General features: G+C 70.2%; 48 protein-coding genes (1 of these 48 cut by a window edge). 23 read left to right on the forward strand and 25 right to left on the reverse strand.

Annotated elements, in window-relative coordinates:
* Nucleotides 1–1168 carry the 3' portion of a CDP-alcohol phosphatidyltransferase gene (locus tag ACIBU0_RS16725; RefSeq protein ID WP_398818123.1) on the forward strand. The gene continues 626 nt to the left of window position 1, outside the view, so the window shows 1168 of its 1794 coding nt (coding positions 627–1794); its start codon lies beyond the left edge, outside the window; it ends in the stop codon at nucleotides 1166–1168.
* 255 nt (nucleotides 1169–1423) lie between these two features.
* Here the strand turns inward: ACIBU0_RS16725 and dusB are convergent, their stop codons facing one another.
* On the reverse strand, nucleotides 1424–2566 hold the full coding sequence (dusB, locus tag ACIBU0_RS16730) for a tRNA dihydrouridine synthase DusB (protein ID WP_398818126.1): 1143 nt from the start codon (nucleotides 2564–2566) through the stop codon (nucleotides 1424–1426).
* A gap of 95 nt (nucleotides 2567–2661) precedes the next feature.
* Between dusB and ACIBU0_RS16735 the strand changes: the two genes are divergently transcribed.
* Nucleotides 2662–4107, forward strand: coding sequence for an MFS transporter (locus ACIBU0_RS16735; protein WP_398818129.1), 1446 nt, complete (start codon nucleotides 2662–2664; stop codon nucleotides 4105–4107).
* On the opposite strand, the gene ACIBU0_RS16740 is transcribed toward ACIBU0_RS16735, so the two are convergent.
* Nucleotides 4097–5035 (reverse strand): helix-turn-helix transcriptional regulator, encoded by a 939-nt coding sequence (locus tag ACIBU0_RS16740; protein ID WP_398818132.1) that lies wholly within the window; start codon nucleotides 5033–5035, stop codon nucleotides 4097–4099. The two genes, ACIBU0_RS16735 and ACIBU0_RS16740, sit on opposite strands and share 11 nt — an antisense overlap.
* A gap of 101 nt (nucleotides 5036–5136) precedes the next feature.
* Between ACIBU0_RS16740 and ACIBU0_RS16745 the strand changes: the two genes are divergently transcribed.
* The 3 genes from ACIBU0_RS16745 (at nucleotide 5137) to ACIBU0_RS16755 (ending at nucleotide 7551) form a co-directional block, all read left to right on the forward strand.
* Nucleotides 5137–6567 (forward strand): MFS transporter, encoded by a 1431-nt coding sequence (locus ACIBU0_RS16745; protein ID WP_398818134.1) that lies wholly within the window; start codon nucleotides 5137–5139, stop codon nucleotides 6565–6567.
* A 145-nt stretch (nucleotides 6568–6712) separates the two neighbouring features.
* Nucleotides 6713–6931, forward strand: coding sequence for a hypothetical protein (locus ACIBU0_RS16750; protein WP_398818137.1), 219 nt, complete (start codon nucleotides 6713–6715; stop codon nucleotides 6929–6931).
* On the forward strand, nucleotides 6928–7551 hold the full coding sequence (locus tag ACIBU0_RS16755; protein WP_398818140.1) for a GNAT family N-acetyltransferase: 624 nt from the start codon (nucleotides 6928–6930) through the stop codon (nucleotides 7549–7551). The genes ACIBU0_RS16750 and ACIBU0_RS16755 overlap by 4 nt, the downstream gene beginning before the upstream one ends.
* A gap of 4 nt (nucleotides 7552–7555) precedes the next feature.
* Here the strand turns inward: ACIBU0_RS16755 and ACIBU0_RS16760 are convergent, their stop codons facing one another.
* On the reverse strand, nucleotides 7556–8152 hold the full coding sequence (locus tag ACIBU0_RS16760) for a TetR family transcriptional regulator (RefSeq protein ID WP_398818143.1): 597 nt from the start codon (nucleotides 8150–8152) through the stop codon (nucleotides 7556–7558).
* Nucleotides 8153–8177: 25 nt separating this feature from the next.
* A complete protein-coding gene (locus ACIBU0_RS16765) occupies nucleotides 8178–9188 on the reverse strand; it encodes an aldo/keto reductase (RefSeq protein ID WP_398818146.1) in 1011 nt (336 codons plus the stop codon).
* Between the two features lie 174 nt (nucleotides 9189–9362).
* Here ACIBU0_RS16765 and ACIBU0_RS16770 point away from each other — a divergent pair, with 174 nt between their 5' ends.
* Nucleotides 9363–10418 (forward strand): chitinase, encoded by a 1056-nt coding sequence (locus tag ACIBU0_RS16770; protein WP_398818149.1) that lies wholly within the window; start codon nucleotides 9363–9365, stop codon nucleotides 10416–10418.
* A 3-nt stretch (nucleotides 10419–10421) separates the two neighbouring features.
* On the opposite strand, the gene ACIBU0_RS16775 is transcribed toward ACIBU0_RS16770, so the two are convergent.
* Nucleotides 10422–11033, reverse strand: coding sequence for a LysE family translocator (locus ACIBU0_RS16775; RefSeq protein ID WP_398818151.1), 612 nt, complete (start codon nucleotides 11031–11033; stop codon nucleotides 10422–10424).
* A gap of 194 nt (nucleotides 11034–11227) precedes the next feature.
* On the opposite strand from ACIBU0_RS16775, the gene ACIBU0_RS16780 reads away from it, so the two are divergent.
* Nucleotides 11228–12337 (forward strand): endonuclease/exonuclease/phosphatase family protein, encoded by a 1110-nt coding sequence (locus ACIBU0_RS16780; RefSeq protein WP_398818154.1) that lies wholly within the window; start codon nucleotides 11228–11230, stop codon nucleotides 12335–12337.
* Nucleotides 12338–12400: 63 nt separating this feature from the next.
* Here the strand turns inward: ACIBU0_RS16780 and ACIBU0_RS16785 are convergent, their stop codons facing one another.
* Nucleotides 12401–13783 (reverse strand): glycine--tRNA ligase, encoded by a 1383-nt coding sequence (locus tag ACIBU0_RS16785; protein WP_398818157.1) that lies wholly within the window; start codon nucleotides 13781–13783, stop codon nucleotides 12401–12403.
* Nucleotides 13784–13957: 174 nt separating this feature from the next.
* Between ACIBU0_RS16785 and ACIBU0_RS16790 the strand changes: the two genes are divergently transcribed.
* The 4 genes from ACIBU0_RS16790 to ACIBU0_RS16805 all read left to right on the forward strand — a co-directional run bounded on the left by ACIBU0_RS16790 (nucleotide 13958) and on the right by ACIBU0_RS16805 (nucleotide 17079).
* Complete coding sequence (locus ACIBU0_RS16790) at nucleotides 13958–14917, forward strand: metal ABC transporter substrate-binding protein (protein ID WP_398818160.1); 960 nt, start codon at nucleotides 13958–13960, stop codon at nucleotides 14915–14917.
* Between the two features lie 20 nt (nucleotides 14918–14937).
* Nucleotides 14938–15705, forward strand: coding sequence for a metal ABC transporter ATP-binding protein (locus ACIBU0_RS16795; RefSeq protein ID WP_398818163.1), 768 nt, complete (start codon nucleotides 14938–14940; stop codon nucleotides 15703–15705).
* Nucleotides 15705–16607 (forward strand): metal ABC transporter permease, encoded by a 903-nt coding sequence (locus tag ACIBU0_RS16800; protein ID WP_398818166.1) that lies wholly within the window; start codon nucleotides 15705–15707, stop codon nucleotides 16605–16607. The genes ACIBU0_RS16795 and ACIBU0_RS16800 overlap by 1 nt, the downstream gene beginning before the upstream one ends.
* A 61-nt stretch (nucleotides 16608–16668) precedes the next feature.
* Nucleotides 16669–17079, forward strand: coding sequence for a Fur family transcriptional regulator (locus tag ACIBU0_RS16805; RefSeq protein ID WP_398818169.1), 411 nt, complete (start codon nucleotides 16669–16671; stop codon nucleotides 17077–17079).
* 390 nt (nucleotides 17080–17469) lie between these two features.
* Here ACIBU0_RS16805 and ACIBU0_RS16810 read toward each other — a convergent pair whose 3' ends face one another.
* The 6 genes from ACIBU0_RS16810 to ACIBU0_RS16835 are packed head-to-tail and all read right to left on the reverse strand — an operon-like array spanning nucleotide 17470 to nucleotide 20443.
* Nucleotides 17470–17763, reverse strand: a complete 294-nt coding sequence (locus tag ACIBU0_RS16810) for a hypothetical protein (protein ID WP_398818171.1) — start codon at nucleotides 17761–17763, stop codon at nucleotides 17470–17472.
* A 59-nt stretch (nucleotides 17764–17822) separates the two neighbouring features.
* On the reverse strand, nucleotides 17823–18656 hold the full coding sequence (locus ACIBU0_RS16815; protein WP_398818174.1) for an isoprenyl transferase: 834 nt from the start codon (nucleotides 18654–18656) through the stop codon (nucleotides 17823–17825).
* 16 nt (nucleotides 18657–18672) lie between these two features.
* Nucleotides 18673–19419 (reverse strand): DNA repair protein RecO, encoded by a 747-nt coding sequence (gene recO, locus ACIBU0_RS16820; protein ID WP_398818177.1) that lies wholly within the window; start codon nucleotides 19417–19419, stop codon nucleotides 18673–18675.
* Nucleotides 19416–19547 carry a hypothetical protein gene (locus ACIBU0_RS16825; RefSeq protein ID WP_398818179.1) on the reverse strand — a complete coding sequence of 44 codons (132 nt, stop codon included), beginning with the start codon at nucleotides 19545–19547 and terminating at the stop codon, nucleotides 19416–19418. The genes recO and ACIBU0_RS16825 overlap by 4 nt, the downstream gene beginning before the upstream one ends.
* Nucleotides 19548–19573: 26 nt before the next feature.
* The gene (locus ACIBU0_RS16830) at nucleotides 19574–20197 is read right to left on the reverse strand and encodes a DUF1266 domain-containing protein (RefSeq protein WP_398818181.1); all 624 of its coding nucleotides are present in this window, start codon (nucleotides 20195–20197) and stop codon (nucleotides 19574–19576) included.
* A gap of 30 nt (nucleotides 20198–20227) precedes the next feature.
* Nucleotides 20228–20443 (reverse strand): hypothetical protein, encoded by a 216-nt coding sequence (locus tag ACIBU0_RS16835; protein ID WP_398818184.1) that lies wholly within the window; start codon nucleotides 20441–20443, stop codon nucleotides 20228–20230.
* A 328-nt stretch (nucleotides 20444–20771) separates the two neighbouring features.
* On the opposite strand from ACIBU0_RS16835, the gene ACIBU0_RS16840 reads away from it, so the two are divergent.
* Nucleotides 20772–21605: a helix-turn-helix domain-containing protein gene (locus ACIBU0_RS16840; protein WP_398818187.1), complete on the forward strand. Its 834-nt coding sequence runs from the start codon at nucleotides 20772–20774 to the stop codon at nucleotides 21603–21605.
* Complete coding sequence (locus ACIBU0_RS16845) at nucleotides 21587–21781, forward strand: DUF397 domain-containing protein (protein ID WP_398818190.1); 195 nt, start codon at nucleotides 21587–21589, stop codon at nucleotides 21779–21781. Before ACIBU0_RS16840 ends, ACIBU0_RS16845 begins: the two co-directional genes overlap by 19 nt.
* Here the strand turns inward: ACIBU0_RS16845 and ACIBU0_RS16850 are convergent.
* The 8 genes from ACIBU0_RS16850 to ACIBU0_RS16885 form a co-directional block, all read right to left on the reverse strand.
* Nucleotides 21762–23936 carry a tetratricopeptide repeat protein gene (locus tag ACIBU0_RS16850; RefSeq protein ID WP_398818193.1) on the reverse strand — a complete coding sequence of 725 codons (2175 nt, stop codon included), beginning with the start codon at nucleotides 23934–23936 and terminating at the stop codon, nucleotides 21762–21764. The genes ACIBU0_RS16845 and ACIBU0_RS16850 overlap by 20 nt on opposite strands.
* Nucleotides 23933–24352, reverse strand: coding sequence for a hypothetical protein (locus tag ACIBU0_RS16855; protein ID WP_398818195.1), 420 nt, complete (start codon nucleotides 24350–24352; stop codon nucleotides 23933–23935). The genes ACIBU0_RS16850 and ACIBU0_RS16855 overlap by 4 nt, the downstream gene beginning before the upstream one ends.
* Before the next feature lie 51 nt (nucleotides 24353–24403).
* Nucleotides 24404–25285 (reverse strand): DUF6879 family protein, encoded by an 882-nt coding sequence (locus tag ACIBU0_RS16860; protein WP_398818198.1) that lies wholly within the window; start codon nucleotides 25283–25285, stop codon nucleotides 24404–24406.
* A 103-nt stretch (nucleotides 25286–25388) separates the two neighbouring features.
* The gene (locus ACIBU0_RS16865) at nucleotides 25389–26363 is read right to left on the reverse strand and encodes an SCO2521 family protein (RefSeq protein WP_398818201.1); all 975 of its coding nucleotides are present in this window, start codon (nucleotides 26361–26363) and stop codon (nucleotides 25389–25391) included.
* A gap of 1 nt (nucleotide 26364) precedes the next feature.
* Complete coding sequence (locus ACIBU0_RS16870; RefSeq protein WP_398818204.1) at nucleotides 26365–27348, reverse strand: SCO2522 family protein; 984 nt, start codon at nucleotides 27346–27348, stop codon at nucleotides 26365–26367.
* The gene (locus ACIBU0_RS16875) at nucleotides 27345–28262 is read right to left on the reverse strand and encodes an SCO2523 family variant P-loop protein (protein WP_398818207.1); all 918 of its coding nucleotides are present in this window, start codon (nucleotides 28260–28262) and stop codon (nucleotides 27345–27347) included. The genes ACIBU0_RS16870 and ACIBU0_RS16875 overlap by 4 nt, the downstream gene beginning before the upstream one ends.
* A 3-nt stretch (nucleotides 28263–28265) precedes the next feature.
* Nucleotides 28266–30116 (reverse strand): SCO2524 family protein, encoded by a 1851-nt coding sequence (locus tag ACIBU0_RS16880; RefSeq protein WP_398818210.1) that lies wholly within the window; start codon nucleotides 30114–30116, stop codon nucleotides 28266–28268.
* A 65-nt stretch (nucleotides 30117–30181) separates the two neighbouring features.
* Nucleotides 30182–30952, reverse strand: a complete 771-nt coding sequence (locus ACIBU0_RS16885) for an SCO2525 family SAM-dependent methyltransferase (protein ID WP_398818213.1) — start codon at nucleotides 30950–30952, stop codon at nucleotides 30182–30184.
* 181 nt (nucleotides 30953–31133) lie between these two features.
* Between ACIBU0_RS16885 and ACIBU0_RS16890 the strand changes: the two genes are divergently transcribed.
* On the forward strand, nucleotides 31134–31718 hold the full coding sequence (locus ACIBU0_RS16890) for a GNAT family N-acetyltransferase (RefSeq protein WP_398818216.1): 585 nt from the start codon (nucleotides 31134–31136) through the stop codon (nucleotides 31716–31718).
* Nucleotides 31719–31784: 66 nt separating this feature from the next.
* Complete coding sequence (locus ACIBU0_RS16895) at nucleotides 31785–33263, forward strand: alpha/beta hydrolase (RefSeq protein WP_398818219.1); 1479 nt, start codon at nucleotides 31785–31787, stop codon at nucleotides 33261–33263.
* Here ACIBU0_RS16895 and ACIBU0_RS16900 read toward each other — a convergent pair.
* On the reverse strand, nucleotides 33251–34387 hold the full coding sequence (locus ACIBU0_RS16900; protein ID WP_398818222.1) for an abortive phage infection protein: 1137 nt from the start codon (nucleotides 34385–34387) through the stop codon (nucleotides 33251–33253). The two genes, ACIBU0_RS16895 and ACIBU0_RS16900, sit on opposite strands and share 13 nt — an antisense overlap.
* Nucleotides 34388–34516: 129 nt before the next feature.
* Between ACIBU0_RS16900 and bla the strand changes: the two genes are divergently transcribed.
* From bla to ACIBU0_RS16915, 3 genes are all read left to right on the forward strand, one after another.
* Nucleotides 34517–35452: a class A beta-lactamase gene (gene bla, locus ACIBU0_RS16905; protein ID WP_398818315.1), complete on the forward strand. Its 936-nt coding sequence runs from the start codon at nucleotides 34517–34519 to the stop codon at nucleotides 35450–35452.
* Between the two features lie 283 nt (nucleotides 35453–35735).
* Nucleotides 35736–36257 (forward strand): SigE family RNA polymerase sigma factor, encoded by a 522-nt coding sequence (locus ACIBU0_RS16910; RefSeq protein WP_398818225.1) that lies wholly within the window; start codon nucleotides 35736–35738, stop codon nucleotides 36255–36257.
* Complete coding sequence (locus ACIBU0_RS16915; RefSeq protein WP_398818227.1) at nucleotides 36254–37192, forward strand: hypothetical protein; 939 nt, start codon at nucleotides 36254–36256, stop codon at nucleotides 37190–37192. The genes ACIBU0_RS16910 and ACIBU0_RS16915 overlap by 4 nt, the downstream gene beginning before the upstream one ends.
* Before the next feature lie 67 nt (nucleotides 37193–37259).
* On the opposite strand, the gene ACIBU0_RS16920 is transcribed toward ACIBU0_RS16915, so the two are convergent.
* From ACIBU0_RS16920 to ACIBU0_RS16935, 4 genes are all read right to left on the reverse strand, one after another.
* Nucleotides 37260–37667: a helix-turn-helix transcriptional regulator gene (locus ACIBU0_RS16920; protein WP_398818318.1), complete on the reverse strand. Its 408-nt coding sequence runs from the start codon at nucleotides 37665–37667 to the stop codon at nucleotides 37260–37262.
* A 214-nt stretch (nucleotides 37668–37881) separates the two neighbouring features.
* On the reverse strand, nucleotides 37882–40275 hold the full coding sequence (locus ACIBU0_RS16925) for an ATP-binding cassette domain-containing protein (protein ID WP_398818230.1): 2394 nt from the start codon (nucleotides 40273–40275) through the stop codon (nucleotides 37882–37884).
* A 6-nt stretch (nucleotides 40276–40281) separates the two neighbouring features.
* Nucleotides 40282–40692 (reverse strand): VOC family protein, encoded by a 411-nt coding sequence (locus ACIBU0_RS16930; protein ID WP_398818232.1) that lies wholly within the window; start codon nucleotides 40690–40692, stop codon nucleotides 40282–40284.
* A 207-nt stretch (nucleotides 40693–40899) separates the two neighbouring features.
* Complete coding sequence (locus tag ACIBU0_RS16935) at nucleotides 40900–41706, reverse strand: FadR/GntR family transcriptional regulator (RefSeq protein ID WP_398818234.1); 807 nt, start codon at nucleotides 41704–41706, stop codon at nucleotides 40900–40902.
* A gap of 223 nt (nucleotides 41707–41929) precedes the next feature.
* Between ACIBU0_RS16935 and ACIBU0_RS16940 the strand changes: the two genes are divergently transcribed.
* Genes ACIBU0_RS16940 through ACIBU0_RS16960 form a run of 5 tightly spaced genes read left to right on the forward strand, consistent with a single transcriptional unit; the run spans nucleotide 41930 to nucleotide 48464 of the window.
* Nucleotides 41930–43558, forward strand: coding sequence for an ABC transporter substrate-binding protein (locus ACIBU0_RS16940; RefSeq protein WP_398818237.1), 1629 nt, complete (start codon nucleotides 41930–41932; stop codon nucleotides 43556–43558).
* A gap of 19 nt (nucleotides 43559–43577) precedes the next feature.
* Complete coding sequence (locus tag ACIBU0_RS16945) at nucleotides 43578–44537, forward strand: ABC transporter permease (RefSeq protein WP_398818240.1); 960 nt, start codon at nucleotides 43578–43580, stop codon at nucleotides 44535–44537.
* Nucleotides 44534–46513 (forward strand): dipeptide/oligopeptide/nickel ABC transporter permease/ATP-binding protein, encoded by a 1980-nt coding sequence (locus ACIBU0_RS16950; protein ID WP_398818242.1) that lies wholly within the window; start codon nucleotides 44534–44536, stop codon nucleotides 46511–46513. The genes ACIBU0_RS16945 and ACIBU0_RS16950 overlap by 4 nt, the downstream gene beginning before the upstream one ends.
* Nucleotides 46510–47529, forward strand: coding sequence for an oligopeptide/dipeptide ABC transporter ATP-binding protein (locus tag ACIBU0_RS16955; RefSeq protein ID WP_398818244.1), 1020 nt, complete (start codon nucleotides 46510–46512; stop codon nucleotides 47527–47529). The genes ACIBU0_RS16950 and ACIBU0_RS16955 overlap by 4 nt, the downstream gene beginning before the upstream one ends.
* Nucleotides 47529–48464 (forward strand): dihydrodipicolinate synthase family protein, encoded by a 936-nt coding sequence (locus ACIBU0_RS16960; protein WP_398818247.1) that lies wholly within the window; start codon nucleotides 47529–47531, stop codon nucleotides 48462–48464. Before ACIBU0_RS16955 ends, ACIBU0_RS16960 begins: the two co-directional genes overlap by 1 nt.
* Nucleotides 48465–48565 lie beyond the last annotated feature (101 nt).

Here is a 48565-nt window from a genome sequence, read left to right on the forward strand (position 1 = left end):
CGCCGGCACGGTCTGGATCACCTGCACCGCGTTCGGCCTCCAGCTCGCCGGCACACCGATCGCCTCCCACCGCACGGCCTCGGTCCTCAAGTTCAAGGCGGCCGCGGTGCGGACCACCCTCCGCGACGAGGCGGCGTTCGCGAAGGAGGCCAGGTCCGACACGTTCGGCAACACGCCCGCCGACCAGCTGGTGCCCGACCTGCGCGGCAAGGACGTCGTCTTCACGTTCATCGAGAGCTACGGCCGCAGCGCCATCGAGGACCCGATCATGGCGCCCGGCGTCGACAGGACGCTCGACACGAGCACGGCCGCGCTGGCCAAGGCGGGCTTCCACGCCAAGAGCGGCTGGCTGACCTCGGCGACGTACGGCGGCAGCAGCTGGCTCGGCCACTCCACGACCATGTCCGGCCTGTGGATCGACAACCAGAACCGCTACCGCACGGTCACCGCGGGCGACGGCACCCACCTCACCCTCACCAAGGCCTTCCAGAAGACCGGCGCCTGGGACACGGTGGGCATCATGCCGGGCGTGCAGAAGGGCTGGCCGGAGTCGAAGTGGTACGGGCTGGACAAGGTCTACGACGCCTTCGACCTGGGGTACAAGGGACCGAAGTTCAGCTGGTCGACGATGCCCGATCAGTACGCCCTCGAGGCATTCCAGCGCCGGGTGCACGGCAAGAGCCACGACAAGCCGCTGATGTCGTTCATCATCCTGACCTCCAGTCACCAGCCCTGGGCGCCGATCCCGAAGTCGGTCGGCTGGGACGAACTCGGCGACGGCTCGGCCTTCGGCCCGATCCAGAAGGCGGGCAACAAGCCCGCGGACATCATGGCCGACACCACCAAGTCCCGGCAGGAGTACGGCAAGTCGATCCAGTACTCGGTCACGAGCCTCACCGAGTGGCTGGAGCGCTACGGCACCGACGACACGGTCCTGGTGTTCCTGGGCGACCACCAGCCGATCGCCCGGGTCAGCGGGAACCATGCCAGTCGGGATGTCCCCGTCTCGATCGTCGCCAAGGACCCCGAGGTGCTGGATGCGATCGCCGCCTGGAACTGGACGGATGGTCTGAAGCCGGCCCACGACGCGCCGGTCTGGAAGATGAGCGCCTTCCGGGACCGCTTCTTGAAGGCGTACGGCTCTACACCGCACCCGTCGACGGGGTGACCCTCCGTTCCCGAGCCGGCCGGCAGGTCTCTCGCCCCCGCCGCCCCTACCCGTCCCATCCCCAGGGGCTCCGCCCCTTCGACCCCGGCGGGGGCTTCGCCCCCTGCGCCCCCATGGGTTGTCTTGCGGCTGCGGGTGCGTGGGGGCTGATCGCGCAGTTCCCCGCGCCCCTTTCTGGGGGCTGCCGCCCCCAGACCCCCGCATCGGGTGGGTGGGGGGCAGGGATGGCCGAGCCCCCGGAGGGGGCCGTTCGGCTCAGCCGCCGGACGTGTCCAGCTCCGCGTCCTCGCTGATCCCCGCGCAGTCGTACGGGTCCTTGAGCCAACCGTCCGGCAGCACCACGCGGTTGTTGCCGGACGTACGCCCGCGCGGACCGTCCGCGCCGGCCGGCCACGGCTGGTCGAGGTCCAACTCGTCCAGGCCGGAGCGGAGTTCATCGAGAGACGACGTGATGGCGAGCCGCTTGCGCATCTCCGAGCCGACCGCGAAGCCCTTCAGGTACCAGGCCACGTGCTTGCGGAAGTCGATGACACCGCGGGCCTCGTCGCCGATCCACTCGCCGAGGAGCGTGGCGTGGCGGACCATGACGTCGGCGACCTCGCGGAGGGCCGGACGCGCGATGTCGGCCGTACGGCCTTCGAACACCGCCACCAGGTCCGCGAACAGCCACGGCCGCCCCAGGCATCCCCGCCCGACCACGACGCCGTCGCAGCCGGTCTCCCGGACCATCCGCACGGCGTCCTCGGCCGACCAGATGTCCCCGTTGCCGAGCACGGGGATCTCCGGCACATGCTCCTTGAGCCGCGCGATGGCGTCCCAGTCCGCGGTGCCGCCGTAGTGCTGGGCAGCCGTACGGCCGTGCAGCGCGATCGCCGTCACGCCCTCCTCGACGGCGATCCGCCCGGCGTCGAGGTAGGTGATGTGATCGTCGTCGATGCCCTTGCGCATCTTCATCGTGACCGGAAGGTCACCGGCCCCGCTGACGGCCTCCCGCAGGATCGCCCGCAGCAGATTCCGCTTGTACGGCAGCGCGGACCCGCCGCCCTTCCGGGTCACCTTCGGCACCGGACATCCGAAGTTCAGGTCGATGTGATCGGCCAGCCCCTCCTCCGCGATCATGCGGACGGCCTTGCCGACGGTGGCCGGGTCGACTCCGTACAGCTGGATCGAGCGCGGCTTCTCGGTCGCGTCGAAGTGGATCAGCTGCATGGTCTTCTCGTTGCGTTCGACCAGCGCCCGAGTCGTGATCATCTCGCTGACGAACAGCCCCTTGCCCCCACTGAACTCACGGCACAGCGTGCGGAAGGGCGCGTTGGTGATCCCGGCCATGGGAGCCAGGACGACGGGCGGCTGGACGGTGTGCGGGCCGATCTGCAGGGGCGTGGCGGTCGTGGGCATTCCCCCATTGTCGCGTACGACGACGCGTGCAGCCGTCATTAGTTAGGAGAGTTATTAGTTAGACGCACTATTGAAATGGGCGTACCCTGGACCCCATGCCCGAGCTCACCCCTCGCCGACGTCTGCTGGTCCTCGCGATCTGCTGTATGAGTCTGCTGATCGTGAGCCTGGACAACACCGTGCTCAACGTCGCCCTGCCCGCCCTGCAACGCGACCTCCACGCCGGCACGTCCGGCCTGCAGTGGACGATCGACGCGTACACCCTCGTCCTCGCCTCGCTGCTGATGCTGGCCGGTTCCACGGCGGACCGCATCGGGCGCAAGCGCGTCTTCATGGCGGGCCTGATCGTCTTCACCATCGGCTCGACGCTGTGCTCCCTCGCCCCGAACCTCGACGCGCTGATCGCCTTCCGCATGGTGCAGGCGGTGGGCGGTTCGATGCTGAACCCGGTCGCGATGTCGATCATCACCAACACCTTCACGGACCCGCGCGAGCGGGCCCGGGCGATCGGCGTGTGGGGCGGGGTGGTCGGCATCTCCATGGCCGCGGGCCCGCTGGTCGGCGGCCTGCTGGTGGAGTCGGTCGGCTGGCGGTCGATCTTCTGGGTCAACCTCCCGGTGGGCCTGGCGGCACTGCTCCTCACCCTCCGGTACGTCCCCGAGTCCCGCGCCGCGAAGGCGCGCCGCGCCGACCCGGTCGGCCAGGTGCTGGTCATCGCCCTGTTCGGCTCACTGACGTACGCGATCATCGCGGCGCCCACCGCACCGGCCGGCGAGATCCTGCTCCTCGGCGGCATCTCCCTGACCGCGCTGACCGCCCTCCTCGTCTACGAGCCCCGCCGCGCCGAGCCCCTCATCGATCTGCGGTTCTTCCGTTCGGCGCCGTTCAGCGGGGCCACGGTGATCGCGATCAGCGCGTTCGCGGCGCTCGGCGGGTTCCTGTTCCTGTCCACGCTGTATCTGCAGAACGTCCGCGGGCTGGACGCATGGCACGCGGGCCTGTGGATGCTGCCGATGGCCGCGCTGTGCTTCGTCTGCGCACCGGTCGCGGGACGGGTGGTCGGCAACCGGGGGCCTCGGCTTCCGCTGCTGATCGCGGGTGTGTCGATGACGGCGTGCGGGGTGCTGTTCGCGGCGTTCGAGGCGGAGACCGCGAACGCCACACTGGTCCTCGGATACGTGCTGTTCGGGCTGGGCTTCGGGTTCGTCAACGCGCCCATCACCAATACGGCGGTCTCCGGGATGCCGCGGGCGCAGGCCGGGGTTGCGGCCGCCGTCGCCTCCACGAGCCGGCAGTTGGGGCAGACGTTGGGGGTGGCGGTCGTGGGCGCGGTGCTTGCCTCGGGGGTGGGGGCGGCGTCGTACCGGACGGCGTTCGTGGGTGCGGCTCGGCCGGCGTGGTGGATCGTCGCGGGGTGTGGGTTGGCCGTGCTGGTCGTGGGGTTGGTGACCAGTGGGGCGTGGGCTCGGGGGACTGCTGAGCGGACGGCTGAGCGGTTGGAGTCTTCCGAGGTGCGCGAGGCGTCTCGGGTCAGTGCGTAGATTGGCGGCTAACGGTCGGTGGGGGCTGGTCGCGCAGTTCCCCGCGCCCCTTGAGGGCGATTTCGTGCAGCTTCTTGAGACGCTCCCCCGACTCCTCGTCCGCCGGCACATACGTCACCATCCGCGGCCCCACCTCCGGGCTCAGCCACAGGTCCGTGTGGTCGACCACGATCCGGCCCACATGGCGGTTGAGGAACTCCTTCCTCTTCGTGCGGTGGGCCACCACCTCATGGCGGTCCCACGCCTCGCAGAAGTCCGGCGACTCCGCGCGCAGCCGTTTGAGGAGCATCTTCCAGGCGGGCTCGGTGAGGTGGCCGGCCATCGCGGCGCGGAAGCGGGCCGCCATCAGGCGCTGGGTCTCCGTCAGGTGCACGATCGACGAGCGCCACTCCTCGTGCGTGTACGAAAGGATCATGCAGTTGCGGTCCTCGGGCGGCACCGCGTCCAGGTCGCACAGCAGCAGCCCGTAGGTGCGGTTGTAGGCGAGGATGTCGTACCGGCTGTTCTGCAGACAGGCCGGATACGGCTCCAGTTGCTCCAGTACGGCCCGCATCGCGGGGGTCACCGAAGGGCAGGCCGTCGCCGGTGTCGGATCCACCGTGCCGGCGAGCTGGAAGAGGTGGGACCGCTCGCTGGGGTCGAGCAGGAGCGTGCGGGCGAGGGCGTCGAGGACCTGGACCGAGACCTGGATGTCGCGGGCCTGTTCCAGCCACGTGTACCAGGTGACGCCGACCGCGGCGAGCTGGGCGACCTCCTCGCGGCGCAGGCCGGGTGTGCGGCGCCGGCGGCCGCGGGGCAGGCCGACCTGTTCGGGAGTGATGTGCTCGCGGCGGTGGCGCAGGAAGGCGGCGAGTTCATGGCGCCGGACGGCACCGTCCGGTCGTACCGCCGTCGCCGTCGCCCTCGTCTCCTGGGCCATGGTCGTCATGCCTCCAGCGTGCCGTCGCGCGGACCCTGTTTCCAGGTAGTGCTTGTACCAGGATAAGAAGACTCTGGTACCAGTCTGGGCCGGGGCACAGCCTGGTACCCGTGACCGAAACAACCATTCCACGTCAGGTCCGCTCCACCGCCTCCGCGTCACCCTCGCTCGGCGGCCTGGGGCTCTTCACGGTGCTGCTGGCAGCGGCACTCCCCCTCATCGACTTCTTCATCGTCAACGTCGCCCTGCCCACCATCGGCCACGACCTCGCGGCGAGCGAGGCCGTGCTCGAACTCGTCGTCGCGGGTTACGGGTTGGCGTACGCCGTCCTGCTCGTCCTCGGCGGACGGCTCGGTGACCTGTTCGGCCGGCGCCGGCTGTTCATCGGCGGCATGGCGGCCTTCGGGCTGACCTCGCTCGCGTGCGGTCTGGCGCCCAGCGCCTGGACGCTGGTCGCGGCGCGGGTGGCGCAGGGCGCGGCGTCGGCGGCGATGCTCCCGCAGGTGCTGGCCACCATCCAGGCGGCCACCAGCGGTCCGCGGCGCGCGAAGGCCATGGGGCTGTACGGCGCGACGGCCGGGCTGTCCATGGTGGCCGGGCAGATCCTCGGCGGAGTGCTCGTCGCCGCCGACATCGCGGGCACCGGCTGGCGCTCGGTGTTCCTGGTGAACGTCCCCGTCGTCCTCGTCGGCCTCTTCCTGGCCGCCCGCGCCGTCCCGGAGACCCGCTCGCAGCACCCGGAGCCGGTGGACGGACCCGGCACGGTCCTGCTCGCCGTCTCCCTCCTGACGCTCCTGGCCCCGCTCACCGAGGGCCGGGCGGCGGGCTGGCCGCTGTGGACGTGGCTGTCGCTGGCGGCGTTCCCGTTCGTGGCGGCGGCGTTCTACGCGGTGGAGCGCAGGGCGGACCGTCAGGGCCGTACGCCGCTGGTCCCGCCGAGCCTGTTCGACCTCGTCTCCCTGCGCCGCGGTCTGGTGATGATCGTGCCGTTCTCGATCGGCTTCAGCGGCTTCATGTTCGTGATCGCGGTGGCGTTGCAGCAGGGGGCGGGCCACGGTCCGGTCGCGGCGGGGCTGGCGCTCGCGCCCATGGCGGTGGTGTTCTTCTTCGTCTCGCTGGCCGGCCCGCGGCTGGTGGCCCGCCACGGCACCCGGGTCGTGACCGCCGGTGCGGCGATCCAGGCGGTGGGCGTGGGCCTGATGGCCCTGGCCGCCTGGCGTTCCTGGCCGGACCTCGGCCTCGTCGAACTGCTCCCCGGCGCCGCGATCGCCGGTGCGGGCCAGGCCCTTCAACTCCCCGTCATCTTCCGGATCGTCCTCTCCGAGGTGCCGGCATCGCGGGCGGGCGTGGGCAGCGGCGTGATGATCACGACGCAGCAGTCGTCGCTCGCCCTGGGTGTGGCGACGCTGGGCACGCTCTTCCTCTCCCTGGTCCCCGGGCTGGGCATGCGGGACGCCCTGGTCACCACGCTGCTGGTCCAGTTGGCCGGTGTCGCACTCACCGGCCTGCTCAGCCTGCGTCTGCCGCGCACCGTCGGCTGACCGACATGTGAGGGTGTGGCCACAGGTTGGTCAACCCGCCGGTGAAGAGTCCCCGTTGATGTTGGTCTTGCTGCACACTCCTTGCTGCACACGGCCGCCCGGGGCCGTGTGCACGGACTCGATGTCCTCGGACGCTGGAGGCGTCATGCTGGAGATCAACACGAGCAAGGTGAGCCGCTGGGACCAACACGGACGGGAGCATGTCGTACGAGTGGAGCGCAAAGGTCCGCAGCGCACGGTCAGATGCGACACGTGCGGCTGGCGCAAGGGCGCCCAGTTCCTGCCCTGGCTGAAGGCGGAGGAGCATCTGGCGGAGGCCCACCAGGCGACGGTGGACCCGACGGAGGCGCAGCAGGAGCGATGACGTTCATACGTCTCTACGGCCCCGAGGACCGCGAGTCCCTGGAAGACATCTGCATCCGCACGGCACATGAGGGCGGCGACAGCCGGCCGCACTACAAGGACCCGGGCATCTTCCCGACGACCTTCGCGCTCCCGTACGTCACCCTGGAACCGGACCTCGCCTTCGTCCTGGACGACGGTCACGGCCGGGCGGTCGGCTACATCCTCGGCGCCGCGGACACACCCCGCTTCGTGGCGGCGTTCCGCACCGAGTGGCTGCCCTCCGCCGCGGAGAGCTACCCCGAGCCGCCCGGCCCCCCGGCCACCCCGGACGAGGAGATGATCCGGCTCCTGCACCACCCGGAGCGCATGCTCGTCCCGGAGGCCGCCGCCTACCCGGCCCACCTCCACATCGACCTGCTCCCCGCCTGGCAGGGCCGGGGCCACGGCCGCGCGCTGATGCGCACCCTGCTGCAGGCCCTTCAGGACAAGGGAGTCCCGGCCGTCCACCTCTCCATGGTCACGGCCAACACCCCGGCCAGGGCCTTCTACGACCGCCTGGGCTTCCACGAGATCGACGTGCCGGACCCGGGGCCGGTCACCTACCTCGGCCGTGCGACGCGGGAACTCGACGCCCTGTGACGGCTCAGCGCGGGGCCCGCAGCCCCCGCACCAGCAGGTCCACGAGCGCCTCGAAGTCCCGCTCCGCGCCCGGCCGTTCCCACTCCTTGGCGTAACCCGGGTCGTGGAAGCGGCCGGTGGCCTGGAAGAGGGCGCGGGCGGCGGTCGCCGGGTCCTCGGTGGCGAAGACGTCCTCGTCGGCACCGGCCCGCACGATCTGAGTCAGCTGACCGGTGAGGTCGGCGATGTGCTCACTGACGACCGTTTCGGCGGCCTCGCCGGCCAGCACCGAGTACGTGGCGAAGAGCTCCGGATCGTCGCCCGCCTTGCGGCGCTTGGCGGCGAAGAGGGCGGCGAGCCAGTCACGCAGCCGGGCCTCGGGGTCGCCGTCGGACGCCACGATCCCGGCCAGCACGTCCGTCGTACGGTCCAGCCACCGCTTCGTCACCGCCTCCCGCAGCGCGGCCTTCGTGCGGAAGTGCCGGTAGACGCTGCCGTGGCTGACGCCGAGCGCGCGGGCCACGTCGACCACGGTGGCCTTGGCCGGGCCGTGGCGGCGCAGCACCTCCTCGGTGGCTTCGAGGATGCGCTCGGCGGTCAGGGTTTCGCTGGTCGCAGGCATGCCTAGACGGTACCCGGCACCGCGATCAGCGCTCGCTGTCGAGCATGGCCATCTGGGCAGGGGCGTACCGCTCGCCGGCCGCCGCGCCCGCCGGTACGGCGGCCTCGATGGCGGCGAGGTCGGCCGCGTCCAGGGCCACGTCCAGAGCACCCAGGGCCTCACCGAGCCGCTCACGGGTACGGGCGCCGATGAGCGGCACGATGTCCTCGCCCCTGGACAGCACCCAGGCGATGGCGATCTGCGCGACGGAGACGCCCTTCTGCTCGGCGATCTTGCGCAGGGACTCGACGAGATTGAGGTTGTGCTGGAGGTTCTCGCCCTGGAAGCGGGGCGAGTGGGCGCGGAAGTCGGTGGCCGCGTACTCCTGGCCGGGCGTGACATGGCCCGAGATCAGCCCACGCGAGAGCACGCCGTACGCCGTGACGGCGACGCCCAGCTCGCGCAGGGTGGGCAGGATCTCCCGCTCCGGGCCGCGGGAGATGAGCGCGTACTCGATCTGGAGGTCGGCGATCGGGGCGGTCGCGGCGGCGCGGCGGATGGTCTCCGCACCGACCTCGCTCAGCCCGATGTGCCGGACGTACCCCTTCTCGACCAGTTCCGCGATCGCGCCGACGGTCTCCTCGATCGGCACGTCCGGGTCGAGCCGGGCGGGACGGTAGATGTCGATGTGGTCGACGCCGAGGCGCTGGAGGGAGTACGCCGCGAAGGTCTTCACGGCGGCCGGGCGCCCGTCGAAGCCGTACCAGTCGCCGTCCGGGCCGCGCTGGGCGCCGAACTTCACGCTGGTGAGCGCGTTCTCGCGGAGGGCGGCCGGGGCGGTGCGCAGAGCCTCGCTGATCAGTAGTTCGTTGTGGCCCATGCCGTAGAAGTCGCCGGTGTCGAGCAGGGTCACGCTGGCTTCCAGGGCGGCGTGGAGGGTGGCGATGGACTCGGCGCGGTCCGCATCGCCGTACATCCCGGACATGCCCATGCAGCCGAGGCCGAGGGCGGAGACCTGGGGGCCGGTGGTTCCGAGGGTTCGGGTTCGCATCGTCATGACTCCACCTTGGCATGACAGCTGACAGATTTCAATATCTGTCAGCTGTCATTCGTCACCCAGCCACCGGGTCGGAGTGCTGGAGCAATTGGTCCAGACCTATTGACTAAAGGTCTGGACCGCGCGACTGTCATGCTCACCACACCTCACCGCACCCCCACCGGGAGGCCTCGCATGATCCGCCGCGCCCTCAGCGCGCTCACCGCAGCGCTCGCGACCGTATGTCTCACCCAGCTCCCGACCCCGCCCACCGCGGCCGCCTCCGCCGCCGCCGACACCTGCGCCGTGAAGCCGAAGCCCTCCGGCAAGGTCCTCCAGGGCTACTGGGAGAACTGGGACGGCGCCGCCAATGGCGTCCACCCGCCCTTCGGCTGGACCCCGATCACCGACTCCCGCATCCCCGCGCACGGCTACAACGTGATCAACGCGGCGTTCCCGGTCATCCGCTCCGACGGCACGGCCCTCTGGGAGGACGGCATGGACACGGGCGTGAAGGTGGCGACGCCGGCGGAGATGTGCGCGGCGAAGGCGTCGGGACAGACGATCCTGCTGTCGATCGGCGGCGCGGCGGCCGGCATCGACCTCAGCTCACAGGCGGTGGCCGACCGCTTCGTGGCGACGATCGTCCCGATCCTGAAGAAGTACAACTTCGACGGCATCGACATAGACATCGAGACGGGCCTGGTCGGCAGCGGCAGCATCACCCAACTGTCCACGTCCCAGGCCAACTTGATCCGCATCATCGACGGCGTGCTGGCGCGGATGCCGTCGGGCTTCGGCCTGACGATGGCCCCGGAGACGGCGTACGTCACGGGCGGCAGCGTGACGTACGGCTCGATCTGGGGCGCCTACCTGCCGATCATCAAGAAGTACGCCGACAACGGCCGCCTGTGGTGGCTGAACATGCAGTACTACAACGGCAGCATGTACGGCTGCTCCGGCGACTCCTACTCCGCCGGCACCGTCGAGGGCTTCGTCGCCCAGACCGACTGTCTCAACAAGGGCCTGGTCATCCAGGGCACCACCGTCAAGGTCCCGTACGACAAGCAGGTACCGGGCCTGCCCGCGCAACCCGGCGCGGGCGGCGGCCACATGTCACCGTCCCTCGTCGCCCAGGCGTGGCGGCACTACGGCACCGCCCTCAAGGGCCTGATGACCTGGTCGGTCAACTGGGACGGCTCGAAGAACTGGACGTTCGGCGACAACGTCAAGGCGTTGCAGGGCCGTTGAGACTCACCTCGCGGTGAGGGCGAGCTTCGCCCCCAGCGCCACGAACGACCCCGCGAAAGTGCGCCGCAGCCATGCCATCACCCGGGGCCGGGAGATGACATGACTGCGGACCGAGGCCGCGAGGATGCCGTACGCCGCGAAGACCACGAACGTCGCCAGCATGAACACTCCGCCGAGCGCCAGCATGCGCGGCAGGGCGTTCGCCTCGGCGGGGTCCACGAACTGGGGCAGGAAGGCGAAGAAGAACATCGTCAGCTTCGGGTTGAGGATGTTGATCAGCACGCCCCGTGCGATCACACGGCCCGAGGGCAGCGGCGTGGCGCCCTCGTCCACCGCGATGGCCTCCTTGTCCTTCAGCATGGCCCACGCCATGTACAACAGATAGGCGACACCGGCGTACTTGAGGATCTGGAAGGCGGTCGCGCTCGCGTGCAGCAGCGCGGCCGCCCCGGTCACGGTGGCCAGCATGTGCGGCACGATCCCGAGCGTGCAGGCGAAGGCGGCGACGACGCTCGCGCGGCGGCCGCGGGACAGACCGGCGGCCAGGGTGTAGACGACACCGGTACCGGGGGTGGCGACCACGACGAGGGTGGTGAGGAGGAACGCGATACTCATGCGGGCCACCCTGTCGTCGCCGTGGCCCGGGACACAGGGCCAATCGCCTACTCCGCAACAGGACCAATTGCGGCCGCCGCTCCGTTCGACACGCTTCACATCCGCCCTGAGAATGGAATCTGTCGGCGTGCAGTCATCCTGGCGGCGCCTGCCGTCGGCCGTGCGGTGTTCCAGCGCCGCCCAGGGAGGCCGCGATGGCCGTCCGCATCGCCACGTTCAACACCGAGAACCTCTTCCGCCGCCCCTCCGTGTTCCGCCTTGCGGACGCGGCGGAGCGGAAGCAGGTCCTCGACGATTTCGACAAGTTGGTCGCTCTCCTGGACAAGGAGACGTACACCGACGCCGACAAGCAGAAGATCTCGGCGCTCATCCTGAAGCACCGGGCGTACAGCAGCAACCCCGAGAACCCGCCGCTGATCTACGTCAACCAGAACCGCCCCGGGAAGAAGAGCGGGCTCTTCGACACGCCCGAGCCGGGGACGGAGCCGACAGAGCTGCCAATCCTCGCAGACGGCCGGGGGAAATGGGCCGGCTGGGCCGAACTCGGCAGGGACGACCTGGACATGGCCGCGGTCCGCAACACCGGGCGGGTCATCAGAGAGGTCAACGCCGAAGTCCTGCTGACGCCCGAGGTCGAGGACCGGCTCACCCTGGACCGCTTCAACGAGCAGGTTCTGGGCCTGGGCTGGCAGCCCTACCCCGTCGATCTGCTGATCGACGGCAACGATCCGCGGGGCATCGACATCGGGCTCCTCAGCCGCTTCCCGGTCACGTCCGTCCGGCCGCACCTCTTCGATCCGGACCCGGCGGACCCGACGGAGCCCTTGTTCAGCCGTGACTGTCCCGAGTACGAGATCCAGCTCGGCGAGGAGACCCTGGTGGTCCTCGGCAACCACCTCAAGAGCAAGTTCCACGACGACCCCGAACTGCGCCTGCACCAGGCCGAGCGGGTCGCGGAGATCTACCGGGCCGCGCTGGAGCGCACCCCGAACGTCGTGGTCGCCGGAGACCTCAACGACTCCCCGGACAGCAAGCCGGTCGCAACGCTGCTGGACGCCGGCCTGCGCGATGTGATGAGTCACCCCGCCTACGAGGGCGACGACCTCGGCACCCACGGCACCTGCAAGCAGAAGCGCGACAAGCTCGACTACGTCATGCTGTCGCCCGCGCTGTGGGAGAAGGTGCAGAACGTGGGCCTGGAGACGCGGGGCATCTTCGCGCACTCGAACCACTTCGCGAGCGTCAAGACGAAGGTCGACGAGGCATCGGATCACGCCGCGCTCTATGTGGACGTGGAGGTGTGACGAAAACGCCCACCCTCCGGCCGGCAGGGCCGGCCGGAGGGTGGGCGAAGAGCGAAGCGGACGTCAGCAGCCCAGCAGACGCCCGGCGAGGTACCCCTCGATCTGGTCCAGCGACACGCGCTCCTGCTTCATCGAGTCCCGCTCACGAACCGTGACGGCATTGTCCTCGAGCGTGTCGAAGTCCACGGTCACGCAGTACGGCGTACCGATCTCGTCCTGGCGCCGGTAACGGCGGCCGATCGCGCCGGCGTCGTCGAACTCGATGTTCCAGTTCTGGCGCAGCGCCTGGGCGAGGCCCTTGGCCTTCGGGGACAGCTCGGGGTTGCGGGACAGCGGGAGCACCGCCACCTTCACCGGGGCGAGACGGTGGTCGAGGCGCAGAACGGTCCGCTTCTCCATCTTGCCCTTGGCGTTCGGCGCCTCGTCCTCGACGTAGGCGTCGAGCAGGAACGCCAGCATCGCGCGCCCGACACCGGCCGCCGGCTCGATGACGTACGGCGTCCAGCGCTCGCCGGCCTCCTGGTCGAAGTAGGAGAGGTCCTGGCCGGAGGCCTTGGAGTGCGCGCCGAGGTCGTAGTCGGTGCGGTTGGCGACACCCTCCAGCTCGCCCCACTCGTTGCCGCCGAACTGGAAGCGGTACTCGATGTCAGCGGTGCGCTTGGAGTAGTGGGAGAGCTTCTCCTTCGGGTGCTCGTACCACCGCATGTTCTCCTCGCGCAGACCCAGGCCGGTGTACCAGTTCCAGCGCTGCTCCATCCAGTACTCCTGCCACTTCTCGTCCTCGCCCGGCTTGACGAAGAACTCCATCTCCATCTGCTCGAACTCGCGGGTGCGGAAGATGAAGTTGCCCGGCGTGATCTCGTTGCGGAACGACTTGCCCATCTGGGCGATGCCGAACGGCGGCTTGCGGCGCGAGGTGGTCTGCACCTGGGCGAAGTTGGTGAAGATGCCCTGGGCGGTCTCGGGGCGCAGGTAGGCGATCGAGCCGGAGTCCTGCGTCGGGCCGAGGTGGGTGGAGAGAAGACCCGAGAACTGCTTGGGCTCGGTGAACTGGCCCTTGTTGCCGCAGTTCGGGCAGTTGATGTCGGCGAGGCCGTTCTCCGGGAGGTGGCCCTTCTTGGCCTCGTACGCCTCCTCCAGGTGGTCGGCGCGGAACCGCTTGTGGCAGGAGGTGCACTCGGTGAGCGGGTCGGTGAAGGTGGCGACGTGACCGGAGGCGACCCAGACCTCGGGGGCCAGGATCACGGACGAGTCGATACCGACGACGTCCTCGCGCGACGTCACCATGTAGCGCCACCACTGACGCTTGAGGTTCTCCTTGAGCTCGACACCCAGCGGCCCGTAGTCCCAGGCGGCGCGCTGGCCGCCGTAGATCTCACTGCAGGGGAATACGAAGCCACGGCGCTTGCTCAGGCTGACGATGGTGTCGATCTTGTCGGCGGCCACGGTGCTCTCTTCATTACGACGACGGGCGACGAAGCGAGGCGCTTCACAGCGAATGCTTCAGGGTACCGGCGGGGGATCCCCCTCAACCAAATCGGTAGCGCTATCGGTAGCGCTCTGTGGGCGGCCGCTCACGCTTGTTGACAATGGTTTCCACTACGCCTGAAAATGACTGTCATGAACGTACGACGACAGCACATATCCGGGATCGCCCTCGCGGCCGTCACCGCTCTCGGTATCGGGACTCTCTCCGCCTGCTCCTCCGACAGCGCCGCCGTGGGCAACTCGGACAAGTTCGACGTCGTCGCGTCGTTCTACCCGATGGCCTTCCTCGCCGAGCAGATCGGCGGAGACCACGTGAAGGTCTCCAGTCTGACCGAGCCCGGCCAGGAGCCGCACGACCTGGAGGTCAGCGCCCAGCAGCGCGCGCAGATCGAGGAGTCCGACGCGGCCCTCTACCTCAAGGGCCTGCAGCCCGCCGTGGACGAGGCGCTCTCGCAGTCGAACGTCAAGACCAAGATCGACGCCGCCACCCTCACCACGCTGGAGGACCACGGCAACCTCGAGGACAGCCACGAGCACGAGGGCGAGGCCGCCTCCGAGGAGGAGGAGCACGCCCGCGACCCGCACATCTGGCTCGACCCGGTGAAGTACGCCGAGGTCGCCAAGGGCGTCGGCGCGGCCTTCGAGAAGGCGGACCCGGACCACGCGGCCGACTACAAGAAGAACACCGACGCGCTGGTCAAGAAGCTCGACGCCCTCAACACGCAGTTCGCGGACGGCCTGAAGAACACCAAGAGCAAGGTCTTCTTCACCAACCACGCCGCCTTCGGCTACCTCGCCGAGCGCTACGGCCTGACCCAGGAGGCCATCTCCGGACTCGACCCCGAGAGCGAGCCGAGCCCGGCCCGGATCAAGGACCTCCAGGAGGAGGCCAAGGCCGACGGCGTCACCACCGTCTTCTACGAGACACTGGTCTCCGACAAGACCGCGAAGACCCTCGCCTCCGACGCGGGCCTGAAGACGGACGTCCTCGACCCGCTCGAGGGCATCACCGACAAGTCCAAGGGCGACGACTACTTCGGGGTCATGGAGGCCAACCTCACGGCCCTGAAGACGGCCCTGGGAGCCAAGTGACCAATCCCATGGAGGACGGCATGACCGAGCCCGTCATATCGCTGCGCGGCGTCCGCGCCGAGCTGGGTTCGCGCCCCGTCCTGCGCGGCATCGACCTCACCGTGGGACGCGGTGAGGTCGTCGCGCTGCTCGGCGCCAACGGCTCGGGCAAGTCGACGGCCGTGCGCAGCATCATCGGCCAGGTCCCGGTCAGCGCGGGCGAGATCGACCTGTTCGGCTCCCCGCGGGGGCGGTTCCGCGACTGGGCGCGGGTGGGTTACGTCCCGCAGCGCACGACGGCGGCGGGCGGCGTGCCCGCCACGGTGACGGAGACGGTCTCTTCCGGCCGCCTGTCCCGCACCCGCTTCGGCGTCTTCCGCAAGGCCGACCACGCCGCCGTACGGCGCGCCCTGGAGCTCGTCGGCATGGCGGACCGGGCGAAGGACTCCGTCAACGCCCTGTCCGGCGGCCAGCACCAGCGGGTACTGATCGCCCGTGCCCTGGCCTCCGAGCCCGAGCTGCTGATCATGGACGAGCCGATGGCGGGCGTGGACCTGGCCAGCCAGGAGGTGCTGGCACGCACGCTCAGGGAACAGGTCGCGGCCGGCGCGACGGTCCTCCTCGTCCTGCACGAACTGGGCCCCCTGGAGCCCCTGATCGACCGGGCGGTCGTCCTGCGCGACGGCTGCGTCCTGCACGACGGCCCGCCCCCGAAGGCCGTCGGCCAGCACGCGCTGCCCGGCCACGACCACGTACACCCGCACGCGGCTCACGACGCCGAACCGATCCGGACGGGACTGCTGAGCTGATGGACTTCCTCAACTACGACTTCATGCAGCGGGCGCTGCTGGCCGCGGTACTGGTCGGCATCACGGCCCCGGCCGTCGGCATCTACCTGGTCCAGCGCCGCCAGGCGTTGATGGGCGACGGAATCGGCCATGTCGCGATGACCGGCGTCGGCCTCGGCTTCCTCCTCTCCTGGTCCCCGGTGTGGATGGCGACGCTGGTGTCGATCCTCGGCGCGGTGCTGATGGAGCTGATCCGCTGGTACGGCCGCACCCGCGGAGACATCGCCCTCGCGATGCTCTTCTACGGCGGCATGGCGGGCGGCGTGATGTTCATCAACCTCGCGCCGACCGGCTCGAACGCCAACCTCACCTCATACCTCTTCGGTTCGCTCTCGACGGTGAGCGAGTCGGACGTGACGGCGATCATCCTGCTCGCCGCGTTCGTGGTGTTGGTCACCCTCGGCCTGCGCCGCCAGCTGTTCGCGGTGAGCCAGGACGAGGAGTTCGCGAGGGTGACGGGCCTGCCGGTCCGCGCCCTGAATCTGCTCACCGCCATCACCGCGGCGGTGACGGTCACGGTGGCGATGCGGGTGGTCGGCCTCCTCCTGGTGTCGGCGCTGATGGTGGTGCCGGTGGCGGCGGCCCAGCAGCTCAGCCGCAGCTTCGCGGCGACGTTCGCGATCGCCGTCGGCATCGGCGTCGCGGTGACGATCGGCGGCACGGTGACCTCGTACTACCAGGACGTCCCGCCCGGTGCGACGATCGTGCTGCTGACCATCGGCGCGTTCATCGCGCTGACGGTGCTGGCGGCTCCGCTGGCCCGCCGCAGGGCCCGCGCCGCGGCCGCGGCACAGCCCGCCGGGGACCCCGCAGAGTGCGCGATTCCGGCCAGCCGGGGAAGCGACGGGAAGGTCGGCGTCTGACTGCCCCCAGGCCGGGCTGGCACAATGGCCCGGCAAGGCGCCAGACGTGAGGAGGCAACCGGTGACGACGGCAGGACCGCCCGTGAAGGGCCGAGCCACGCGACAGCGTGCAGCCGTGGCGGCGGCCCTTGACGAGGTCGACGAGTTCCGCAGTGCGCAGGAGCTCCACGACATGCTCAAGCACAAGGGCGACTCGGTCGGCCTGACCACGGTGTACCGCACCCTCCAGTCCCTCGCCGACGCCGGCGAGGTCGACGTCCTGCGCACCTCCGAAGGCGAGTCGGTCTACCGCCGCTGCTCGACCGGCGAACACCACCACCACCTCGTCTGCCGCGTCTGCGGCAAGGCGGTCGAGGTCGAGGGGCCCGCGGTGGAGAAGTGGGCGGACGCGATCGCGGCGGAGCACGGGTACGTCAACGTGGCACACACGGTGGAGATCTTCGGCACGTGCGCGGAGTGCGCCGCGGGTTGAGCCGGTTTCGCTGCGGCTGCGGGGGGGTGCGCGTCCCTGGGGGCTGCGCCCCCAGACCCCGCTTCGGCCCTGAAGGGACCTCGTCCTCGAACGCCGGGCGGGCTGAGTCGGTCAGCCCGCCCGGCGTTCGAGGACGAGGCCGTTCAGTCACACGCGGGCCAGATGGCTGTCGAGCAGTGCGCGCAGGCGGTCCACATCCCCTGGTTCAGCAGCTCCCCGCTTGACGAGGATCATCGCGCACCGCCCCGCCCGGTCCGGGCTGCGCAGGATGAAGACGCGGTCGGACTCGGCATAGCTGCCCTAGTTGGCCCAGCCGGTACGCAGGTCGGCGTGTCCGCCGACGAGCCGTACTCCCTCGGCGGACACCGTCACGCGGACCAGGCCCTGGTGCTATTTCGCCTTCAGGGAAGCGCGGCCCATGAAATGCGGTGCGAAGGCCATCAACACCGCCCACAGCACGAAGATCCCCCCGGGGACCGGGTTGTCGCCTTGGCTGACCGCCAGTGCCAGGAGGGCCGCTCCCAGGAGCCCGAAAACGACGAGAAAGGCCGGGCGGTAGATGAAACCGGCCACCCCTCGCTTGCGCACGAGCGTCCTGAAGCCGTCCGTCATGTCGGCGTGCCGGTACTCGAACTCCAGCACCACCTGATCCGCTCTCGGCTCCACAGCCTGTTCCTCGATCACGGCCCCTCCCCTGTCCTGCGGTGACGAGCCGTGATCGTAACGGCAGGAAGTGACAGGCCCTACTCCTGCCTACCCTCCATGGCCAGCAGCTCCTCGTTCGGGATCGCACCGCCGAACCGTCGGTCGCGGGACGCGAACTCCACGCAGGCGCGCCACAGGTCACGCCGGTCGAAGTCCGGCCACAGCACGTCCTGGAAGACCATCTCGGCGTAAGCGCTCTGCCAGAGAAGGTAGTTGGACGTGCGCTGCTCGCCGCTCGGACGCAGGAAGAGATCCACGTCCGGCATGTCCGGGTAGTACATGTACTTCGCGAAGGTCTTCTCGTTCACCTTCGACGGGTCCAGCCGCCCGGCCTTCACATCCTCCGCGAGGGCCTTCGCGGCGTCGGCGATCTCGGCCCGGCCGCCGTAGTTCATGCAGAAGTACAGCGTCAGCTTGTCGTTGCCCTTGGTCTGCTCCTGGGCGACCTGGAGCTCCTTGGCGACCGACTTCCACAGCTTGGGCATCCGGCCGACCCACCGCACCCGGATCCCCAGCTCGTCGAGCTGGTCGCGGGTCTTGCGGATGAAGTCGCGGTTGAAGTTCATCAGGAAGCGCACCTCGTCCGGCGACCGCTTCCAGTTCTCGGTGGAGAAGGCGTACAGCGAGATCGCGCCGACGCCCATCTCGATCGCCCCCTGGAGCACGTCCAGCACCCGCTCGGCCCCGACCTTGTGGCCCTCGGTGCGCGGCAGCCCCCGTTCCTTCGCCCAGCGGCCGTTCCCGTCCATGACGATCGCCACATGGTTCGGAACGAGCTCGCCGGGGAGCTTCGGCGCGCGGGCGCCGGACGGGTGCGGCTCCGGCGTCCTGTACTCACGGCGCCGGCGCCCCAGGAACCCACTCACGGCCATGTGTTTCTCGTCTCCCTTACTTTTCCACGTACCGAAGCGAACGCAGCCCGCGCTCCAGATGCCAGTGCAGATAGGCGGACACCAGCCCGCTCCCCTCCCGGACATACCGCGGCTCGCAGGCGTCCGCGGTCTCCCAGTCTCCCGTGAGCAGCGCACCGAGCAGTTCCAGGGTCTGCGGCGAGGGTACGACGCTACCGGGCACCCGGCAGTCGACACAGACCGAGCCTCCGGAGGCCACCGAGAAGAAGCGGTTCGGTCCCGGCATCCCGCACTTCGCACAGTCGCTGAAGCTGGGGGCGTACCCGTTGACGGCGAGCGACCGCAGCAGGAAGGCGTCGAGAACGAGATGCGGGGCGTGCTCACCGCGGGCGAGGGTGCGCAGGGCGCCCACGAGGAGCAGGTACTGCTGGACGGCCGGCTCGCCCTCGTGGTCGGTGAACCGCTCGGCGGTCTCCAGCATGGCGGTCCCCGCGGTGTAGCGCGCGTAGTCCGTCACGATCCCGCCGCCGTAGGGCGCGATGGTCTCGCTCTGGGTACAGAGGGGCAGCCCCCGCCCGATCAGCTCGCTCCCCCGCGCGAAGAACTGCACGTCGACATGGGAGAACGGTTCGAGCCGCGCCCCGAACTTCGACTTGGTCCGCCGCACACCCCGGGCCACGGCCCGCACCCGCCCGTGCCCACGAGTGAGCAGCGTGATGATCCGGTCCGCCTCGCCGAGTTTCTGGGTGCGCAAGACGATGCCGTCGTCCCGGAAGAGACTCATCCGGCACCCCCTCGGGTTTCCGGCCGGGGGTCCGGGGGGTGTCCCCCGGGGCAGCACAGCATGATCCGGTCCGCCTCACCCAGCTTCTGGGTGCGCAGCACGATGCCGTCGTCGCGGAACAGACTCATGGGGTCATTCTCGCGTACGGCGGGAGTCAGAGGGTGCGGTCGGGGTGGCTTATGGCATCCCAGGGGGCCATGTTCCACGGGCTGGCGCGGTTCGCCGGGTCCAGAAGGGCCTGGAGGTGAGCATCGGCGGCCTCCTGCCGGGCCGGGGAACCGGAGTCCGGCGTCCTCCCCCGCAGCCCGTCCCGCCACACCCGCCGCCCGAGCAGATAGTGATCGGCGTACTCCTGCCACGAGCCGTACGTCCCCGCCACCGCCGGCACGATGTTCTTCAGCGCGGTCCAGGCGTCGGACTCGGTGATCAGCCCGCAGGCGAAGCCGCGCCGGGCGATGTCGACGTACAGCGCGGCGTCCCAGGCGAGCGGCGCGACGCCGGTGAGGCGGTAGGCCCGGGCCCGGTACCCGCTGCGGGACAGCTCGTCGAGCCGGCCGGTCAGCTGCGCGCGCGAGGTGATCTCCCACTGCTCGGCCAGCCGGCGCCGGGCACCCTCCTCGTCGATCCGCACGAACGGGTACAGCGTCGTGCGCGAGGCGCCCCGGTCCCGGCTCACCGGCGCGCTCAGCGACACCATCCACAGCTGGTGCATGGTGAGCGGCACGGGGTAGCGCCGGGCCGCCTTCGGCCCTCTCCTCCGCCATCTCCACAAGCCCATGCCGCCGCACCCTATGCGCCCGCCCCTACGTCAAGGAACCTCACCCCGGCTGCGTGCGTTCGCGTACGCCGTCGCCGCGCGCAGCCGCTCGGCAGGGGTGGCCTGTCGTACGTGGCGCGGCTCGGCGTCCCATTCCTTGCCGCCGCCGTACGGCCTCAGCTGCACGTACGGCCCCTCGTGGCCCATCACGATGCCGATTCTCCCCGAACGGGTGTCGACCACGTACGACCCGATCGGCGGCTTCATCGCAGCACCACCGCGAGGCGCTGCGCGGTCTCGACCGAGCATCGGCCCAATTCGACGAGCGGGCAAGGAGCTTCACGCGCAAGACTCGCCGGCTCCAGCCGGAGTGTCGGGAGCGTAATTCCTGCCTTCTCCAGCGCCGCCCGCAATTCCTTCACTGCTTCCTCCGCTTCTTCGACGCAGCGCGCCGAGTGTCGTGCCGTCACCTGACTCCCCTCCCCTTTGGGTTTCACTCATTTCATCTCCATCCTGACCTGCGACGCCTACACTCGGCAGGAGTCTGTGCCCCGAAAGGGCGCTACAAGTGCAGGGCAGGGCAAGGGGGTTGGCCATGGCCAATGGTTCACGTCAGGCGGCCTGGGAGTTCTTCGGGGCCGAGCTGAAACGGCGGCGGGAGGACGCCGGGATCACCCAAGTGGAACTGGGGTCTCGGGTCTTCGTATCCGGCGGCTATATCGGCCAGTTCGAACAGGCAATTCGAAAGCCGCAATTGGATGTCGCTCAGCGGATTGACGAAGCGCTGCAAACCGACGGTATTTTCGAGCGGCTTTGGCGAAAGCTCATCAAGGAGCAGCCGTACACGGAGTACTTCGCACATGTGGCGGAACTGGAGCGGCTGGCGACGGAGATCTGCGAGTACGCGCCGGCTGTGGTCCCAGGGCTTCTTCAGACGCGGGAGTACGCGCAGGCGATGTTCCTCGCCAACAAGCCGCTGGCAGCCACTGAGTACATCGAGGAACTGATCAAGGGGCGGATGGACCGGACCCGGATCCTCAAGGACGTTACACGCCCCGTGTATTGGGCGGTTCTGCACGAGACGGCCCTGTGCATCCCGGTCGGCAGCCCGGCGGTCATGGCGAGTCAGCTGGACCACATCGCAACACTGATGCGAGAGCGCAAGGTGCTGGTTCAAGTGCTGCCGTTCGCGGCTGGGGCGCACCCTGAGATGGGCAGGCAGATGAAGCTCATGGACTTCGAGGACGCTCCACCAACTGTCTATACAGAAGGGGTGCTTTCGGGCAGCCTGCTTGACGAACCGGCTGTGGTGAAGGGGGCACGCGCGTCTTACGATCTGATCAGGGCTGCCGCGTTGTCGCCGGAGGCGTCCCTGGCCCTGATCGAGTCGGCGGCGGAGGACTTCAGACGATGCGCGAGTACGACCTGAGCAGCGCGAGCTGGCGCAAGAGCAGCTACAGCGGAGGCAACGGCGGAGAGGACTGCGTCGAGGTCGCCGACGGAGTCCCCGGCGTCGTCCCCGTCCGGGACAGCAAACTCCCATCCGGGGATATCCTCATGATCGGCGCCGACGCCTGGGCGGAGTTCATCGCTGCCATTCGGTGAGCCACTGGCGGAGCTCCACCACGAGCGGATGCTCCGGACCGACCGTCCTTTCGCGATGTTCGATGATCTCCTCAAGGAGCGGAAGAGCCTCGTCGGTTCTACCGAGGCCATGCAGGATCCTGGCGACGAGGGTGAGCGCACTGAGCGCAAACGGATGGTCATGGCCCTGGATGCGCCGACGATCGGCAAGGGTGCGGTGAGCCAGGGGCTCCGCCTCCTTGTTCCGCCCCAGCAGATGGAGCCCGTAGCCGTGGAGGTGGCGGGCCATCAGGGTGGTGAGATGGTCAGGCGGCAGAAACCTCTCGCAGTCCTCGACGACGGCTCGGGCTTCAGCATCGAACTCCTCCGCCTTGCCAAGCTGAGGCAGGACCTCAAGCAGACATGCCCGGCTGTAGAGGGTCTCGACGGAGTCCTCGCCGAGCACGCGGCGCTGGCCTTCGATCGCCCGCCGGTTGAAGTGCTCCGCCTCCTCGTCCCGGTCAAGTAGATCCAGCGGCTGGCTCAGCGCCAGACAGGTGCGCAGCGTGTCCGGATGGTCGGGGCCGAGCACTCGCTCACGGGCCTCCAGCACCCGCCGGTGAACCACCTCAGCCTCGGCGTATCGCCCCATGCGGTGCAGCGCCTGTCCCACTACGTCGCGCGTATCGAGGGCCACGGGATGCTCGGCGCCCAGCAGCCGTCCCACCATCTCCGCGACGGGTTCGGCCAGCGCCAGAGCTCCTGACCAGTCCCCCGCCTCGTACATCCGCCGTACGACCAGAGCCGTTACCCGAACGATCTCCTCGCCCGAGGCGGTACGGAGGAGCGCGACACCATGCGGGGCCAGCATGGCCAATACGGCGCGCGCCTCCTCGGAGGTGTCGTCCGGGTCGGGCAGAGCGGCGCTCAGCAGCCGGGCCGCGGCCGGTCCCAGAGCCGCACGCTGCCCGTCGGGGACACCCCCGGCCACGCTGTCCAGCAGCACCCCGTGCGCGCTGACGCACCGCGTGCCGCCCGACACGACGAGTTCGATCAGGGAGTGGTCGAGCAGTCCGCGCAGGGCGGCCTCCAACCGGTCGGCCGGGAGCGCGGGGTCGAAGCCGGTGAGCTCCACCTCGCCGCGCGCGGCCGGCATGAGCATCGACAAGGGCACCGGATCCGCCGACCAGCAGGACAGCAGCCGTAGCAGGGCCGTCGCCTCGGGCAACCCCTGAGCCGTGAGCGCGTCCAGGGACAACTGCCAGGTACGGCTGACCAGTTGACGGGACTGTCCACTGCCCCTGCCGAGCGCGCCCTGATCGACGATCGCGGTCGACTCCTCGGTCAGCTTGCGGTCGTACTCATCCATGGTCCACGACTCCAGGAGTTGGTGAGCGAGATGCGAGCCGGCCAGCGTGAGCGCGAGCGGCAGCCGGCCGAGCCGTTCCGCCACCTTGCGGGCCTCTTCCGGCGTACCCGCGTCGGGCGCGAGGTCACACAGGAGCTGGGCCGCGTCCTGGAGCGGGAGCAGCCCCAGGGCATGGCGGAAGACACCCGGCCCCCGCCACAGCGGCGAGTTCGCGACCCGCGTCGTCACCAGGACCGTGCCCAGCGGGCTGGTGCGCAGCCAGCCGCCCTCCTCCAGGATCGTGGGGTCGTCGGCGTTGTCCAGGACCAGCAGCCAGCGCTCGGCGGAGTGGTTCAGGTAGTGCCAGACGAGATCGGCGGCGGCGCGCTGGCCGCTTGCCGCCGCGGCGAGTTCGCCGGTGGTCGCGCCGCGGTCACCGGCGACCGCGAGCATGCCGGCGCGCAGCGACATCCGGTCGGACGCGTTCACCCACAGGCCGACGCGGCCGTGGGCCCGTGCCGCTTCGGTGAACAGCCAGTGGGCGACGGCCGTCTTGCCCAGGCCTCCCATGCCGTGCACGACATGGACGTCGCCGCCGGGCCCGGCGATCGCCGCGCCCAGAGTGCTGCGCAGCTGCTGACGGTTGCGCAGGATGCCGGGCGGGCGGCCCACGAGCGGTACGCGCACGGAGTCGGCGGCGGTGACCGGAGGCGTCGGCGCGCCGCCCAGGAGGGGAGCCGTCCCGGGCGCGTAGTGGTGGTGGTGTTCCTCGATGTACTGCTCGCCGGTCGCCTGGTACACCCGGCCCTGGCCGGACGCCCGGCCCTCGATCGCCCCGCCGCCGCTCACCGTTCGGTGATGTGCTGGTCGCGGCCCGCCTGGTACACACGGGCGCTGCCGGAGGCCTCGGCGCGGAGGTGGATCTCGCCGATCAGGGGCTGCTGCGGCAGCTGGGGCGTCAACTCGGCCAGCAGTCGCCGCAGTTCCTCCGCGACCTCGGGACGGGCGAGGAGCAGGCGGCGCAGCCGCCCCTGCCATTCGGCGGCCAGCTCGGCCTCCGACGCCTCGTCGCCCGCCTCACGCGCCAGCAGCAGGTCCTCGCGGGTCGCCTCCAGCTCGTCGCCGACACTCTCGGCCCTCGCGGGCTGGAAGCGCTGCCAGAGCGCCACCACTCCGTCGCGGGCCGCCTCCCAGGCCTGGGTGGCCATCAGTGTCACCATCGTCGTGCCCGCCGTCCTGGCGAGGTCGGCGATCTGCGGATCCATGCCCGTCCCCCTTCCTACGACCTCCGATCGTAGGTCAGGTTCCGCTCGACCTCACGCCCCCGAGGTGACCGTCGGCTGCGGCTCCGGACCCGCCTGCCGCTCCGCCTCCGCCCACAGGTCGTTGAACTGGGTGATGTGGTCCTCGATATGGTCCGGCTCGGTGCTCAGCAGCGTGCTGTCCGGGTTGTTCTCCTGGTCCGGCTTGGTCTCGTGGCAGAGTTCGCCGTCGAAGACGATGAAGTCGCTCACCCGGGGGTTGGACTCCATCAGCGACCGCACCGCGATACGCGCGTCGATACCCCGCCTGCGCTGGTCGTCGCACAGCGCTCTGAGCTCCGGCGTGACCTCGTCCTCGGTCCGCACGATGAACAGGCGCCGGATCTCCACGCCCCGCCGCTTGATCGCCTTCTCCTGCGCGGCGAGGTACCGGTCGGCGGGCCCGCTGGTCCAGAACTCCCGGTCCACCGAGGTGCTGGTGGCGTCGAGAGTCATCTTGACGCAGTCGGTGATGTCGATCAGCCACTCGTGGTTCTCGCCGGGGCAGTCCGCGCTGCCGCTGCCGAGGCCTTCCATCATCTTGGCGAGGCGGCCCAGCTCCTTCTCGGCGAAGGCCTGCACGATGTCGCCACCCTGCTCCCGGACCTTGGTGTAACCGAGTACCAGCCGAGTCACCTCGTCCGAGCGCAGCACCGAACCGTCGACCTGGCTGAACAGCGTCGTCGCGGCGAGGATCTCGTTGAAGCGCGTGTCGACCTTCTCGAACCGGTCCCCGAAGGCCACGAGGTACTGCACGATCAGCGCCGCGCTGCCGATCGCGATGGACGCCGTGAGCTGCCAGATGTTCCCGTCGTCCACGCCCAGCACGCTGGTCAGCACGAAGGTGCCGCCCGCCACCACGACGCTGAGCAGGATCCGCCAGAGCAGCTTGGGCACGCGCTGGTTCTGCGCCGGCGGTGTTTGTCCGTTGTTCCCTGTTCCTAAAGACGCTCCGCTCATGTCTCATCCCCCGTCGGGTTTCTGGTTGTGGTGCCGCTCCTCAGCGCGCGTCGCTGAGCGCCTGGTGCGGCATCGCCACGGCCTGGAGGGCCAGTCGATCTCTGATGCGCCGGCTCAGGTTCTCCCACTGGCGGGAGAACCCCGGTTTGTCTTCCAGTACGTCCCACAGGTGACCCAGCGCGGGGTCCACGTGGGCCCGCGGCATCCACAGATGCAGCAGATGAACCACGACCGGATGGAGCGCCTCGACGACCGAAGGCCCGTCCGCCGCGCCGAGACGGCTGTTGTCCAGCATGTGCTGAACCGTCGTCAAAAGCCAGTCGTGCAGGGCGAGATCCTCGCACATGCCCGCTGCGGATGCGGCCGGGATGTGCTCCGGCAGCCGTAGCTCCATGGTCCGCAGGCCGCCCTCCGCGACCGTGAAGTTGACCAGGGCCGCCCGCTCACCCGCCGGGGTGCGCCGTGCGACCCAGCGCAGCCGCGTGGGGCTGGACTTGAAGGGCACCCGGCGGTCGAGCAGCGGATGGCGGCGGAGCTGGGCCAGCAGGCCCTCGGCGATCATCCCGAGGTCGAGCTCGCCGCGCCCGGCGCCGCGCAACACGCCCTCGGCGATGGCCTGTCGGGGCAGCTTGCCGAACGGTTCGACGAGCCCCGGCCGAACCAGGTACTGGCCCCAGGGGCGGCGCATGTCGGGCCCGGCGGCCGGGAGGCTGAAGTAGGCGGTCGACTGCAGCAGGCGGCCCTCGGTCAGCGCAGCGCGGGCGGCCACCGTACCGACGGCCCGCACCTTGCTGCCGTTGGAGGTGGGCAGCCGGCAGTCCACCCCGGTCAGTACCTCGGGGGACAGGACGTACAGGCTGGGCCGCTCGGAGACCCGGACGTGGACGTCGGCGCGCAGCCTCAGCAGCTGGGCGGCGGCCCGGCCGTCCAGCGCCTGGAAGGACGGGAGCAGACAGGTGCGCACCTCGCCGCAGGCGAGGACGGTGGGCGCGGGCTGTCCGGGGGCCGCCGTCATGTCAGGACTCCTCGGCCCCGGCCACGTCGCCGGGCTCCTCGTAGAAGACGTAGGTGGCGCGTTGCGCGACCGCCGCCGGCACCGGCATCCCCTCGTCGGCGGAGCGCTTGGCGACCTGCTGCAGCGCCCCGGCGTCGACGTCTATCTGGTCGAGGATGAGCCGTACGGCGTCCTCGACGGCGAGGAAGCGGTTCGGCATGACGGTGCAGGTGCGGTAGGCGCTGAACGGCGCCTTCGTGTCGGTGAGCTTGATGAGGGGATCGAGGCGGTCCCAGTCGTGCGGGAAGTCCTCGCCCTGCCACTCCTTCGGCACCAGCACGGGCTCACCGAGGTGCCGTAACAGACCCAGCCGGGCCAGTTGCCATACGGCGGCCAGGAACGGGCAGGACCACAGCCGCCGGCCGTCCTTGTCGGACCACAGCTCGACGTCCATGAACACCGAGTGGTTGCGGGCCGCGGTCTCCTGGGGCGGCTCCCAGCCCCTGGCCCTGCCGCCGAGCGCGGGGCCGGGCATTGTGGGCGTGCGCTGACCGTTGGCGAGCCAGCCGGTCTGGCTGACGGGCGGGCGGGAGCCGTAGCTGCCGGGCGGCGGCGACTCGACCAGACGGTGCATGACCGATTCCGCGAGGTCGACGCGGTCGGCGACCGCGCAGGCCGACTCGCGGGCGAGGTAGTCGATGACCAGGCCGGCCTTCTCGGCCTCCTTCAGCACCATCGGGATCAGCTCGGCCGGGGTGGAGAAGCGGGTGAAGTAGTCGTCGACGAGGAAGCAGGTGCTGATGCGCGGGCGCTTGCTGCGGCGGGCCGCCGAGGCGCGCACCGCGTCCACCCAGATCCGCACCTCGGCGAAGTGCTCGCCGAGGCGCTTGGGTCCGGCCTCGAAGTCCTCCATGTAGAGGTGGCCCAGCTCCAGGGAGAGGTGGGCCAGCGGCACGGACTGGGTGCGCAGCTCCGCGGTGGTCTCCTGGAACACGGCTTCGCTCACGCCTGCTCCCAGTACTTGTCGTCGGTCAGCCGGCCGGCGAGCCGGCTGAGCGCCTGCCAGGTCTCCTGGTTGGCGATCTGGCTGTCCAGCACGTCCTCGTCGGTGATGAGCTGCTCGCGCCACTGCAGGACCGGTTCGAGGGGCACGGAGCCGAGGACCTGGCTGTAGCCGATGCCGTGGTTGGAGGCGAGCTGCTTGAGGTCGCCGTCGGTCTTGCGCATCCACGCCGACTGGGTGGGCGAGACCTGCGACCACAGCGGCGACTCCGGGTCGGGTACGGCGGCCCGCACGAAGCGGATCGCGTTGCGCAGCGTCTCCTCGTCGTGGCCGCGGTGGACGCCGCCGGCGACGATGCCGCGCTTGCCGAAGACCAGGCTGGCGGCGGCCGCCACATGCTGGCGGGTCCAGCGGTGGAAGACCAGCCAGCGGGCCGTGACCTCGCGCATCTCGGGCTGTGCGGTGGCCTCCAGGGCCATGTCGACGGCGTAGGAGCGGCCGGCGCTGAGGTCGACGATGACCAGGTCGAACTCGTAGTAGAGCGTCATCAGCAGGTCGACGCAGCGGCGCAGGTTGTCGTCGCCGGTGGCGAACTCGCCGCCGCTGACGTCGCCGGGCATCAGCACCAGCCGGCCGGAGCCGGGCGGCGGGAAGCGCAGCACCTGGTGCTCGGTCTCGGCCCAGACGTCGATGCGGGCCGGTTCGCTGACCTCTCCTATGAGATAGGCGTGCAGGCCGCGGTCCTCGGTGGCCTGCCGGGCGTCGGCCACGTCGAAGACGGCCGCGGCGGTGGGCGAGCCGAAGTCGAAGTCGAGGTAGCAGACGTCGTCCCCGGCCAGCGCGCGGTGGTAGGCGAGGTTGGCGCTGGTGACGGAGCGGCCCGTGCCTCCCTTGTCGGAGGCGGCGAAGATCAGCACGGTTCACACTCCCCGGTCCGCGGCTTCGCGGGCCCGGGCGAGCGCGTCGAGCTGTGCCAGCACGTCGAGGGTCAACGCGTAGGCCGTACCCGGCTGTTCGTCCACGAGGCTGCGGGCGCGACGCAACTTGACCTCGATGTTCCTGAGTTGCATCCCGTGCCGGCCGTCGTCCTTGGGCGCGGGCTCCATCTGTTCGTTGCCCAGCAGATGAGCGGACTCACTGAGCAACGCCCTTGCCAGCTCGGTGAGTTCGAGGCTGCGGATCGGGGGCTGCCGGTACATCTCGTGGGCCTGGACCATCACCTCGGTGACACGCTCGGTGATGCTCCACGACACCGGCACCCGCCGCTTGTGGATCTCCGCCTCGGGGTAGGCGTGGTGGACGCTGTCCCACAGGCCGACGCCCTCGCCGTCCCGGATACGGCGGCGCCACATGTGGTCGAAGATGTCCTCGGCCAGTCTGAGCAGCCGGTCGTGCGAGGCCAGGTTGCGCGACAGGGTGCACAGCTGGACGGTCCGCTTCAGCAGCTGCGCCGAGAAGTCGGTGATGGACCACGTCATGGGCGGCCCGATCCGCTCACTGCCCTGCAACGGCAGGGTGACGCCCACGTTGTGCAGCTCGTGGACCATGGGGTCGTGGCGGGTCATCCGGCTGGTGATGCGGCCGCGTTCGGCGAGGCGCTCCATGACGCCGACGGTGCGGGTCAGGTCGTCGTCGGTGGCCCGGCGCCGCATCAGGTCGTGTACGAGGATGGCGGCGACGGAGAGGGAGAAGTACGCCGACTCCAGCTTCTGTCCCGTCGTACGCCAGGGCAGGTCCTCCAAGGGCCAGCGGTCGGCGTCGAAGCGGGCGATGCGCGACCAGTACTGCTGGGTGAGCTCCCACCGCAGCCGGAGCGCCTCGGCGAGCTTCTGCTGCTCGGTGTTGAGCAGGCCGAGGGTGAGGGTGCGGTCGGAGAACAGGTCCTGGATACCGTCGAGGGCGACCACGGTGAAGTACAGATACGGCACCGGGTTGGCGATGCCTTCGGGCTGCGGCCCGATGGGTTCGTCGGTCTCGACCGCGGGGGCGTCCTTGACCAGGCTCCACGCCCAGCCGCACTCGAAGAGCTGGTTCTCGTCCTTGAGCCCTTCCTGGACGTCGATACCGAGGAAGACGCTCTCGACGAGAGCCGCGCGCACCGGGCGGAAGCGGCTCTGGAACTTGTTGAGCACCTGCCGCTGCGACTGCCGTCCCTGGCCGAGGAGTTCGACGAGGGTGCGGCCCTGGGAGGAGTCGGTGTCGAAGACGTTGACGGTGAAGGAGCGCAGCAGGCTCACCATGGCCGCGGTGAGGCGGCTGCTGGTGGCCGTGCGCAGCTCGGCGATCGTCTCCTTGATGTCGCTGCGCCGGGTCCTGGTCTCGTAGACCTTGAGGAAGCCGAGGGTGGCCAGGCACAGGGTGATCGACATGGAGAAGGAGTCGGTCACGCCGAGTTGGCGTTGTTCCTCGGTGATGTCCGTGTTCTTGTCCGCGGACCCGAAGTAGTAACCCCCGGCGAACGTGGGCCGTTTGTCCTCGCCGGTGTGTGTCCGCATGAAGTCGGATGCGGCCATGACGAGGTTGGCCGGGATGTCCAGCCGCCCGCCGGCCTTCCTCAGGACCTGCTGGACGTCGTCCTGTGTGGTGTCCGGGTCGTCCAGCCGGAACGCGGGGATTTCGGTCGCCGGATACAGCAGGCAGAGCAGCCGCTCGGCGTCGGCCACACTGCTCTCTCCGCCCCATTCGCCCCAGGCCCACTCCCCCCCGTCGAAAGAGTGGCGGGCGACCGCCTGCCAGATGTCCAGCAGATGCTGGCGTGGCTTGATCTGCATCCCATGCCCCTCACACAGGCCGCACTGCCATTAATTGAGGAATAGCTCTGTTCTTTTGTGAAGATTCACAGATTCCGGCGCCAGCCGTAGGCGACGATCATTCCCGAATATCCGTCGCGGACTTCGGCGACGGATCGGAGTCGCTGCACCATGAAGTCGCCCGCGAATTCCTGGAGACTCGCACGTACCTCGGATTCTCCCACGTCGCAGGCCGGGAAGAAGTGTTCGCCCGCGTGATACCCCTTCGAATGTTCCATGAAGGCGGCGGCGAAGGGGGCGCCCGGGGCCAGGGCGCGCAGGAAGCGCTCGACGCCGAGCCTGAACTCGCCGTGGGAGGTGGTGATCGACTCGGCGACGAAGAACATGGTCCCCATGGACCACCGGCCCTCGTACCGCGCCAGGTCGAAGAGGTCACCCTGCTCGACCCGGACGACCTTGCGGAACCGCTCACGCGGGTCCGTGCCCAGGGAGCTGTAGACCTCGTCCTTGCACAGGACGTCCCAGAACTGGTCCCAGTGGTCGTCGTAGCAGTCGACCTGGCCGTCCAGGTACGCGATGTTCGTGGGCGAGTGCTCGAAGAGGGTGATCTCCTCGCACCACGGCATCATGGCGAGGGCGGGATAGAGATTGGCGCCGGCACCCACGTCGATGCCGGAAACCGGGCCGACGCCCTGCTTCCGGAAATGATCGACGAAATGATCCCGGATCAGGTGCAGGATCTCAGCGTCCTCCGCCTGTAAGACGCTGTAGTTGTGCTGCACGTAGGCGATCGGGTCGAACTCCGCCCAGCGCACCTGCGCGTTCAACTGGACGTCCCCCGACGATCTCTGGGTCATTCACTCACGGTACCAAAAGAAGGCGCACTGGGAGCGCGTCGAGGCATAGCCATCTCACGGTCTTGAACCGCTGGATATGCGCTGCTCAAGATGGGCGGATCTCCACCTGAGCGCCTGAAACGGCGGGCAACGGGTGCTCACCCACATGAGTGACTCCAATCCATCCCATAGGGGGCAGTTGATGGCTGTGCCGGAGGAACGTTTCCCTGTTGTGGGCCGCCGCTCTGACCAGGCGCTCTTCGCCGAGGGCGGCGATCGGCCGCTGACGATGCGAGGGGTCACCGAGGCGGATCTGCCCGAACTCCTCCGCGTGGACAGGGAGGTCTTCCCCGACGATCCGTACCCGTACTTCGTGCTCCGCCAGCACCTCGACGTGCACGGCGACCGCATCCTCGTCCTCGACGACGGGGAGTGCCTGCACGGCTACGTCCTCTTCGTCACCACCTCGGACGGCTATGTGTGCTGGGTGCTGAGCCTGGCCGTCAGCGCCGACCAGCGGGGCCGGGGGCTGGGCAAGCGGCTGATGCTGGAGGTGCTGCGGCAGCTGCGCCGGGAGCGGGTGCACGAGGTGCGCCTGACCGTGGAACCGACGAACGCGGCGGCGATCATGCTGTACCGGTCCCTGGGGTTCGCCGCCGAGGGCGGGGTGCGCCGGGACTATCTGGGGCCCGGGGAGGACCGGCTCATCATGAGGTTGGGGCTGGGGCTCGGGGCGGGGGCCGAGACCGGAGCCGGGGCCGGCGCTGGGGGAAACCCCACCGGGTGAACCCCCCGGCAGATACGGGAGTTACCTGGATGTGACACCCCGTCAAGCTCGGCCAGGCTGCTGTGCATGAAGCAGATCACGAAGAGCGCCACCCTGATCGCCGCCGCCTCCGCCGTCGTCTTCGGGCTCGTCACCCCGCTCACCGCGTCCGCCACCGGTGCTCCCGCGTCGCTGAAGTGGACCAAGTGCGAGGGCGAGGGGCTCGATCCGCGGCAGCAGTGCGCCACCGTCTCCGTGCCGATGGACTACGCCGACCCCGGCGGCCGGAAGATCGACATCGCCGTCTCCCGCATCCCCAGCGAGAAACCGTCCGTCCGCCGGGGCGCGCTGCTGCTGATCGCCGGCGGGCCCGGGGGCGACAGCCTCCGCGACCCCTCGGGCAAGGGGCAGAAGCTGCCGCAGGAGGTCCGGGACGCCTACGACCTGATCGGGTTCGCGCCGCGCGGCAACGCGCCCTCCACGTCGGTCAGTTGCAAGGTCGAACCGGATGACCTCGTCCGGACGAAGCTGCGGCCCTGGCCCGCCCCGGACGGCTCCATCGCCGAGAACATGGCCTATGCGCGCAGGGTGTCGCGGGCCTGCGCGGACAACGGCGGCGAGCTGATGAAGCACATCAGCACCAAGAACAACGCCCGTGACATCGACCGCATCCGCGCCGCCCTCGGGGAACGCAAGCTGTCCGCCTGGGGCGTCTCCTACGGCACCTACGTCGGCGCCGCCTTCGCCGAACTCTTCCCGCACCGCACCGATCGCATCGTGCTGGACAGCAACGACAATCCCGACCCCGTGCGCGCCGAGCGCGCCTGGCTCCAGGTGTTCGAGGTGGGCGTCGAGGACAACTTCCCCGAGTTCGCCAAGTGGGCGTCCAGGCCCGGCGATCCGTACCGGCTCGCCGACACGGCCGCCGAGGTGCGCCCGCTCTTCCTCCGCCTCGCCGCCCGCCTGGACCGGGAGCCGATCCCCTGGCCCGGCGCCCCGGCCGAGCTGAACGGCAACATGCTGCGCCAGACCATGCTGGACAGCCTCTACGACACCGACAACTACCCGACCCTGGCCAAGCTGATCCTGGCGGCACAGAAGGGCACGGCGCCGCCCGCTCCGCCGAGCCCGCCCGAGGCGACGCTGCAGAACTACGCGGCAGTCGGCGCCGCCACCATCTGCAACGACGCCGCCTGGCCCACGTCGGCCGGTGTGTACCGGAAGGGCGTCGCCGAGAGCCGGGCGAAGTATCCGCTGACAGCGGGGATGCCGAGGAACGCGATGGTCTGCGCGGCTTGGCCGTGGCGGCCGAAGGAGGCACCGGTACGGGTGACGGACCACGGCCCGTCCGACATCCTGCTGGTCCAGAACGAACGGGACGTGGCGACCCCGCTGAGCGGCGCCCTGAAGCTGCGCAAGGCTTTGGGCGACCGGGCCGTCATGGTCACCGTCGACTCCACGGGCCACGGCTCCTATCTCAGGAACGGCAACGCGTGCGGTGACGAGACGGTCTCCCGGTTCCTGGCGACGGGAGAGCGCCCGCACAAGGACCTCTACTGCGACTGAGCACACCGGCAATACTGGCGGGCGAGCGCGTGGAAGGCCTCCTTCGGCTCCCAGCGCCAGCCCGAACGCGGGTCGTCGGGGCGGTCCTTGATCGCCTTGGTGATGCTGTAGCTCGCCAGGTCCAGGTCGTGGCGCGGCTTGTCCGGGCGGTGCGGGGCGTCGGGTGTGACGAACTCGAAGGCCATCGCGGCGTACAGGCCCATCGACTCGAAGACCTCCAGCAGATCGGTCAGGTAGGCGGCCTGTGTGCGCTCGCTGCGCACCAGGTCGCCCTTGATCTCCTCGGGGTTCTTGGTGTGGTCGACGACGTCCCAGCCCATGCCGCCCGCTTCGGGCGCGCCGACGTACGCGCACGTGCCGAACTCGGTGATGGCCAGGGGCTTGCCCCAGCGCTGGTACCGCCTCAACTCCCGTACGTAGGCGGCGGGTTCGCGATGGTACGAGTAGTAGTCGATGCCGACGACGTCGAAGAGGTTCCAGTCGACCGGCTCGAAGTCCTCCTCCTGGGTGGCGGCGTAGCTCAGCCGGCCGTGGAAGACATCGCGGCCGACGGCCGACGCCTTCGCGGTGAAGCGGGCCAGGCGGCGCTTCATCCTCACCATGTCGACCGTGCCCTTCTGGAGGTTGTCGAGGCGGTCCAGGACCGTCTCCCCCGGCACGATCCCCGGCACGAACAGCCAGAACTCGCAGCCCACGCTGAAGTCCACGCTCGCGCCCTGCCGGCGCAGCCGCTCCGCGAACCGGCCGCACTCGGCGATGCTCTCCAGGATGTCCCGCTCCGGAATGTCGCCGAGGGTCGGCTGGAGCCAGACGTGCAGCCCGCGTTCGGCTGCCTCGGCGGCCGTGGCGGTGAGGCGCTCGACGCCGTCGCCGGTGACGTCGAGGGTGTCGGCGTGCAGGACGTCGCGGATGACCCGGACGTCCTTGCGCATCCGGGCGGCGCTCCATGCGGTACCGGGTGTCTCACCGGCCCCGACGGTGTAGACGACGCCCCTGTGCTTCAGTCCCCGGCCGCGCGCCGCGGTCGCCGCGGCCCGCTCCGCGGGCAGCACCGCCCCCGCCAGCCCGACGGCCGCCGCGCCCGCAAGGAACTGTGATCGGCTGATCCCCTTGGTCTTCTCCATACGGCCACTGTGGCGAGCGCGCGCCCGCCGCGCCGTCCGCCGATGGTCTACGGCGCCGCGACCAAGGGATGAGAGGGTACGTCGGTCAGTGCAGAGATCGTCCACGCCGACCCAGCGAAGGAGAGCAAGATCTTAGGCTCCGCCCCGTCCTCCCTGTCCCGACGCACGTTCCTCACGGCCGGTACCGCCGCCACCGCGACGGCCCTGCTCGCCCGGTCCCCCGCGCATGCCGTCGGCTCCGGCAGGCGTACGACGACCCGGCTGCGCGAGCTGGAGCAGCGGCACGGCGCCCGCCTGGGCGTGTTCGCGCACAACCTCGCCACGCGGCAGACCGTGCGGCACCGCGCCGACGAACTCTTCCCGATCTGCTCGGTGTTCAAGACCCTGGCGGCCGCGGCCGTCCTGCGCGACCTCGACCGGCACGGCGAGTTCCTGGGCCGCCGTATCCACTACACGGAGGCCGATCTGCCGGCCGGCTCCGACCGGACCAGGGAGCACCTGGCCGAGGGAATGACGGTCGCCGAGCTCTGCGAGGTCGCCATCACCCACAGCGACAACGGCGCCGCCAACCTCCTCCTGCGCGAGCTCGGCGGCCCCACCGCCGTCACCCGGTTCGCGCGCTCCCTCGGCGACCCGGTGACCCGCCTCGACCGCTGGGAGACGGAGCTCAACTCGGCGGAGCCATGGCGGTCGACGGACACCACGAGCCCGCGCGCGATCGCCCGGACGTACGCCCGTCTGATCCTCGGCGACGCCCTGAACCGCCCCGACGGCCGCCTGCTCACACACTGGCTGCTGAACAACACGACCAGCGGCGAACGCTTCCGCGCGGGACTGCCCCCGACCTGGACGATCGCCGACAAGACCGGCTCGGGCGACTACGGCACCACCAACAACGTGGGCATCACCTGGACCCCCGACGGCACCCCCCTCGTCCTCGCCGTCCTGTCCACGAAGCCGGACCGGGACGCGCCGTGGGACGACGCCCTGGTGGCGAAGACAGCCGAGCTCCTCGCGCACACCCTGACCACCGAAGGGGCTGCCGTCAGCCTGTCCGGCGTTTGAGGACGAGCACACGCCCCCGCCACGTCTCGACGCCGGCCGCGTCATTCAGCCCGTCCGGCGTTTGAGGACGAGGCCCCTTCAGGGCCGAAGCGGGGGTCTGGGGGCGGCAGCCCCCCCAGGAGCCGGGGTCGAAGGGGCGGAGCCCCTGGAGGACGGGACGGGTAGGGGCGGCGGGGGCGAGCTCACCGTCCCAGGCCCAGCACCAGTGTCCGGACGGCACCCGAACAACCCGGGCAACCGAATCCGCCCCATCGGTGGTCTGGGGGGCGAGGGAGGGTGCTTGATGCAGGCCGAACAAGAGGACCGGTTCCAGGAGTTCGTCAGGGCGAGGTGGTCCCATCTGGTGCGGACCGCGTATCTGCTCACGGGCGATGCGCACCACGCCGAGGACCTGACGCAGACGGCGCTGGCGAAGGCGTACCGGTCGTGGCGGCGGGTGGCGCGTGCCGACAATCCGGAGGCGTACGTCCGCCGGATGCTGGTGAGCTGCAACAGCGACCGGTTCCGCAAGCGGCGGGTCGCCGAGGCGTTGACCGCCGCGCCGCCGGAGACCGCGGGCCGCGACGCGGGCTACGCGGGCGTGGACGAGCGCGGCCCGCTGCTCGGCGCTCTCGCCCAACTGCCGCCCAAGCAACGGGCGGTGGTGGTCATGCGCTACTGGGAGGACCTGTCCGAGGCGGAGGTCGCCGAGGTGCTCGGCTGCTCCGTCGGCACCGTCAAGAGCCAGGCGTCGAAGGGGCTGGCGAAGTTGCGTACGTGTCCGGGGCTCGCCCGGGTCGCGGAGGGGCAGGGAGGCAGCAGGTGAACGACGAGGAACAGCGGCGGCAAGAGCACGGCGAGCGGGACTTCGAGGAGCAGGTGCGGGAACTGCTCGCCGAGGACGCGTACGCGATCCGGCCGTCGCCGGCGCCGTATCCGCAGATCCGGCACCGGGGCATGGTCGAGCGGCGGCGCCGCGTGGCGGCGGCCGGGGCGGCGCTGGTGACCCTGGCGGCGATGCCGGTCGGGGCGTACGCGCTGGGCGGCGCGGGGAAGGGCGGGGAGACGGCGACGAGCCCGACGCCCTCGGTGAGCGCCACGCACGCCGCGTCGCCGACGCCCTCCCCGGCCCCGAGCGGTCCCGCGCGGCCGGCCACGGCACGGCAGCTGCTCGACGGGATCACCTTCGAGCAGGCGGCGGACGGCCTGGCGGACTGCCTGGACTTCGACCGGTCGGGAGCCCCGGCGGGGGCCGCGGATCCGGGCACGCCGGACGACTACCGGATCCTCCTGGCGATGCGCAGCACCGGGGACTCCAACGCGCCCGACGACGGCATGTTCGTCGTCGCGGTACGGGAGAAGCCGGCGGACCGGACCAGTCTGATCTGCCGCATCGCGAACGGCAGGACCCAGGGCGTCTCCGGTTTCCCCGACGACTCCGGCGTCCTCCCGGACGAGGGCCCGGTGCTCGTCAACCCCAACGTCGGCAAGCTCTACCAGCAGTCGGTCATCGACCGCGGCAACTGGAAACTGCCGTTCCGCTGGGGGGTGATCGGCACGGTCGAACCGTCGGTGGCCGAGGTGAAGGTCTCCTACGGCGACTCCAGCAGCGAGGCCGCCCTCGACCACGGCTTCTTCGTGGCATCCGGCGTACTGAACCAGCAGGTCACGGTGGCCCCGCACATCAAGGGCTACGACGCCGACGGCAAGTTGGTCTACGACTCCGACGACGACAAGTACTACCAGCAGCCCCTTCCGTAGCACCGACGAGAGCACCGACCGCACCGACGGGTCCGGGGGCGCCGCGCAGGGGACGGCGCCCCCGGACTCACGATGCCCGCGGCTCGCCGACCGGCGCCTGCGGGCCGACCGGCGCCGGGCGGTTCCTCAGCGGCCTGGTCACCTGCTTCGACAGGCACGACGGAATCCCCGCCGCGGCGTCCGCCGCCTCCGTCGTCTGACGCCGGTACGCGCTCGGCGACATGCCGACCAGCTCCGTGAAGCGCGTGCTGAAGGTGCCCAGCGACGAGCAGCCGACCTCGAAGCACACCTCGGTGACGCTGAGGTCGCCCCGGCGCAGCAGCGCCATCGCGCGCTCGATGCGCCGCGTCATCAGGTAGCCGTACGGAGACTCGCCGTAGGCGGCCTTGAACTCGCGGCTGAGGTGCCCCGCCGACATGTGCACCCCGCGTGCGAGCGCCTCCACGTCCAGTGGCTGGGCGTACTCCCGGTCCATCCGGTCGCGGACGCGGCGCAGCGCCGCGAGGGTCCGCAGCCGCTGCTCCTCGGACGTCGAGTGGTGGGATCGCACACCCGCATCATCGCGAACCCCCTGCCGGCCCGTCCACTCCCCCGACCGTCCCCCTGCCTGTCCCGGTGCCCGCTCCCTCAGCTGCCGGGAGCGGGACGCGAGGAAGGACATGACAGGTCCCGTGGTGAGACACATGGGGTCAGCCGCCGACGTAGGCCGCGAGGTGCTCGCCGGTGAGGGTCGAGCGCTCGGCGACGAGGTCGGCGGGGGTGCCCTCGAAGACGATCCGGCCGCCGTCGTGGCCGGCGCCGGGGCCGAGGTCGATGATCCAGTCGGCGTGGGCCATGACCGCCTGGTGGTGCTCGATCACGATGACCGACTTGCCGGAGTCCACGAGCCGGTCGAGCAGGCCGAGCAGCTGCTCGACATCGGCGAGGTGGAGGCCGGTGGTCGGCTCGTCGAGGACGTACACCCCGCCCTTGTCCCCCATGTGCGTGGCCAGCTTCAGCCGCTGCCGCTCGCCACCGGACAGGGTGGTGAGGGGCTGGCCGAGGGTGAGGTAGCCGAGGCCGACGTCCGCCATCCGTTCGAGGATCCTGTGGGCGGCCGGGGTGCGCGCCTCACCGGCCCGGAAGAACTCCTCGGCCTCGGTCACCGACATCGCGAGCACCTCGCTGATGTCCCGGCCGCCGAGGCGGTACTCCAGCACGGACGCCTGGAACCGCTTGCCCTCGCAGTCCTCGCAGGGGGTGTCGACGCCGGCCATCATCCCCAGGTCGACGTAGATGACCCCGGCGCCGTTGCAGGTGGGGCAGGCGCCCTCGGAGTTGGCGCTGAACAGGGCCGGCTTCACGCCGTTGACCTTGGCGAAGGCCTTGCGGATCGGGTCGGCCAGTCCGGTGTACGTCGCCGGGTTGCTGCGGCGCGAGCCGCGGATCGGCGTCTGGTCCACGGACACCACGCCCTCCGGGGCCGGTATGGAGCCGTGGATCAGGGAGCTCTTGCCGGAGCCGGCGACACCGGTGACCACACACAGCACGCCGAGCGGGATGTCGACGTCGACGTTCTGGAGGTTGTTCGTGGTCGCGCCGCGGATCTCCAGCGTGCCGGTGGGCTTGCGCACGGTCTCCCGGAGCGTGGCGCGGTCGTCGAGGTGGCGGCCGGTGACGGTGTCGCTCGCCCGCAGCCCCTCGACGGTGCCCTCGAAGCAGACGGTGCCGCCCGCCGTGCCGGCGCCCGGGCCGAGGTCCACGACGTGGTCGGCGATGGCGATCGTCTCCGGCTTGTGCTCCACCACGAGCACCGTGTTGCCCTTGTCCCGCAGCCGCAGCAGGAGGTCGTTCATCCGCTGGATGTCGTGCGGGTGCAGGCCGATGGTGGGCTCGTCGAAGACGTATGTGACGTCGGTGAGCGAGGAACCGAGGTGGCGGATCATCTTGACGCGCTGGGCCTCACCGCCGGACAGGGTGCCGGCCGGGCGGTCGAGCGAGAGATACCCGAGGCCGATCTCCGTGAACGAGTCGAGGGTGTGCTGGAGCGCGGTGAGCAGCGGCGCGACGGAGGGTTCCGCGATCCCGCGGACCCACTCGGCGAGATCACGGATCTCCATCCGGCAGGCATCGGCGATGCTGGCCCCCTTGATCTTCGACGACCGGGCCCCTTCGCTCAGCCGGGTGCCGTCGCACTCGGGACAGGTCGTGAAGGTGACCGCACGCTCCACGAACGCCCGGATGTGGGGCTGCATCGATTCCTTGTCCTTGGACAGGAACGACTTCTGGATCTTCGGGATCAAGCCCTCGTAGGTGAGGTTGATGCCATTGACCTTGATCTTGGTCGGCTCCCCGTAGAGGAAGGCCTGCATCTCCTTCTTGGTGTACTCGCGGATCGGCTTGTCGGGGTCGACGAAGCCGGACTGGGCGTAGAGCTGCACGGTCCACTGGCTGTCCGACTTCCAGCCGGGGATGGTGAACGCTCCGTCGGACAGCGACTTGGAGTCGTCGTAGAGCTGGGTGAGGTCGATGTCGGAGACCGAGCCACGTCCCTCGCAGCGGTTGCACATACCGCCGGTGCGCTCGTACGTCGCCTTCTGCGCCTTGGTCTTCGCCCCGCGCTCGACGGTGATCGCGCCGCTCGCCCGGACCGAGGCGGTGTTGAAGGAGTACGCGCTGGGCGGGCCGATGTGGGGCGTGCCGAGCCGGCTGAAGAGGATGCGCAGCATCGCGTTGGCGTCGGTGGCGGTACCGACGGTTGAGCGGGGGTCGCCGCCCATGCGCTGCTGGTCGACGGTGATCGCGGTGGTGAGGCCGTCGAGGACGTCGACCTCGGGGCGGGCCACGTTCGGCATGAAGCCCTGCAGGAAGGCGCTGTAGGTCTCGTTGATCAGGCGCTGCGACTCCGCGGCGATCGTGTCGAACACCAGGGAGCTCTTGCCCGAGCCGGAGACGCCCGTGAAGACCGTCAGACGGCGTTTGGGTATCTCGATGCTGACGTCCTTGAGGTTGTTCTCGCGTGCGCCGTGCACACGGATCAGCTCATGGCTGTCGGCGGCGTGCGGGGCGGGTGACTGCGCGTCCGTACTCGTGGCCCTGGTCATCACGGCTCAGCTCCGCTCCTGGATACGGATCAGGTTGCCCGCGGGGTCGCGGAAGGCGCAGTCGCGGATGCCGTACGGCTGGTCGGTGGGCTCCTGGACGACCTCGGCGCCGCTCGCCTGCACCTTCTCGAAGGTGTCGTCGACGTTCGGGGTGGCCAGCAGGATCCAGCCGTAGGTGCCCTTGGCCATCATCTCGAGGATGGTGCGGCGCTCGTCCTCGGTGACGCCGGGGTCGGCGGCCGGGGGTGCCAGGAGGATGGACGTGTCGGGGCGGCCGGGCGGGCCGACCGTGATCCAGCGCATCTTGCCCTGGCCGACGTCGGTACGGACCTCGAAGCCGAGGGCGTCGCGGTAGAAGGCGAGCGACTCGTCCGGGTCGTCGTGCGGAAGAAAGCTGGCGTGAATCGAGATGTCCATGCCGGTCACGCTAGCCGTGGGCCGGGGGCGGCGCTTCTCGATTCCTGACCGGCTTTGCCTCGCCCCCGCCGCCCCTACCCATTCCCATCCTCCAGGGGCTCCGCCCCTTCGACCCCGCCAGGGGGCTCCGCCCCCTGGACCCCCGCTCCTCAAACGCCGGAGGGGCTGGATTTTTCAGCCCGTCCGGCGTTTGAGGACGAGGCCCCTTCAGGGCCGAAGCGGGGGTCTGGGGGCGGCAGCCCCCAGTGGGGTCGAAGGGGCAGCGCCCCTGGGGACGGGACGGGTAGGGGCGGCGGGGGCGAGACCTGCGATGCCGCGGAAGTGGACCGTCATCGCCCGCTGCGCCCCCTCCACGTCCCGCCCGCGCAACGCGGTCACGATGTCCCGGTGCCGCCGGGCCGTGAGGTCGGGAGAGGGATCGTCGGGGCGGCCCCGGGCGCCGGACACACGCCGGAAGACCGTCCAGAACGCGGCGAGGAGCTGTGGCACGAGGTCGTTGCCGAGGCAGGCGTAGAGCAGTTCGTGGAACTCGCGGTCCAGGTCGGGGAAGGGGCGGCCGGCCCGTCCCGCCGCCTCCATCCGGGCCACCACCGCGTCCAGCCGGTCCAGCTCCGCCTCGGTGACCGTCTGCGCCACCCGTCGGATCAGCCCCTCCTCCAGCACCTCCCGCACCTGAAGGATCTCGGCGAGGGCCGCCGGGTCGTCGTGGTCGTGCCGGGCGAGCGTACGGAAGGTCAGCCCGTCGATCAGCGGGGTGAGCGAGGCCTGGCCGACGTACGTCCCGTAGCCGTGCCGGATCTCCACGATGTCCAGTGCCTGGAGCGCCTTGAGCGCCTCCCGGACGGAGTTGCGGCTGACGCCGAGGTCCTCCATGAGCTCGGCCTCGGTGGGCAGAAGGGTGCCGGCCTGGAGCCTGCGGTCGATGATCAGCTGCATGACCTGGCGCTGGATCCGGCTGTTCGTGGACTCCTCGGACGTACGGGAAGTACGGCTGTTCCTGGGCTGCCCGGGCATGCGGCGCATCGTACGCGCAGCCGGAGGTCCCACGTCCCATGTCCGCCCGAGACGGCCCTGACGGGGGGTCAACTCGCGCCATTTCACAGCGCCATTGGTCCGACCTGTGGCAGATGCGCCATTCGTGTGAGATCCCTTGACCGCCCCCATCCCCCCACCTATGGTCGCGCTGACCGTCAGGACGTAGGACGTCGTATCTCCTCACCCACCAGCTGGAGGAACCGTGCGCGACGTGACCCACGACGTGCCGGCAGTGCACCGCCGGTCGTTCCTGAAGTACACCGGCGCGCTGGGCGCGGCCGCCGCCGTCTCCGCGTCGCTGTCGGCCTGTTCGTCGGGGCCGGAGTCCACGAACGAGACCGGCGGGGGCGGTGGCCGGAACCGGACACTCACCGCGGTGATCGGCTACGGCAACGACGGCAGCTGGGACCCCACCCAGACGGCGTCCGCCTTCTGCATGGCCGCCAACAACCACATCTACGAGGGGCTGCTGGACACCGACCCGATCTCCCGCGAGCCGTATGCCGCGCTCGCCACCCAGGTGCCGGCGGACCCGAACAGCACGTCCTGGAAGTTCACCCTGCGGGCAGGGGCCACGTTCCATGACGGAAAGCCCGTCACCGCCGACGACGTCGTCTTCGTCTTCGACCGGATCCTCGACCCGAAGACCCAGACCCTCGCCAAGGGCTTCTTCGCGAGCTGGCTGAAGGAAGTCCGCAAGATCGACGCGCAGAACGTCGAGCTGGTGCTCAAGTTCCCCTTCCCGGACGGGATTTCGCGCCTCACCCTCGCCAAGATCATGCCGAAGCACGTCTTCTCCCGGTCCGGCGCCTGGGAGGACGCCATCAAGGGCAAGGCGATCGGCTCGGGGCCGTACCGGCAGACCGCGCACCACCCGAAGTCCAACACCACCTTCGAGGCGTATCCCGACTACAACGGCCCGCGCAAGCCCGCCTTCAAGAAGATGAACTGGCTGACGATCGTGGACGCGGCGCCGCGCGTCGCCCGGATCTCGGGCGCGAGCGCCGGTGCGCAGATCGCCGACAACATCCCGTACGCCAACATCAAGCAGCTGGAGAGCGGCGGGCTCACGGTCGCGGGCGGCGCCGGGATGAACAACCTGTTCCTGATGTTCAACACCCGGCACAAGCCCTTCGACGACGTCCGCGTCCGCCAGGCGCTGCACTACGCCATCGACACCGAGAAGATGGTCGAGGTGGCGCTGAAGGGGCACGGCAAGCCGTCGTCGTCCTTCCTCAACGAGTCCAACCCCAGCTACCGGCGCGCCAAGACCGTCTACGACTACGACCCCGACAAGGCGAAGGCGCTGCTGAAGGAGGCCGGAGTCAGCGGGCTGAAGATCGAGATCCTCGCCGTCAACGTGAGCTGGATCGTGGACTGTCTGCCGACCGTCAAGGCGTCCTGGGACGCGATCGGCGTCAAGACCACCCTCTCCCCTCAGGAGACCACGGCCGTCTTCACCAAGATGGACCAGAAGCAGGACTACCAGGTCGTCGCCGCCGCCTCGAACCCCAACCAGTTCGGCCTCGACGCCGACCTGATCATGCATTACAACTACGGCCCCGAGAACCTGTGGATGCAGTACACGCGGTGGGCCGACAACCCCGTGGCGAAGGCGCTCTTCAAGGACATGGACCGGGCGACCCAGGAGCCCGACCCCGACAAGAAGAAGACGATGATCCAGGACTACATCGACGTCGTCGCCGAACAGGCCGTGCTCTACCCGGTCGTCCACAACGAGCTGATGACGGCCTGGAACCCGCATCAGCTCACCGGCATAAGGGCACAGCCGTACCCCGGCATCAACCTCCTCCAGGCCAAGTGGGCCTAGCCACGACAGGAGCCCGGCCGTGATCACCGTCGTCAGGATCCTGGCCCGGCGCGTCGCGCTGCTCGTGCCGCTGATGCTCGGCATCGTGCTGTTCGTGTTCCTGGTCATGCGGTTCTCGGACGTCGACCCGGCATCCGCGTTCTTCCAGGGCGCCAACCCGACACCCCAGCAGCTGCACGACTTCCGCGAGGAGAACGGCCTGCTGGACCCCCTCCCGGTCCGTTACGTCGCTTTCATCGGCGACCTGCTCCACGGCGACATGGGCACCAGTGCCCTCACCAGGGCGCCGGTCGTCGACCAGGTCATGACCGCGCTGCCGCTCACCCTCCAGCTCACCTTCCTGGGCCTCGGCATCGCGGTCGTACTGTCGCTGCTGGGCGGAGTGACGGCCGCCATCTACCGCGACCGCCTGCCCGACCAGATCATCCGCGTCGTGTCGCTGACCGGTGTCGCGGCGCCCGGCTTCTGGCTGGCGCTGCTGATGATCCAGTACCTCGCGGTCGACCTCGGCTGGTTCCCGACCGGCGGCTACATCAACCCGGCGGACTCCTTCACCGGTTGGCTGAAGACCATGACCCTCCCCGCCTTCGCGCTGTCCCTGCCGGTGGCGGCGCAGCTGACGCGGATCGTGCGGACGGCGGTGGTGGAGGAGCTGGACAAGGACTACGTCCGCACGGCCGTCGGCAGCGGGCTGCCGCCGCGGGTGGTCGTCGGGCGCAACGTGCTCCGCAACGCGCTCATCAACCCGCTGACCGTCCTCGGCCTGCGCGTCGGCTACCTCCTCGGCGGCGCGGTCGTCATCGAGACGATCTTCTCCCTCCCGGGGATGGGGAAGCTGATGATCGACGCCGTGAAGAACGGTGACCCGGCCGTGGTCCAGGGCGTCGTCCTGACGACGGCCACCGGGTTCGTCGTCGTCAACCTCGTCATCGACATCCTGTATCTGCTGGTCAACCCGCGCCTGCGGGAGGCGACGTGACGTTCAACCGCAAGCGCCTCGCCGAGGCGCTGTCCCGGCCCGGCCTGCGGCTGCGCGGCTGGCGCAGGCTGCCGCCGCTGTCGAAGGTGGCGGTCTGCTTCCTGGCCGTGGTGGTCCTGATGGCAGTACTCGCCCCGGTCCTCGCCCCGCACGACCCACTCGACCAGCAGCCCCCCGTCGACGGCACCGGACACCCCTCCGCCGACCACTGGATGGGCCAGGACAGCCTCGGCCGGGACATCCTCAGCCGGCTGATGTACGGCGCCCGCTGGTCGCTGGCCATCGGGCTCGGCGCGACCGGGCTCGCGCTCGTCGTCGGCGCCCTGATCGGCGCGATCGCGGCGACCTCCCGCAAGGCGGTCGACGAGACGCTGATGCGCTGCCTGGACGTGGTGATGGCGTTCCCGGGCATCGCGCTGGCCGCCGTGCTGGTGGCCGTGTTCGGCGGCGGGATCACCGTCCTGATCTGCGCGATCGCCTTCCTCTTCACACCGCCGGTGGCGAGGGTCGTCCGGGCGAACGTCCTGGACCAGTACGGCGAGGACTACGTCACGGCGGAACGGGTGATCGGGGCGCGGACGCCCCACATCGTGCTGCGGCACGTGGCGATCAACTGCGCCGCTCCGGTCCTGGTGTTCTGCACGGTCCAGGTGGCGGAGGCGATCGTCTTCGAGGCGTCGCTGTCCTTCATCGGCGCGGGCGTCCGGCCGCCCGACCCGTCCTGGGGCAGTGTCATCGCGGACGGCAAGAACATGGTGCTGACCGGCGGCTGGTGGGCGACCGTCTTCCCCGGCCTGCTGATGCTGGTGACGGTGCTCTCGCTCAACATCCTCTCCGAGGGCGTCTCGGACGCGTGGGCGGCACCCTCGGCACGCGAGGTCGACGTACGGGACGACGACGACCGGCTGGAGGCGCCGGAGCCGGGCAGCGGCGAGGTGCTGCGGCTGCCGGGGCTGACGGAGGCGGCGGCGCGGCTGCGGTCACGGGCGCGGCCGTTGCCCCAGGGAGGGCAACCCGTCCTCGCCGTCGAGAACCTGGCGATCGGGTTCGAGGGCCGGCATGCCGGCGTGGACATCGTCGACGGCATCAGCTTCGAGGTGCAGTCCGGCGAGGTGCTGGGCCTGGTCGGCGAGTCGGGCTGCGGGAAGTCGCTCACCGCCCTCGCGGTGATGGGGCTGGAGCCGAAGGGCGCCCGGGTGCGCGGCCATGTCCGCTTCAACCAACGGCAGTTGGTGGGTGAGCCGATGCGCGTACGGCGACGGCTGCTGGGCCACGAGATGGCGATGATCTACCAGGACGCCCTGTCGTCCCTGAACCCGGCGATGACGATCCGCGCCCAGCTGAAGCAGGTCGTACGCCGCGGAGGCCGCCGTACCCCCCACGAACTGCTGACCATGGTGGGCCTGGACCCCGAACGCACCCTGCGCAGCTACCCGCACGAACTCTCCGGCGGCCAGCGCCAGCGCGTGCTGATCGCCATGGCCCTGTCCCGCGACCCGAAGCTGATCGTCGCCGACGAGCCGACGACCGCGCTGGACGTCACCGTGCAGGCGCAGATCATAGAGCTGCTGCTGAGGCTGCGGGAGGAGCTCGGCTTCGCCCTGATCCTGGTCTCGCACGACCTGGCGCTGGTCGCGGACGTCACCGACCGGGTGGTCGTGATGTACGGCGGGCAGATCGTGGAGACGGGCGTGACCGCGGACCTGGTGGAGGCGCCGGCGCACCACTACACCCGCGGCCTGCTCGGCAGCGTGCTCTCGCTGGAGTCGGCCCAGGAGCGGATGACGCAGATCAGGGGCGTCGTCCCCTCCCCCGCGGACTTCCCGGCGGGCTGCCGCTTCACGGACCGGTGTCCGATGGCGAGCGGGATCTGCCGGACGACCGCACCGGATCTGCTGGGGACGCGGACGCACACGGCGGCATGCCATCACCCGGCGGTCGACCTGGTGACGGCGGAGAGCGAGGTCATGCCGTGAACGCGCTGGTGGAGCTGTCCGACGCGCATGTCGTGCACAAGGCGCGCAGCGGCGGCCTGTTCACGCGGGACAAGGTGTACGCCCTGACCGGCGCCGATCTGGTCATCGCGCCCGGCGAGACGGTGGGCGTGGTCGGTGAGTCGGGGTGCGGGAAGTCGACGCTGGCGAAGGTGCTGGTGGGGGTGCAGCGGCCGACGTCGGGGACGGTGGCCTTCCGGGGGCGCGACCTGTGGGCGATGTCCCCGGCCGAGCGCAGGACGGCGGTCGGCGCCGGCACCGGGATGATCTTCCAGGATCCCTCGACGGCACTGAACCGGCGACTGCCGGTCCGCCAGATCCTGCGGGACCCGCTGGACGTGCACGACCGGGGGACCAGGCAGGAGAGGGAGGAACGAGTCCGGGAGCTGATGTCCCTGGTCGGCCTCCCCCGCGCCCTCGCCGACGCCCTGCCCGGACAGCTGTCGGGCGGCCAGCGCCAACGCGTCGCGATCGCCCGGGCGTTGGCGCTGGGCCCCGATCTGGTGGTGGCGGACGAGCCGACGAGCGCGCTGGACGTGTCGGTACGCGCCCAGATCCTGAACCTGTTGCTGGACCTGAAGGAGAGACTGGGTCTGGCGCTGCTCTTCGTCTCCCATGACATCCAGACGGTACGGCGGATGAGTGACCGCGTGATCACGATGTACCTGGGCCGGATCGTCGAGGAGTCCCCGGCGGCCGAGGTCACGGACGCCTCCCGGCACCCGTACACCCGCGCCCTGTTCTCCGCGACGCCCGGCCTGCTGGACCCGATCGAGCCGATCCCGCTGGTCGGCCCGGTCCCGTCGGCGACGCGTCCGCCGAGCGGCTGCCCGTTCCGGACGCGGTGCTGGAAGGCGGACGGGGTGTGCGCGGACGTGATGCCGGACTTCTCGGCCGCGTCGCGCCCGGAGCATCGTTACAGGTGTCACCATCCAGTGGAGGAGGGCGAGGCCACCCGCGACCTCGTACGACAGAGCCACGATCCCAAGGAGCCTTGATGCCGTTCCCCACCCCGCTCACCGGTGTCGTCCCGCCCGTCTGCACGCCGCTGACACCGGACCGCGAGGTGGACGTCCCGTCCCTGCTCAGGCTGGTCGACCACCTGATCGAGGGCGGGGTGCGCGGTCTGTTCGTGCTCGGCTCGACGTCGGAGGCGGCGTATCTGACGGACCGGCAGCGCAGGCTGGTGGTGGAGGCGGTGGCGGGGCACGTGGGAGGCCGGCTCCCCGTCCTGGCGGGCGTGATCGACATGTCGACACCGCGGGTGCTGGACCATGTGCGGGAGGTCACGGCGGCGGGCGCGGACGCGGTGGTGGCGACGGCTCCCTTCTACGCCCGGACCCATCCGGCCGAGATCGCCCGCCACTACCGCCTGATCGCGTCCGCCTGCCCGGTCCCGGTGGTGGCCTACGACCTCCCGTCCGCCGTCCACACCAAGCTCCCCGCCGACCTGGTCCTCGACCTCGCCGCCGAGGGCGTCCTGGCGGGCCTGAAGGACTCCAGCGGCGACCTGGCCGGTTTCCGTGAGGTCGTGGTCGGCGCCCGGAACCGTCCCGACGTCCGGGGCTTCAGCGTCCTGACGGGCTCGGAGCTCTTCGTCGACGCGGCGCTCGCGGCCGGCGCCGACGGGGCCGTGCCGGGGCTCGCCAACGTCGATCCGCACGGGTACGTCCGCCTCGACCGCCTCTGCCGGGCCGGCGACTGGCAGGCGGCCCGGGCCGAACAGGAACGCCTGTGCGCTCTCTTCGGCATGGTGACCGTCGGGGATCCCGGGCGGATGGGGGGTGGGTCGTCGGCGCTGGGCGCCTTCAAGGCGGCGCTGCATCTGCGGGGGGTCATCGCTTGTCCGGCGACTGCGGAGCCTCAGGTGCCGTTGTCGGCGGGGGAGGTGGAACGGGTGGGGAAGTTCCTGGCCGGAGCGGGGTTGCTGTAAGCGGAATTCGCCCCCGCCGCCCCTACCCGTCCCATCCCCCAGGGGCTCCGCCCCTTCGACCCCGCCAGGGGGCTCCGCCCCCTGGACCCCCGCTCCTCAAA

The organism is Streptomyces sp. NPDC049627, from assembly GCF_044465645.1.
In the GTDB taxonomy this organism is placed as follows: domain Bacteria; phylum Actinomycetota; class Actinomycetes; order Streptomycetales; family Streptomycetaceae; genus Streptomyces.

Bases quoted from the DNA above. Each gene is read 5' to 3' on its own strand.
- ACIBU0_RS16930 (WP_398818232.1), bottom strand. From the start codon at position 40,692: ATGGACATCTCGATTCACGCCAGCTTTCTTCCGCACGACGACCCGGAC.
- ACIBU0_RS16770 (WP_398818149.1), top strand. From the start codon at position 9,363: ATGATCCGCCGCGCCCTCAGCGCGCTCACCGCAGCGCTCGCGACCGTA.
- ACIBU0_RS16880 (WP_398818210.1), bottom strand. From the start codon at position 30,116: ATGCAGATCAAGCCACGCCAGCATCTGCTGGACATCTGGCAGGCGGTC.
- ACIBU0_RS16830 (WP_398818181.1), bottom strand. From the start codon at position 20,197: ATGGGCTTGTGGAGATGGCGGAGGAGAGGGCCGAAGGCGGCCCGGCGC.
- ACIBU0_RS16750 (WP_398818137.1), top strand. From the start codon at position 6,713: ATGCTGGAGATCAACACGAGCAAGGTGAGCCGCTGGGACCAACACGGA.
- recO (WP_398818177.1), bottom strand. From the start codon at position 19,419: ATGAGTCTCTTCCGGGACGACGGCATCGTCTTGCGCACCCAGAAACTC.
- ACIBU0_RS16790 (WP_398818160.1), top strand. From the start codon at position 13,958: ATGAACGTACGACGACAGCACATATCCGGGATCGCCCTCGCGGCCGTC.
- ACIBU0_RS16825 (WP_398818179.1), bottom strand. From the start codon at position 19,547: ATGAGTCTGTTCCGCGACGACGGCATCGTGCTGCGCACCCAGAAGCTG.
- ACIBU0_RS16895 (WP_398818219.1), top strand. From the start codon at position 31,785: ATGAAGCAGATCACGAAGAGCGCCACCCTGATCGCCGCCGCCTCCGCC.
- ACIBU0_RS16815 (WP_398818174.1), bottom strand. From the start codon at position 18,656: ATGGCCGTGAGTGGGTTCCTGGGGCGCCGGCGCCGTGAGTACAGGACG.
- ACIBU0_RS16760 (WP_398818143.1), bottom strand. From the start codon at position 8,152: ATGCCTGCGACCAGCGAAACCCTGACCGCCGAGCGCATCCTCGAAGCC.
- ACIBU0_RS16755 (WP_398818140.1), top strand. From the start codon at position 6,928: ATGACGTTCATACGTCTCTACGGCCCCGAGGACCGCGAGTCCCTGGAA.
- ACIBU0_RS16865 (WP_398818201.1), bottom strand. From the start codon at position 26,363: ATGACGGCGGCCCCCGGACAGCCCGCGCCCACCGTCCTCGCCTGCGGC.
- ACIBU0_RS16800 (WP_398818166.1), top strand. From the start codon at position 15,705: ATGGACTTCCTCAACTACGACTTCATGCAGCGGGCGCTGCTGGCCGCG.
- ACIBU0_RS16775 (WP_398818151.1), bottom strand. From the start codon at position 11,033: ATGAGTATCGCGTTCCTCCTCACCACCCTCGTCGTGGTCGCCACCCCC.
- ACIBU0_RS16735 (WP_398818129.1), top strand. From the start codon at position 2,662: ATGCCCGAGCTCACCCCTCGCCGACGTCTGCTGGTCCTCGCGATCTGC.
- ACIBU0_RS16740 (WP_398818132.1), bottom strand. From the start codon at position 5,035: ATGACGACCATGGCCCAGGAGACGAGGGCGACGGCGACGGCGGTACGA.
- ACIBU0_RS16960 (WP_398818247.1), top strand. From the start codon at position 47,529: ATGCCGTTCCCCACCCCGCTCACCGGTGTCGTCCCGCCCGTCTGCACG.
- ACIBU0_RS16910 (WP_398818225.1), top strand. From the start codon at position 35,736: ATGCAGGCCGAACAAGAGGACCGGTTCCAGGAGTTCGTCAGGGCGAGG.
- ACIBU0_RS16780 (WP_398818154.1), top strand. From the start codon at position 11,228: ATGGCCGTCCGCATCGCCACGTTCAACACCGAGAACCTCTTCCGCCGC.
- ACIBU0_RS16885 (WP_398818213.1), bottom strand. From the start codon at position 30,952: ATGACCCAGAGATCGTCGGGGGACGTCCAGTTGAACGCGCAGGTGCGC.
- ACIBU0_RS16900 (WP_398818222.1), bottom strand. From the start codon at position 34,387: ATGGAGAAGACCAAGGGGATCAGCCGATCACAGTTCCTTGCGGGCGCG.
- ACIBU0_RS16935 (WP_398818234.1), bottom strand. From the start codon at position 41,706: ATGCCCGGGCAGCCCAGGAACAGCCGTACTTCCCGTACGTCCGAGGAG.
- ACIBU0_RS16845 (WP_398818190.1), top strand. From the start codon at position 21,587: ATGCGCGAGTACGACCTGAGCAGCGCGAGCTGGCGCAAGAGCAGCTAC.
- ACIBU0_RS16765 (WP_398818146.1), bottom strand. From the start codon at position 9,188: ATGACGATGCGAACCCGAACCCTCGGAACCACCGGCCCCCAGGTCTCC.
- ACIBU0_RS16920 (WP_398818318.1), bottom strand. From the start codon at position 37,667: ATGGACCGGGAGTACGCCCAGCCACTGGACGTGGAGGCGCTCGCACGC.
- ACIBU0_RS16795 (WP_398818163.1), top strand. From the start codon at position 14,938: ATGACCGAGCCCGTCATATCGCTGCGCGGCGTCCGCGCCGAGCTGGGT.
- ACIBU0_RS16835 (WP_398818184.1), bottom strand. From the start codon at position 20,443: ATGAAGCCGCCGATCGGGTCGTACGTGGTCGACACCCGTTCGGGGAGA.
- dusB (WP_398818126.1), bottom strand. From the start codon at position 2,566: ATGCCCACGACCGCCACGCCCCTGCAGATCGGCCCGCACACCGTCCAG.
- ACIBU0_RS16925 (WP_398818230.1), bottom strand. From the start codon at position 40,275: ATGACCAGGGCCACGAGTACGGACGCGCAGTCACCCGCCCCGCACGCC.
- ACIBU0_RS16855 (WP_398818195.1), bottom strand. From the start codon at position 24,352: ATGGATCCGCAGATCGCCGACCTCGCCAGGACGGCGGGCACGACGATG.
- ACIBU0_RS16840 (WP_398818187.1), top strand. From the start codon at position 20,772: ATGGCCAATGGTTCACGTCAGGCGGCCTGGGAGTTCTTCGGGGCCGAG.
- ACIBU0_RS16890 (WP_398818216.1), top strand. From the start codon at position 31,134: ATGGCTGTGCCGGAGGAACGTTTCCCTGTTGTGGGCCGCCGCTCTGAC.